This is a genomic window from Ralstonia sp. 1B3 (assembly GCF_036631435.1).
In genome coordinates this window covers 1-57671 of the sequence record NZ_JAPNUG010000003.1, presented here as the reverse complement: position 1 = coordinate 57671, position 57671 = coordinate 1, and the positions used below count along the sequence as shown (strand labels likewise).

Genomic DNA, 57671 nt, shown 5'->3' with positions numbered 1-57671 from the left:
GCAGGTTGAACAGCGTCTGCACGCCCGGAATCGCGCCCGGTGCAGCGGTGAGCGCCACCGGCAGATGCAGGCCGAAGCCGGACAGCAGCGACTGGAAATAGCCGGACCAGCCCACCGAAACAGCGGATGTGGCCAGGCCGTATTCGAGCATCAGGTCCCAGCCGATGATCCAGGCGACCAGCTCGCCCATCGTGGCGTAGGCATACGTATAGATGGAGCCCGACACGGGAATGGTCGAGGCGAATTCGGCGTAGCACAGCGCGGCAAACCCGCAGGCGAGCGCTGCGACGATGGGGACAGCGTAAGCGCCGGCCCGGCCGTCAGCGCGCCGGTGCCGGTCAGCACGAAGATGCCGGTTCCGATGATGGCGCCGACACCCAGGAAGGTCAGGTCGAGGGGTCCGAGGACTTTCTTCAGGCCGGTGTCACTGTGGCCCGTGCGGATCATGTGATCCACGTTCTTGGTACGAAACAAACTCATTACTGCGTCTCCTGTCTGCGTGCGGCCGAATGTGACGGCATGCACTGTCGCGCACGTGTGGTGCGCGGCGGCGGATTATGCAAAAAGCGGGCATTTTACCCGCAGGCGATATTCCGCCCTTCTATCGCCGGGATGCAGACAGGAAAATAGGACAATTCTCAACCGATTGCCGCGCCAAGCGGTGCCGTCACCGGTGGCGACTGGGTCTTCGGCAAACAGCGGCTGCTGCCGCGCATGCGCGTCCGACTCATACAACCGCACGCCCACGCCGAGCAACCGCACGGGAATGCCGCGGCGCTCAAACCCCTGCGCAAGCAACTTGGTGAACACCGCCAAGGACACTTGCGGCGAGATGCACTCCACCGTCGTGCCGCGAAAATCGGCAAAACGCAGCTTGACGTAGGTCTTGTGGATCATGTTGCCGGCGCGAGCACGTTCGACGCGGGCGGCAAGCTGCTCGACGAGAACGATCAGCTCGCGCTGGCAGTCATCGAGCGTGCGCAGATCGGTGGCGTAGGTTTCTTCCACGCTGACCGACTTGCGAATCTGCGAAGGCTGCACCTGCCGGTGGTCAATGCCGCGGCAAAGGTCGTGCAGCCGGAAACCGAACACGCCGAAATGCTGCTGCAAGCGGTCGGTGCCCCAGGCGCGCAGGTCGCCGCACGTTTCCGCCCCGAGGCGACGCAGCTTGGCCGCCGTCACCTTGCCCACGCCGAACAGGCGGTCGACGGGCAGTTCGGCAACAAACGCGTCGACCTGCTCCGGCCGCACGACGAACAGGCCATCGGGCTTGTTCCAGTCGCTGGCGATCTTGGCGATGAACTTGTTGGGCGCAACACCCGCCGACACGGTAATGCCGATCTCTTCGCGCACCCGGCGGCGGATGTCTTCAGCGATGCGGGCGCCGCTGCCCGCGAGCATCGGGCTGTCGGTCACGTCCAGATACGCCTCGTCCAGCGAGAGCGGTTCCACCAGCGACGTGTAGCTGTGATAAATGGCGAAGATCTGACGCGCAACCTGGCGGTACTTCTCCATGGACGGCGGCACGATCAGCAAATCGGGGCAACGCTTGACGGCCTGCGCCATGGGCATCGCCGAATGGATGCCGAACTTGCGCGCTTCGTAATTGCAAGTCGCGACCACGCCGCGCCGCTCCGGCCGGCCACCGACGGCCAGCGGCTTGCCAACGAGGCGCGGATCGTCGCGCATTTCGATGGCAGCGTAGAAACAATCGCAGTCGCAGTGGATGATCTTTCGCACGGCACAAGGCCAGAACCGGCTGCGGGAGGCAGCATCGGCGTCGGGCTTGCTCGTTCAGGAGGAACGCAAGCGTATCAGCTTCCGCGGGCCGCGCACGCAACGCGGCGCAACAATGCATTTCGCCGATATTGCGGCGCAACATCGGCGAATGAAGGGATCGGGAAAGCGGCTTAGCGGCCGATATCGTGCGCCACGGCGCCGAGTTCGTCGTTCAGGGCGCGCTGCTCGTCTCCGGACAAGCCGCCGCGATGCTGGCTGGCCATGTCGTTGGCTTCCTGGCGGATGCGGCGCAGGCGGTCGCGCAGGCCATCCGCGCGGTACGGGTCGATGTAGCCCTGCGATTGGCGAACGTCGATACGGTGGAATTCTTCGGCGAGGCGGCCCTGCACTTGATCGAAAGCGCGCGGGTCCACAGGCGCAGGCGCCGCGACCGGCACCGGCTCACGCACCACCACCGTACGCGTGGGCTGCGGCGGTGCCACGACACAGCCGGCCACGGAGGCCGCCAGTACAGCGCACAGGGTCAGACGCGGAAGAATCGACATGATTGGGCCCGTATTGTCGTTGTAGAAGCGCGCAGTCGCGCGAGAACTGGCGCTTATCTTACGAACCGCTTCACGCAAAGCTGTGACGATTGGTAACAGTAGATTACTTCCCCGACAGCTCCGGCGGCTCGACCGGCGGCGGCTCATCGGGCGAAGGCAGATCGGGCGGAATTCCCGGCGGCGAAGGCTCGTCGGGTGGCGGAACGGTATGTGCGGGCAGCACGCAATTGACGGACATGGTTTCCTCAAGGCAAAACGCATTGACAATCTAGTACGCGATTCCCATGCCAACAAGTCACCCCCCAGCCCATGCACGACCTGCCCACCGCCCGCTTCCAGGACCGCACACTGATCCGTATCGGCGAGCCTCACGCTGATGGCTCCATGCTGCTGCTCGCGCCCGAAGCCGGCGGCCGACTGGTGCGTTGGCGCCATCGTGGCGAAGACATTCTCTTTTGGCCGGAGCCGGCCGATTGGTCCAATCCAGCGAAGGTCCGCGGCGGCAATCCGCTGCTGTTTCCCTTCATCGGCCGGCATTTCGTCGAAGGTGAAGTCGGTCGCTGGCGCGATGCGCGCGGGCAGCTTCACGCCCTGCCGCAACACGGCTTCGCCCGCGACATGCCGTTCGAGGTGGAAGACGCGAGCGAGGCGCACATCGTCCTGCTGCTGCGCGACAGTCCCGAGACGCGTCAAGGCTATCCGTTCGCCTTCGAGTTTCGCGTGACGTACCGGCTGATTGACGACGGGCTGGAGGCGACCTTCTCGGTCAAGCATCTTGACGAAGGCGACGCGCATGCGCCGATGCCGTTCTACGCGGGTCATCATTTCTACCTGGCGCTGCCGCATGCATTGCGCGGCGCGACCGAACTGTTGATGCCGACGGCACGGCTGTCACGCCAACTGCCCGATGGCAGTCTCGACAGACCCGAGCCAGGCCGCAGGACCTATCAGCTCGACGACCCGGCGCTGCAAGACCGCTATCACCTGCTCGATGACGCCGGTGCTGCAACGCTGGTCATTCCGCCGCACCCGGAAGCACCGCTCGGCCGCCGCATTCGTTTCGAAGTCGACGGCGCGCCGGTGCCCTGGCACGCCATCACCACGTGGACGGAAAACGCCACGTCGGACTTCTACTGTGTCGAACCGTGGATGGGTCTGCCGAATGCGATCCACCACGGCGAAGGCCTGCATCTGCTCGCTCCAGGCGGGACCCGACAGGCAACGTGCCGTCTGCGGATCGCACGGTAGGTGGCGCGGTCAGGTCGTCTCGTAGGCCTGCATCGTCCATCACACGGGCCGAGTACACCAAGGCCGCCCCGGCATTGAGCGAGATCGCCACGCTCAGCGCGTCGGCAATCTCCTCGTGCGTTGCGCCATGCTTGATGGCCTCGGCCGTGTGCACGGTGATACAGCCATCGCAGCGCGCGGTCACCGCCACGGCCAGCGCGATCAGTTCGCGGGTCTTCGCGTCCAGGCTGCCTGTCGTGGCCGCCGACAGCGTCTTGTAGCCCTTGACCGTATCCGGCGTGATCCGACCGATCTCGCCAATGCGACCCAGCAATTCCTTCCGATACTCGACCCAGTTCAGCATGATGTGCTCCGGTGGTGTGGCGCTGACCCAATGCCGGCGCCGTTGGAAAGAGTATTGTCTGGATGCGTGATCCGTTGAATACTTGACCAACGCAATTTCTGTCGAAATCGTCTCAATGGACGCGCTCAGTCAATTCATTCAGCTCACACGCCCGCAGGCCAGCCTCGATTTGCGCTGTCTGTTCCAAGGTCCGTTCTCGATCCCGCACGATCCGGAGCCGAATGGCCAGGTACTGTTCCATCTGGTGCTTTCGGGCAGATGCCTCGTCGACACTGGCGGCCGCACGCTCGCGCTGCGCCAAGGCGATTTCATCCTGTTCCCGCGCGGCGAGGCCCACACGATTCACGACCCCGGTGCGGCCGACGTCCCCGTCCGGAAACCGCGCACATCGCACGACGGGATGCTTCCGCTTCGCAAAACCGGTCGGGGCGCGGCTGACGTCGACTTGCTTTGCGGCCGCTTTGTCCACGAGCACGGCTCGACCACGTTGTTGGTCCGTACGCTGCCCGATCCGCTGCACGTGTCATTGAGTGACAGCGCGTCGTATCCCGCGCTGCAGGCGCTCATTGGGCTGATGCGCGACGAAGCCGAAACGCGCGCACCTGGCGCGCTGGCGATCGTCACGTCGCTGAGCCAGGCGTTGCTGACGATGGCACTGCGCGTCTATGGCCAGCGAGAAAACGCGAGCCCCGGCACGTTGACGCTGCTGTCAGACGCGCGCCTCGGCACTTCCGTACAAGCGATGCTCAGCGCGCCTGAACGCGCATGGACCATCGACACACTCGCCGATCTGGCGGCCATGTCACGCGCCACCTACGCGCGACACTTCAAGGCGCGTGCCGACATGACGGTGTGGACTTTCTCACGCGCGTACGCATGACGCTCGCCTGCGACGCGTTGGTTCATACGCGGCTCAGCGCGGGCGAGATTGGCGCGCGTGTCGGCTATCAATCCGAGGCGGCGTTCGGCAAGGCGTTCAAGCAGCACTCTCGATGACGCTGGCACGGTATCGGCGGGCGACGGGTTGATGCTCCGACATCGTCAACGCTTAGCCTTGCGAGGAGCGCGCGTTGTCGCAGCGCTTTCGGCGAAGCTGGGCTCGCGCGCCGGACGCGTTCCTGTCGCGAGCCATTCGCCGTAGAAATCGATCTTGCCGTCGATCAGCGCGAGCGAGCGCGCCCACTCGGCCATCGTTTCCGTCACCTGTGCACGGTGCGCAACCAGCAGCGTGTGCCGAGCCCTCAAGGTGCTGCGACCCTCGCACACCAGGGCCGTGTATTCGCGCATCTGTGCGACGGACATCCCCGTGTTGCGCAGCCGCTCCATCAATTCGAGCCAGTTGACATGCTGCTCGGTGTAGACCCGTCGGCCGGTCGCATCACGCGCAACGCCAGGAATCAAACCCTGCGCCTCGTACCAGCGAATCGTGTGAATGCTGCGGCCCGTACGTTCGGCCAATGCACCGATCAGCAAACGAGCCGGATCGCGCTCAGCCATGGGACTCGACCGAGATGTCGGCCGGATCGCCGAGCGCCCGGTTGACGAGGTCGGTGTCGAAGTACTCGATCAGCTCGCTGCATCTTGCCCTCGTGCATGTGGATGACAAAACAGTATTGATTGTTATAGGACATGCCATCGCGCGTCATATTGCGACCTTGCGCTTCCACCACCACGGTATCGCCCTCGGCTGTGAAGTGGTTGGCAACCGTCGTGATGCGCCCAAGCTTCGCGCGCAGCGGAGCGAACAGCTCATCGAGCACCGTCTGCCTGCCTGCATAGCGCCGCGACCACAGCGTCGTACCGGTGCACACCCAGCAGAAATCGTCCGCCATGAGTTCAACAAAAGGCTTCGCGTTGCTGACAGCCAGTTCGGCAAAAGCGGCCTGCAGGATCTGCTTGTTCTCGAGCGCGTTCATGGGAGTCTCCTAGTGTGAACGCTCCGATTACAGGCGCTAGAGCGCACTCTAGCGCAAGGAATTTCTCTACCGCAGCCGGGGACAACACGCCCACATGGCGCTTGATCGAACCGCGAGCGAACCACTAGTCATCGCCGCCATGCCTCTGTTATACTTTCCTGCTTCGGGGCGTAGCGCAGCCTGGTAGCGTACCTGCATGGGGTGCAGGTGGTCGGAGGTTCAAATCCTCTCGCCCCGACCAAACAAAAGCCAGTGTAATCAAGCGATTACACTGGCTTTTCTATTTCTCCGCGCAGCGCAGTTGGGGGGCGAATATTTGACAGTGTCCAATATTCGGGTCCGTTGATCCGTCGCCCCTACCGCAAATCCGCTAGTCCACACCCGCACCGCGCTCGTCCGGGTCGCGGGTACGCGCCCGTGAATGTCATGGAGAGCGGCCGGCGCGTCGTCAAACCGATGCGCTACCACTGCCGCCCTTCCGGCAAGCCCGCGTTCTACGACGAGAAATATCCCGGCACCGACTGCGCCCGCCGCAACAACCTGTGCAGATTTTGGAAAGGCCAGTACGGCTATACGCATGGCCTAGTCCTGGTCGACGCGTTCTATGAATACGTTGCCCAGCCAGACGGCACCGACGATCCGCCGCTGGAGATTGCCGAGGCCGGGCACGACCGCTGTCCGGTGCCGATCAAGCCGGAGAACATTGATGCGTGGCTGAACCCTGAGCCGCGCAGCCTCGATGCGTCAGACGCGATTCTTGAGGACAAGCTGCGGCCGTATTACACACACCGACAGGCAGCACCTTCTTGCTGTCACCCACCGCTCGCCATTTGATTGTCCGAAGCGTTGTCCGCAGGCCGCTCTTCACCCATCCGCGATGCCAGGTGCGGCCCGCACGAATTTCTTGTCAGTGATCTGCTGAACCAGGAACTCCGCGAGATTACCCTCGAGAGTTTTGATCCGAGCTTGGTTCTTCCATACCAGCCCACGTCGATTCTTCCGTTCGCCGGGCCGTCTTTAAGGAATGGAATCCGCACCAGCGTCCAATCCAGGTCCGAATTGGCGATCAGTTCGCCCGTTGCTCGGATGTCGTCGTAAGCCTTGCGAACCATCACCTTGAAGAAGAGCACTCCCGCAAGCGAACTGAGGGCAAAGCCATCCTGGGGGGCGCGATAGCTTGCCGTGGATACTTGCAGAAGGCGCCGCACGCGCCAATTGCCGCATCGCGGTCATGATGTTGGATAGGCCATGCATGACCGGGCGATCGCCTTGCACCTTGAAACTATTAGGGCCCAAGGCACTGATGACGGCGTCAGCGCCCTGAATGCATTTCGCAATGGCGTCCCGGTCTTGCAGATCACCAACAACGACTTCGACTTTCCCGGCAAGCGCGGCGAGCTTCTTCGCATCGCGCGTATAGACCGACAAGACGTAGCCCTGCTTCAACGCTTCTTCGATGATGTGCAGTCCAGTCGATCCGGTGGCCCCGAACAGGGCAAGTTTCATTTCATTCCTCCCTGACGATCCGAAGGCATGGTCGTGAAGTCGAGGCGAAGCGGGTGGAAAGGCTTTCAGTCCCGCGCGGACTGGATGTGATCAGCAGGATCTTGCTCATGATGGCTCCGGCGTAAGGTATAAAATAGGTACTAGGTAACCACTGAGACCTTGGTTACCTATCCATACAAAGGAGGGTAAGGTTCCAACCTGCCTTCCACAAGAAGGCACACCCATGTCACTGAGGCACACAGATTTGCCCGAAGAACTGCCGGCCCCCACTACGGGGGGCTGTCGAGCCACCCGCGAAATACTGGATCGTGTCGTCGGCGACAAATGGAGCCTCTACATCATTGCCTGGCTGGCCAATGGAACGCTGCGCTTCAACGAGCTGAAGCGCGGCATTGACGGTATCTCAGCGCATGCTGACGCTGACGTTGCGCGGAATGGAGCGCGATGGACTGGTTACCCGGACCGTCTATCCAACCATCCCGCCGCGAGTCGATTACGACCTCACCGAACTGGGCCGGACGCTATTAGGGCCCGTGATGACGCTGTGAATTGGGCAACGACAACCATTCGCATCGCCGAAGCACATCGACGCTTGACGAAGCGCCCGAACCAGGGATGACTCCAGCCAGCCCAAGGCGTCATTCATCGAGCGCGGTGATTGCACCGCTAAGCGCTACGGTACGAATGGGATCTGAATTACAGCTGGCCGGAAATCAAAACAGTCCAGCCGGCTCCGCCGCCCTTGGTGCGATCTGTTTTATTGCTGGACCGTGAAGATCCGCTCCAACACGAAACGGCGCGTCCGGTCCGTCGCGCAGCGACAGAACGCAAGCATCGCAACAAATTTCGGATTTGATTGAGGCGGGTGTGTAGGCTATTGCGCGAGGCTGAAACGATGCAGGTCGCCAAGCGAGGACGTATCCGGCTTTGGTCGTTCCCCCATTGGGCGCCCGTACGCATCCGTGTGGCGGTCGCCAAACTCATCTAGCTCGCTTCAGCACAATCTCTCCCGAGCCGCCGGCGGATGCTGCTGGAGTCGTCCATCGCAACTCATCTCCCGACAGGGCAAACGGCCTGCGCTGCTCGACCCCATTCCAGTTTGGGAATGTGCTCGCCTCTATGCGGAAGGTGATGGTTTTGTCCGCTTCGTTCACGACGTACCTGCCGAAGTGAGCGATTGAGCCTTGGGCCACGGCTCGATACTCTTCCGCACTGCCCTTCATGCGATCGTTGGATTCGTACTTCGGCAGGTCGGCGCGCGAGTTCACCAGTGCGTAGTGACCATGACCATCAAAGACGACAAGCCCTTGGGGATTGGGCCCGTACATAGGTGCACGACTGCCATCGGGGCGAACGGTGTCAACTGACACATACGTCCATGCCCCGGCAAGTTGCTCCTCTAGCGTTCTGTGTTCGAGCACAGCGCAAGATTGAAGCGCGAGCGCTAGAAGCACGGAAATCGAAACCGTGGCGAGGGTATGTGGAGGGTCGTTCAAGCTCACGATGTCTTTGCCCGTCATGCCGCGACAGCGGCTCACTTAAGCTGATTCAAGGCTGCGAAACCAACCTTTGCCTAGCTTCGAGAAGAGTAGAAACAGTGCATAGACTTGGAGTCCTGCTTGAACTACTGAGAGCGCAGCAAGCAGGGGCAGCCTTAAGACTTCACCTTGCACAGTTTCTGGTAGCAACAGCGTGCCGGCCCCGAGCAAGACAAGCAATGCAATGCGAGCCCAATTGCTTCCCGACGAGATTTTGAAGATAAGCATTGCCATTACGGCGAACGTGAAAGCGAGAACGACGATAGTGAAATCGACCGGAGCCACGATGGAAATGTACGAAAAATCCAGTAGGACTTTCACCGCGCAGACCGCAAGGGATGTCCACAGCAGATTCACTGCCGTTCGAACAGCTTGTGGCTTTTGAACTTGAGCTTGCGCGTCCATACTGCCCTCCCTGCGAGCTCTCGTAGTAAGCGCATTCCTCGGCTCTACCACGTGGGCGAGAAGGCACCCTCGGCCCCGATCAAGGACAGGAATGCTGCCGCATAAGCGCAGTACTGTTGTCTAGGCGTCATCCACGCATCTCCCTTGGCTCGCTGTCGGCGGACGGGGTCACGGCGAAACTGCACAGAGCAAGCACTGAAGGGGATCGAACCGACGTCTTGAGGCTAATCCATCTCACTGAACATAGCCCCGGAAAGCCGCCACGCCATTGAGCCGTTTTAACTATCGGGTCGCGGAATTTCGGCGATGCAACTGCTCAACAAACACATCTACCAAGCAGACCGCTACACCGGCATGCTCCTGTCCTGGAGCACGATGACGTCAAAGAGCCCGTCGCCGTCTCCGCCGGCAGCTATCGGCACAAGCGCGCCCGCGCGCTGACTGACTTTGCGCGGGCGTCGGTGCAGATTTCGGATTTGGTTGAGGCGGGGGTGTAGGGCGTAGTGGCTCAGGTCGCCGTTCACTCGACGGAGAAACAATGGAACGGCGCCAGTACGAACCCAGCATGCCGCCGAACAACCCGACGGCAACCGCGCCGATGGCGCGCCCTGCAGCGCCGCCGGCAAGCTCGCCGGCCAACCCGTCTTAACCAAACAAAAGCCCGCGTAACGGATCACGTTACGCGGGCTTTTTCGTTTCTTTTGCTCGCCGTCTGCGCGCTTGTTGCCTGCAATTACGGCTTGTCGGTACGCAGGACTTCCAACACAGCGGACAGCGCGCGCCGCAAGCCCTGCACATCCACCGAACCGGTCACGGCAGCTGCCATCGGGGCCGCAACTTCCATCTCCGGCTGCTCATCAGCTTCGACTTGCGACGCAGCACTTGCGCCATGCCGCAACTCATCCAACCGATTCCGCGCGCCATTGATCGTGAAACCCTGCTCGTACAGCAGCTCGCGAATACGCCGGATCAGCAGCACTTCATGATGCTGGTAGTAGCGCCGATTGCCGCGTCGCTTGACCGGCTTGAGCTGCGTGAACTCCTGCTCCCAATAGCGCAGCACGTGCGGCTTGACGGCGCACAGATCGCTCACCTCACCAATGGTGAAGTAGCGTTTGGCTGGAATCGGCGGCAGGTTGACCCGCTCCGTGTGTTTATCGGCGGCCATACAGGGCTGAACTACAGGGCTGGCGAAAGAGACGGATTGAACGGACGGCTGAATGAAATCACGCAGCAGAATTAAGCGACGTCGACCGGCAGCGGCTCGACGCGTTCTTCCACGAGCGCCTTGAGTTTCTGGCTCGCGTGGAACGTAACGACGCGACGCGCGGTGATGGGGATGATCTCGCCCGTCTTCGGATTTCGGCCGGGGCGCTGCGGCTTGTCGCGCAACTGAAAGTTGCCAAAGCCGGACAGCTTGACGCTGTCACCCTGCTCGAGCGCCTCGCGAATCACGTCGAAGAACGCTTCGACCATGTCCTTCGACTCACGCTTGTTCAGGCCCACCTGCTCGAACAGCATCTCGGCAAGCTCGGCCTTGGTGAGCGTCGGCACGTCCTGAGCGCGCACGTCACGTGCGTCGCCCAGAGCTGCTGCAGAAGAACCGAGCGAGTCGCCCAAGGATGCCGCCAACGCTGGCGCGTGTTGATCGTTCATAGGATTCGCTTAGCGTATTCGATCCGAATGCGGAGGTTCGTTCGAGCTGTCTCTAGCGCAGTGCGGACGTCTGAAACGTCAGGCGCGCAGGCGCGCGCCGAATGCATCGCCGGCCGCTCGAATCAGTTGCTGTGTGGCGGCCTCGACAATGTCGTCCTGAAGGGTGCTGTCAGTATCTTGCAACGTAATTCTGAAGGCAAGGCTTTTCTCCTGCGCCCCAATGGCAGCCGTGGCGGCCTTCGGACGGAACTCATCGAACAGCACAACGCCTTGCAGATAGCGCTGCCAAGGCGTGCCAACAGCCGTCTTTTCGAAGGTATCGACAAGGTCCTGCACCGCCACGTCTTGGCGCACGACCAGCGCAATGTCGCGCGTCACTGCAGGCACGCGAGGGACTTCGCGGTACTTCGGCAAACCGACGGCCGTGATTGCGTCAAGCTCCACCTCCCACACCACCGGCGCAGTCGGCAAATCGTACTTCTGCAGCCAACGCGGATGCAGCTCACCAATCCAGCCGACGGCACGGCCATTCAGCACCACGCGCGCGGACCGGCCCGGATGCAGCGCAGGATGCTCAGCGCGTTCGAAACGCGCCTGCAGCGGCCACAGCAGCGATTCGACATCGCCCTTCACATCGAAGAAATCGACCGGACGAGTCTGCACGCCCCACTGCTCTTCCTTCGACGGACCATAGGCAATGCCGCCAGCCATCATCGGCTGGGCGTAGCCGGCGATCGACAGACCGCCGTCGGCGACGCTCGCATCGCGGTGGAACACACGCCCCACTTCGAACATGCGCACGCGCGAAGCCTTGCGGTTCACGTTGTAGCGCACCTTATCGAGCAAACCGCCGATGAGCGTGCTGCGCATCACCGAGTACTGGCTGGCAATCGGATTCAGCAGCGGAATCGGGTTGGTGTTGCCGGCAAAATCGGCTTCCCATTCGGTCTCGACAAAGGCGAAGTTGACGACCTCGTGGTAGTCGCGTGCGGCCACGGCATGACGCACATCGTGCATCGTGCGGCGCGCCTCGTCAGTCGGGCGCATCGCGCTCTCGGCCACGGGTGGCTTGGCCGGAATCTGCTCGAAACCGTAGATGCGGGCGACCTCTTCGATCAGGTCTTCCTCGATTTCCAGGTCGAAGCGGTACGACGGCGGCTCGACGATGAACACATCGCCGTCCACGCTGAACGTCAGGCCGAGCCGCTTGAACACGTCCGCCACGACATCGTGCGACAGCGGAATACCAAGCACACGCGCCGCACGTGCAACACGCATGCGCACCGGCTCGCGCTTGGGCAAGTTGACGATCTGATCGTCGATCGGGCCGGCCTGGCCGCCGCAGACTTCGAGGATCAGCGCACTGATGCGCTCGATGTGTTCAACGGTCGTCGCATAGTCAACGCCGCGTTCGAAGCGATGGCCGGCATCGGTCGAGAAGTTGTAGCGGCGTGCGCGGCCCTGGATGGCTTCCGGCCACCAGAATGCGGCTTCGACGTAGATGTTCTGCGTATCAAGCGTGACGGCCGTCTTGTCACCACCCATGATGCCGGCGAGGCTTTCAATGGCCTGCTCGTCCGAGATCACGCCGACCTTTTCGTCGACAGTGATGGTGTCGCCGTTGAGCAGCTTCAGTTGTTCGCCAGCCTTGCCCCAGCGCACCGTCAGGCCGCCGTGGATCTTGTCCAGGTCGAACACGTGCGACGGACGGCCCAGCTCCAGCATCACGTAGTTGGAGATATCGACCAGCGCCGACACGCTGCGCATGCCCGCGCGCTCGATGCGCGACACCATCCAGGCCGGCGTCTTCGCGTGCGCATTCACGCCGCGGATGATGCGGCCCGAAAACGACCGCACAGGTCCGGCGCCTGCACCTTGACCGGCAGCTTGTCAGCCAGCGTCACCGCCACGGGCGCCATCGACGGCACCGTGATGGGCGCGCCCGTCAGCGCGGACACTTCACGCGCCACGCCATGGATCGACAGGCAGTCGGCCTTGTTAGGCGTGAGCTTGATGACGAAGATCTGGTCGTCCAGATCGAGCACCTTGCGGATGTCCTCGCCCACCGGCGTGTCTTCCGGCAGGATCAGCAGACCGCCGTGGTCTTCCGACAGCTTCAGCTCGCGCGCCGAACACAGCATGCCGTAGCTCTCCACGCCACGCAGTTTGCCGATCTTGATCTTGAACGGCTTGCCGTCCTCGCCCGGCGGCAGCTCCGCGCCGACCAGCGCGCACGGCACCTTGATGCCTACCGACACGTTCGGCGCGCCGCAGACGATCTGCAGCAATTCGCCCGTGCCCGCATCGACCTTGCACACGTTGAGACGATCGGCGTCCGGGTGTTTGTTCACCTCGACCACATGCCCGACGACGATCTGCGAGAACGGCGGCGCGACGGGGTCGACCTCTTCCACCTCGAGGCCAGCCATCGTCAGGCGATGGGAGAGCTCATCCGTGGTGATCGACGGATTGACGAAACTGCGAAGCCAGGATTCCGGAAATTGCATGGCGCGACAGGAAAGAGAATTCGATTAACGGGGGCGATGAAGTACCAGTGCGAGCGCTCGGCCGCTTACGCGAACTGGCGCAGGAAACGCACATCGCCCTCGAAGAACAGGCGCAGGTCGTTGATGCCGTAGCGCAGCATCGTCAAGCGCTCCAGGCCGGAGCCGAACGCGAAGCCGATGTAGCGCTCGGGGTCCAGGCCCATGTTGCGCACCACGGTCGGGTGCACCTGGCCGGAGCCGGAAATCTCCAGCCATTTACCGTTGCCGAATGCCATGTCGATCTCGGCCGACGGCTCGGTGAACGGGAAATACGACGGGCGGAAGCGCACCTGGATGTCGTCGCGCTCGAAGAAGTTGCGCAGGAAATCGGTATAGACGCCCTTCAGGTCGGCAAAGCTGATGTTGTCCGCAATCCAGAGGCCTTCGACCTGATGGAACATCGGCGAGTGCGTTGCATCGCTGTCGACGCGGTACGTGCGACCCGGGGCGATGACCTTGATCGGCGGAATGCGGTCGAGATGCTTGTACTTCTCAACGTGCATGCGGGCATAGCGCACCTGCATCGGGCTCGTATGCGTGCGCAGCAGCAGGAGCTTGTCTTCGCTGTCGCGACCGTCGATGTAGAACGTGTCCTGCATCGAGCGCGCCGGGTGGTTGTCCGGGTTGTTCAGCGCCGTGAAGTTCATCCAGTCGGATTCGATTTCAGGACCGTCGGCCACATCGAAACCGATCGAACCGAAGATCTTGGCGACGCGCTCCCAGGTGTTCATCACTGGGTGCAGGCTGCCTTCGGCCACATCGCGGCCGGGCAGCGTTACGTCGATCGCCTCGGCTGCAAGGCGTGCGTTCATCAGCGCATCGGCCAGCGCCTGGCGGCGGGCGTTCAGCGCCTCCTCAACACGGCTCTTGGCTTGGTTGATGCGCGCGCCTTCGGACTTGCGTGTCTCAGGATCGAGTTTTACCCAAGCCTTTGAGCAAGTCGGTCAGCACGCCGGACTTACCGAGAAAGCGCGCCTTCTCGTTTTCAGCGAGGCGTTGTCCTCCACGGAGGCAAACGCGTTTTGGGCATCGACGACGACTTGATCCAGATCCAGTGACATGGGAAGGCGAGCGAAAAATTCGGGTGATTCGGGTCCGCGAAATGCGCGGAATAAAAAACGGGGCTCGGTGAGAGCCCCGTCAGGGTGATCAGCCGGCAAAGTCACTGGGCAATTCCAGCAGCCTGCCCGGCCAATCCAATTCAGGCGACGTTGGCTTTCACCGGTTCACGATGGCAGCAAAAGCCACCTTGTCGTGAATGGCCATGTCCGACAGCACCTTGCGGTCCAGCTCGATGGACGCCTTCTTCAGGCCGTTCATGAACTTGCTGTAGGTCAGACCATGCTCGCGTGCGCCAGCGTTGATACGTGCAATCCAGAGCGCGCGGAACACACGCTTCTTGTTGCGACGATCGCGGTAGGCGTACTGACCAGCACGCATGACCGCCTGCTTGGCGATGCGATAGACGTTATTGCGGCGGCCGCGGTAACCCTTGGCTGCGCTGATAACCTTCTTATGACGGGCCCGCGCTGTGACCCCACGTTTTACTCGAGGCATGAAATGCTCCTTTCGTAGTTAGTTAGGGTTAGGCGTACGGCATCATTGCGCGAACGGACTTCAGGTTCGTCTCATGGACGCCCTCGGTACCGCGCAGGTGACGCTTGTTCTTGGTGGTCTTCTTGGTCAGGATGTGACGCTTGAAGGCTTGGCCACGTTTGATCGTGCCACCAGGACGGGCAGTAAAACGCTTGGAAGCGCTTTTCTTCGTCTTCATCTTCGGCATGGAACAACTCCGTTTTTGACATGAAGCCAGGTGGACGGCTGGCGCCGACACTTGCAAGACCCGGGCTCACTTGTTGTATCGCGGCAGGCTTTGACACCTGCCGCGTCTTCCGACGTTTCCGTCTGGAACCTGCTCAGCGCAGCCGGAATCGCCCGGCCGCCGCTGCATTACTTTTTCTTCTTGGGCGCCAACATCATCACTGCCTGGCGGCCTTCCATCTTCGGCATCTGCTCAACCTGACCGAATTCCTCCAGGTCAGTCTTGATACGCTCCAGCACGCGCATGCCGATTTCCTGGTGAGCCATTTCGCGGCCGCGGAAACGCAAGGTAACCTTTACCCGGTCGCCATCCTCGAGGAAGCGCGTCGCGTTGCGCAGCTTGACGCCATAGTCGTTGTCGTCGGTGCCAGGGCGGAACTTGACTTCCTTCACCTGGATGACCTTCTGCTTGAGCTTGGCCTCGTGGGCCTTCTTCTGCTCCTGATACTTGAACTTGCCATAGTCCATCAGGCGGCAGACGGGCGGCTGCGCAGTCGGCGCGATCTCGACCAAGTCGACGTCTTTTCTTCTGCCAGACGCAGTGCGTCAAACAGCTTGACGATGCCGAGCGCTTCTCCTCAACCCCGGTCAGCCGGATTTCCGGTGCGCTGATCTCGCGGTTGATGCGGTGAGATTTCTCAGTAGCGATGTTGATGTCCTCAAAGAATCAAAAAACAGGCCGTGCCCAGCTCATGACTTGTTGGCGAGATCGTTCTGCAGTCGCTCAACGAACGCCGACAACGGCATGGAGCCTAGATCGACGTTGCCACGGGCACGCACGGCCACCTGATTTTCATCCCGTTCCTTGTCGCCAACCACAACCTGGTATGGGACCTTCTGCACGGAATGCTCGCGGATTTTATACCCAATCTTCTCATTCCGCAAATCGACGACCGCCCTAAATCCTTGTTTTTGCAGGGATTGCACAACGGATTGTGCGTATTCGGCATGCGAATCGGTGATGCTGAGCACCGCAACCTGCACCGGGGAAAGCCACGTCGGCAGCGCTCCGGCATATTGTTCGATCAAGATACCGATAAAGCGCTCGAGACTGCCAACGATGGCTCGGTGCAGCATGATCGGGCGATGGCGCGCGCCGTCTTCACCGACAAACTCTGCGTCAAGGCGCTCCGGCAGGTTCGGGTCGACCTGCATCGTGCCACACTGCCATTGTCTTCCAAGTGCGTCTTTAAGCACATATTCGATCTTGGGACCGTAGAAGGCACCCTCGCCCGGCAGGTACTCGAACTCGCAACCCGATGCACGCAAGCCCTCGGCCAACGCAGCCTCGGCGCGGTCCCAACTTTCTTCCGTGCCGATGCGCTTGTCCGGACGCGTCGACAGCTTGTAGAGAATCTCGGTAAAGCCGAAATCCTTGTAGACCTTCTGCAGCAACGTCGTGAACGCCGTCACCTCGGCCTGGATCATGTCTTCCGTACAGAAGATGTGGCCGTCGTCCTGCGTGAAGCCGCGCACGCGCATGATGCCGTGCAGGCCGCCCGACGGCTCGTTACGGTGGCACGCACCGAACTCACCGAAGCGAAGCGGCAGATCGCGGTAGCTCTTGATGCCTTGCTTGTAGATGAGGATGTGGCCGGGGCAGTTCATCGGCTTGAGCGCGTATTCGCGCTTTTCCGATTCCGTGATGAACATGTTCTCGCGGTACTTGTCCCAGTGGCCGGTCTTCTCCCACAGCGTCTTGTCGAGAATCTGCGGCCCCTTCACTTCCTGGTAGCCATTCTCGCGATAGACGCGGCGCATGTATTGCTCGACTTCCTGCCACAGCGTCCAGCCCTTGGGGTGCCAGAACACCGTGCCGGGCGAGTACTCGTCGATGTGGAACAGGTCGAGTTCGCGACCGAGCTTGCGGTGGTCACGCTTTTCGGCCTCTTCCAGCATGTGCAGATAGGCTTCCTGGTCTTCCTTCTTGGCCCAGGCCGTGCCGTAGATGCGCTGGAGCATCTCGTTGTTGTGGTCGCCGCGCCAATACGCGCCCGCCACCTTCATCAGCTTGAAGACTTTCAGTTTGCCCGTGGATGGCACGTGCGGACCGCGGCATAGGTCAACGAAGTTGCCTTCGCGGTACAGGCCGATCTCCTGATCCTGCGGGATGGAGGCAATGATCTCCGCCTTGTATTTCTCGCCCATGCCTTCGAACAGCTTGACGGCCTCATCGCGATTCCAGACTTCACGCGTGACCTTCTCGTCCTTCTTGGCCAGCTCGGTCATCTTCTTTTCGATGGCAACGAGGTCTTCGGGCGTGAAGGGGCGCTTGTAGGCGAAGTCGTAGTAGAAACCGTTCTCGATGACCGGACCGATGGTGACCTGCGCGTCCGGATACAGCTCCTTGACGGCGTAGGCCAGCAAGTGGGCCGTAGAGTGACGGATCACGTCGACGCCGTCGGCATCCTTGTCGGTGATGATGGCGAGCTTCGCATCGCGATCGATCGTGTAGCTCGTGTCGACCATCTGGCCGTCCACGCGGCCAGCCAGGGCTGCCTTGGCAAGGCCCGCACCGATGCTTTGCGCCACTTCTGCGACCGTCACCGGGCCGGGAAACTCGCCGGGAACCATCCGGCAACGTGATTGCGATCATGCTTGCTCCTGTGGAGTCACCGTTGCGCATCTCAGGTTTCAGCGATGCACAGCGGTCGTTATTCTGTCGTGCGCCGCGCCAAGTTCAGCGCAGCAGGTTGTCGAATCGAATGCTTCGAAGCGCTTTCAGCTTGATCGCCACGCGTGACACGAAACTGCGGACGAAAAAACGCGGCCAAGGCCGCGTTTTCATTTGCGCTATCCACCGCTTGGGCAGACCGCAAAGGGCGAAAAACGCACCTTGACTACCGTCGCTCCGAAGCGGTTGTAGTTCGCGGTGCCTGAATCATATTTCGCCCTGTGTTCAGTTGTACGGGACAAACCCGGGAATTACGAGGATGACGGCTTGGACACCCTACCCGACGCGTCCTGCTAAATGCGTTGGTAGCCTGATTGGACTCGAACCAACGACCCCCACCATGTCAAGGTGGTGCTCTAACCAGCTGAGCTACGAGCCTGCCGAAGAACAAGACTATACCGTCACTTCCTTCGGGCTGTCAATACCCCTTGCACTTCTTCGATCAAAGTCAGCGCGCGCTGCAGTTGCGTCGCTTCTGACACCTCCGCAGTGAACTGCATTTTCGCGACGCCTTTGCTCGACAGCGTGCGCACGCCGGTCACGTTGATCTTCTCGCGCGAGAGGATTTCCGAGATGTCGCGCAACAAGCCCTGCCGGTCCAGCGCTTCGACCTGGATGTCGATCGGATAGACCGAATCGCTGCGTTGGCCCCATTCCGTCTGGATCACACGGCCCGGCGCGCGGGCGGCCAATTGCTGGAACGTTGCGCAACTCTGACGGTGGATCGAGACACCGCGGCCACGCGTGACAAAGCCGACGATGGGGTCCGGCGGCGCAGGCTTGCAGCAACGTGACATCTGCGTGAGGAGCGAATCGACGCCCACCACCAACACGCCGCTCTTGGCGCCACGGGCCACGCTGGTGGCGCGGCTTTTCTTGGTGATGGCGGCTTCGTCGTCGACGGGTGCCGGCGGCGGCGCCCCATCCGAGCGCAAGACCGCCTCGATACGGCGCAGGCTCAGCTCGTCCTTGGCGACGACAGCGTAGAGATCGTCCGGCGTCTTGTAGCCGAGCTTGGCGGCCAGCTCTTCCAGGTTGACGGCGGTCTTGCCTTCGCGCTGCAGCGTCTTGTCGATGAGCGCGCGCCCCTGGGCGAGCGTCTCTTCCAGCTCCATCGCGTTGAACCAGGCGCGCACCTTCGTACGGGCGCGCGGGCTGACAAGATAGTGCAGCTCGGTGTTCAGCCAATCGCGCGACGGGCCGCCCTGCTTGACGGTGACGATCTCGACCGTCTGGCCGTTCTTGAGCGGCGTGTTCAGCGGCACCATCGTGCCGTCGACGCGCGCCGCGGCAGCGGTGGCCCAGATCGCTGTGCAGGTAATAAGCGAAGTCGACGGGCGTCGCGCCTTGCGGCAACGCGATCACGCGCGCCTGCGGCGTCAGCACGTAGATGTGGTCATCCAGCTCCGTGTGCTTGAGTTGCTCCCACGGGGAATCCTCGTGCGCGACGGTGTGCTCGGCGTCATCTTTCCAGGCGAGCAATTGGCGCAGCCAGGCGATCTTCTCGTCGTAGCGTTCGCTGGCGGAGAACTGCCCGGCGTAGCCTTTGCTGCCGGCCTCTTTGTAGCGCCAGTGCGCCGCCACGCCGTACTCGGCAAAATGGTGCATCTCACGCGTGCGGATCTGCACTTCGAGCGCGCGGCCGTCGTCGCCGATCACCACCGTGTGCAGCGACATGTAGCCATTGGCCTTCGGACGCGAGATGTAGTCGTCGAATTCCTTTGGGATCGGCTGCCACATGTGGTGCACGAAACCGAGCACCGTGTAGCAATCCTTGATGTCATCGACGATGACACGGAAGGCGCGCACGTCGTACAGATCGGCAAAGTCGAGTTCCTTGCCGCGCATCTTCTTCCAGATGCTGTAGATGTGCTTGGGCCGCCCGCTGACCTCAGCCTGAATGCCGGCATCGTGCAACGTCTTTTGGAGTTGCTCGATGGCCTGGCCGATAAACTTCTCGCGCTCGATGCGCTTTTCGTCCAGCAGGCGGGCGATGCGCTTGTAGGTATCGGGGTCCTCAAAGCGGAAGCCGAGGTCTTCAAGCTCCCACTTCAGCTGCCAGATGCCCAGGCGGTTTGCGAGCGGCGCGTAGATATCCAGCGTCTCGCGCGCCATGCCCTCCGGCGCCGAGCGCTTCGTCTGCGCCAGCCAGCGCAGCGACTGCAACCGCGACGCCAACCGGATCAGCACCACGCGAATGTCCTGCGCGAACGCGAGCAACATCTTGCGCAACGCCTCGACTTGCGCGCGGCGTGCTTCGGCTTCGTTCTTGCGCGTGATGCCGGCGTCGGTCGGACTGACGAGGCCAGCAATGGCGCCAATGCGCAGCAGTTGCCGCACATCGTGCACGAGCTTGACGACCTCGGCCCCGAACGCGGGCTCGAGCGCCTTTTCGTTGTCCATTGCCAGGGTCGGCAACAGAAACAGCGCGGCGGCCTGCAACGACGGCGTATCGACACGCAGCCCTTCAAGGATGGCGATCGTGCCGCGCGCGCGACTCCAGCGGCTCGCCGGTCAGCGTGACGCTGTCGGCGGCATTCGCCGCGAGGTATTCGATCGCCCGAGCGACCTGCTCTGCCGTCGATCCGGCCCTTCGGCCGGCCGTTCGGTCTTGTTCTCCATGATGCGTCCTGCTTACGTCTCGCCTGTTGGGCGACGGGCTCAGCTTTTCTGTGCGGCCGTCACGACGATTTCGATGCGGTACTTCGGATTGGCCAGCGCGGCCTCAACGGTGGCGCGCGGCGGCGAGTTCTTGGAATCGGCGGCGACCCACTGGTCCCACACCTTGTTCATCTCGCCAATCTCGCTGATGTCTTTGAGGAAGATCTGGCACATCAGGATGCGCGTCTTGTCGCTATCGTTGGCTGCCAGCACGCGATCAATGATGGCGAGCACTTCCGCCGTCTGCTCGGCAATGCCGGCGTCCAGCGTGGTCTCGGGCACCTGGCCGGCCACGTAGACGACGCCGTTGTAGACGGCCGCATCGGAATAGCGATGTTCGACGTTGTAACGCTTCAGTTCAGTGCTCATCTTGCAAATCGAATGGGTCGGACAAACGGTCATTGACCGAGGAAGAACTTGCGGGCAATCGCCACCTGATCCGGCTGGATGAAGGTCGGCGCGTGGCCCACGTCGGGAATTTCCACCGTGTTCACATGCTGGCCGCGCTGCATCATGGCTTCGACAGTCTCGCGCGTCAGCAAATCGGAATGCGCGCCGCGCACCACCAGCACTTCGCCGGGAATCGCCTCGAACAGCTTCCAGAGCCTGCCTCGCCGGCAGCGATCATTTCGGGCGTGGTGTTCTTGAAGGGCTCGGCCAGGCGCGGATCGTAATGGAGGATCCACTCGCCGCCCTGCGGCTTCAGGATCGCGGTATTCAACTCACGCCATTGCTCCGGCGTGTGCGGGCCGAACGAAGCGCTGATCGTCTTGAGGTACGCCAGTCCTTCATCGAACGTCTTGAAGCGGACGTTCAACCCGAGGTAGGCGCCGATGCGCGTCAACGACGATTCCGTCACGCGCGGGCCCACATCGTTGAGCAGCAGCTTGCGGATCGGCGATTTCGGCAAGCCTGCCAGGCCAATGCCGATCAGGCCACCCATCGAGGTACCGAACCAGTCGACGGACTCGGCGTTCAGGCGCGCGAGCAACGTCACCATGTCGGACGCGTACTGCGGCAGCACATAGCCCTTCGGGTCGGCCAGCCAATCGGAGCGCCCGCGGCCCACCACATCGGGGCAGATGACGCGATAGTCGTTGCACAGCGCCTGCGCCAGCACGTCGAAATCACGCCCGGTGCGCGAGAGGCCATGCACGCAAACGAGCACGCGCGGATTCTGCGAGTCGCCCCACTCGTGATACGCCATCCGGTGCAAGCCGGACGGACTCAGGCACTGCACGAAGGCAAGGCGCGGCGAAACTGGCATGAACAACTCCTACACGTGAATGACGGAGACAGCGAAGCCTGATTGTACGCGGCCCCGCAGGCATGCGGCGGCGCAGCAGACATCCGCGGCGGTCCAAAAAAAAGCCTCGCCGGAGCGAGGCTTTTCCGAAAGGCAACTCAGCTTACTGCGCGACCCAGCCGCCATCCATGTTCCAGGCCACGCCACGCACCTGCTCAGCCGCATCGCTGCACAGGAACACCGCCAGCGCCCCCAACTGGTCGGGCGTGACGAACTCGCCCGAGGGCTGCTTTTCCATCAGCAGATCCTTCTTGGCGTCGAGCGCGGACAGGCCGTCCTTCTCGGCACGCGCATCGATCTGTTTCTGCACCAGCGGCGTCAGCACCCAGCCCGGGCAGATCGCGTTGGACGTGATGCCCGTCTGCGCCGTCTCCAGCGCCACCGATTTGGTGAAGCCGACGATACCGTGCTTGGCTGCCACGTACGCCGATTTCTGCGCCGACGCCACCAGCCCATGCGCGGAAGCGATGTTGATGATGCGACCCCAGTTCTTGCGCTTCATGCCCGGCACGGCAAGCCGCGTCGTGTGGAAAGCCGAGGTCAGGTTGATGGCGATGATGGCGTCCCAGCGCTCGGGCGGGAAATCCTCCACGTTGGCCACGTGCTGGATGCCGGCGTTGTTGACGAGGATGTCCACGCCGCCGAATTCTGCGTCGGCATAGGCGAACATCGCTTCGATCTCGGCCGGCTTGCTCATGTCGGCGCCGTGGTATCCGATGCGGATGGCATTCTTGCCTGCGGCCGCGATCTGCGCCTTGGGCGCTTCCACGTCGCCAAAGCCGTTCATGATGATGTTGGCGCCCTGCGCGGCCAGCGAGCAGGCAATACCCAGACCGATCCCGCTGGTCGAGCCCGTGACGAGGGCGGTTTTTCCTTGCAGCATGCGTGTCTCCGGATGTCGACGATTACAGCAGGTTGACGCCAGTCTTGGCCTGGACCTCTTCGCGGGAAACGCCCGGCGCCGTTTCAATCAGCTTCAGGCCCTGCTCGGTCACGTCGATCACGCCAAGGTCCGTAATGATGCGATCCACCACACCCACGCCCGTCAGCGGCAATGTGCACTTGGGCAGGATCTTCAGGTCTTCGGTGCCGTCCTTCTTCTTGGCGGTGTGCTCCATCAGCACGATCACGCGCTTGACGCCGGCCACGAGGTCCATCGCGCCGCCCATGCCCTTGACCATCTTGCCGGGGATCATCCAGTTGGCGAGGTCGCCCGTCTCGCTCACCTGCATCGCGCCGAGAATCGAGAGGTTGATCTTGCCGCCGCGAATCATCGCAAAGCTCTGGTCGCTGCCGAAGATGGCGCTGCCGGGCAGCGTGGTCACGGTCTGCTTGCCTGCGTTGATCAGGTCAGCGTCGACTTCGTCTTCCGTGGGGAACGGGCCGATGCCGAGCATGCCGTTTTCGCTTTGCAGCCAGACTTCCTTGTCGCCGGTATGGTTGGCAACCAGCGTCGGGATGCCGATGCCAAGGTTGACGTAGAAACCGTCTTGCAACTCCTGGGCAGCGCGCGCCGCCATTTGGTCTTGTGTCCAGGCCATGTCGGTCTCCTTAGTTGGCTGCTCGGATGGTGCGCTTTTCGATGCGCTTCTCGGGCGTGGCATTCAGCACGATGCGGTGCACATAGATGCCGGGCAGATGGATGTCGTCCGGCGCAAGCTCGCCCACTTCAACGATCTCTTCGACCTCGACAATGCAGATCTTGCCGGCGGTGGCCGCAGCCGGGTTGAAGTTGCGCGCGGTCAGGTTGAAACGCAGGTTGCCGGACTTGTCGGCCACCTGCGCCTTCACCAGCGCCACATCGGGCACCAGCGAGCGCTCCATGACATACGTCTCGCCGTCAAACTCGCGCAGTTCCTTGCCTTCGGCGACGAGCGTGCCGACGCCCGTCTTGGTGAAGAACGCCGGGATGCCGGCGCCGCCAGCGCGCAGCTTTTCGGCCAGCGTGCCTTGCGGCGTGAATTCCAACTCGAGTTCACCGGCCAGATACTGGCGCTCGAACTCCTTGTTTTCGCCCACGTAGGACGAAATCATCTTTTTGATTTGGCGCGTTTCCAGCAGCAGGCCCAGGCCGAAACCGTCGACGCCGGCGTTGTTGGAAATGCAGGTGAGATTCTTGACGCCCGAATCGCGCAGCGCGGCAATCAGCGCTTCCGGAATGCCGCACAGGCCGAAGCCGCCTACGGCGATGGTCTGGCCGTCCTTGACGACGCCCGCAAGCGCCCGCTGGCGCTGGCGAAGATTTTGTTCATGCGTGCTCCTTCCTTGGTGGTCCAACAAATCCGGCAGGGTTTTGACCGATCACACAGTTGGGGTTTGTGCGATGCAGCGCCGGAAAATAGTAACGATACAATCTGCCGAGAATACGCAAGCGTCGCGCGACGCAGCAATACGTACGAATACATATGCCCGCCCTCGACTATCAGACTGCATTCCAGCTTGCCCCTGTCGGCATGGTGATGTCCCGCGAGCGGGTGATGCTCGACGTCAACGACGAAGCCGCTCGCATCTTCGGCCACGCGCGCACCACCATGATCGGGCAATCGTTTGAACTGCTCTATCCGACGCACGATGAATACGAGCGCACCGGCGCACGCATCATTCCCGTCATGAACGCACGCGGCAGTTACTCCGACGAACGCATCATGAAGCGCGCCAATGGCGAACTGTTCTGGTGCCACGTCACGGGCCGGGCACTGGATCGCGCGAAACCGCTCGGCGAAGGTATCTGGACGTTCGAAGACCTGTCAGCGCATCGCCCCGTCACGGCAGCGCTCACACCGCGCGAACGCGACATCGCCGCCCAGCTGGTCGAGGGCAAGACGAGCAAACAGATCGGCAAGCAGCTGGAGATCAGCCCGCGCACGGTCGAAATCTACCGCGCGCGGCTGATGAAGAAGTACGCCGCCAACACCTCGCTCGAACTTGTTCAGCGGCTGATGGGGCATTAAGGCTGCTGAAGCGTTACACCATGCCGTCGTCGGCGTTGATGACCGCGCCATTGATGAAATCGGACTGATCCGACGCCAGCAGCAGAATCAGCCCATCAAGGTCTTCCGGCTTGCCGACACGCTTGCGCGGCAGCATCTGCACAAGCTTCTGACCGGGTTCGGTTTCCCAGTGATGATGATTGATTTCGGTATCGATATAGCCCGGGCAGATCGCGTTCGTATTGATGCCGTAACGGCCCCACTCCAGCGCCATGGCCTTGGTCATGTGCACCACGGCCGCCTTGCTCATGCAATACACGCCAATCTGCGACAGCACCTTCAGTCCCGCCACCGACGCGATGTTGATGATGCGCGATTGCGGCAGCGGCGAGCCGTTCTTCTCCGCGCCCTTGGCCCGCGCAATCATGCGCTTGGCGGTTTCCTGCGCAACGAAGAAGGCGCCACGCGTGTTGGTATCGAACACGAAATCGAAATCATCGGGCGTCACGTCCACCATGCGCTGCGTGGTCGAGACTCCCGAATTGTTGACCAGAATGTCGATGGTGCCCGCTTCGGTTTCAGCGTGGGCGATGGCCGACCGGATGCTGTCCGGGTCGGTCACATCCAGCCGGACGACGTGGGCGCTGCCGCCCTTCGATTCGATGTCGGCGCGCAGTTCCTTCAGACGCTCGACACGGCGCGAGGCCAGCACGACCTTCGCGCCGGCGGCCGCCAGCGTGTGGGCGAAACGGGCGCCCAGGCCGCTCGACGCGCCCGTGATCAGCGCGACCTTGCCTTCCAGATTGATCGACAAACCCATGATGCGTGATCCCCGTGTGTTGGTTTGGCATGTACCGCGCTGCTCGGGAGCAACATCGGCATGTGATTTCGGCGCAGCTTAGCAAAAAATCGAACGATCGTTCAGAAATTTCCCTTGCCGCATCCGGGCGCGTCCCGGACAATGCGGAAAATTCTAATGCAGCAATCCGTCATACCAATAAGCAAACGCCCCTAACTGTCCCCAAAGCAGCGAAGAGACACTTATGAACCAGCAGCAGCTCCTCGAACAATACGGCCCGCGAGTCCATGGAGTATGACGTCGTGATCGTCGGCGGCGGCCCCGCCGGCCTGGCGACAGCGATTCGTATCAAGCAACTGGCTGCCGAGACGGGCAAGGACGTGTCCGTCGTCGTGCTGGAAAAGGGTTCCGAGCCCGGTGCCCACATTCTGTCGGGCGCGGTGATGGACCCACGCGCCATCAACGAACTCCTTCCCAACTGGAAAGCCGACGGCGCCCCGCTCAACCAGGCGGTCACGGGCGACGACGTGCTTTTCCTGAGCGAGACCGGCAAGCGTACGCCCGACTGGCTCGTGCCGCGCAACTTCCACAATGACGGCTGCTACGTGGTCTCGCTGTCGAACGTGGTGAAGTGGATGGCCACGCAGGCCGAGGCGCTGGGCGTGGAAATTTTCCCGGGCTTTGCCGCAGCCGAAGTGCTGTATGACGACAAGGGCGCCGTGCGCGGCGTTGCCACCGGCAACATGGGCATCGGCAAGGACGGCGAGCCCACCGAGAACTTCCAACTCGGCATGGAGCTCCTCGGCAAGTACACCATCTTCGCGGAAGGCGCGCGCGGCCATCTGGGCCGCCAATGCTGGAGAAATTCAAGCTCAACGCCGGCAAAGACCCGCAGACCTTCGCCATCGGCATCAAGGAACTCTGGGAAATCGACCCGGCCAAGGCCAAGCCAGGCCTCGTGGTGCACACCGCTGGCTGGCCGATGGAAGACGACACCTTCGGCGGCGGCTTCCTGTATCACCTGGAAGACAACAAGGTCACGCTCGGCTTCGTGATCGGGCTGGACTACAAGAACCCGTGGATGAGCCCTTCGAAGAGATGCAGCGCTGGAAGGCTCACCCGGCCATCCGCGCGCACATCGAAGGCGGCAAGCGCATCGGCTACGGCGCGCGCGCCATCAACAACGGCACGCCGCAAGCGCTGCCGAAAACGGTGTTCCCGGGTGGTGCACTGGTCGGTTGCGATGCTGGCTACCTGAACGCGGCGCGCATCAAGGGCAGCCACGCGGCCATCAAGAGCGGCATGATGTGCGGTGAAGCCGTGTTCGAAGCCGTGACGGCCGGCCGTTCCTCTGACGAGCTGTCCGCCTACCCCGCCGCCTTCGAACAGAGCTGGCTGAAGGAAGAGCTGGACCAGTCGCGCAATTTCAAGCTGTGGTTCAAGAAGAGCCCGACGCTGGGCAAGATCATGACCGGCATCGAACAGTGGCTGCTGCCCAAGATTGGCGTGAGCAACCCGCCCTGGACGCTGCACGGCACGAAGTCGGACAACCAGTCGCTCAAGCCGGCATCGGAATGCCCGAAGATCGAGTATCCGAAGCCGGACGGCAAGATCACGTTCGACCGCCTGTCGTCGGTGTTCATTTCGAACACGAACCACGAAGAGAATCAGCCGGCGCACCTGACGCTGAAGGATCCGACCGTTCCGACGCGCATCAACCTGGCCCAGTTTGCCGGCCCCGAGCAGCGCTACTGCCCCGCAGGCGTGTACGAATTCGTCAAGAACGACGAAGGCACCGAGCGCCTGCAGATCAACGCGCAGAACTGCGTGCACTGCAAGACCTGCGACATCAAGGACCCGACGCAGAACATCGTGTGGGTCACGCCGGAAGGCGGTGGCGGACCGAACTACGTCGGCATGTAAGCAGCGGGCGACCGCCCAACAAAAAAGACGGCTTCAAGCCGTCTTTTTTGTTGCCTGAGCGAATCGATTCAGGGAGCTTTTGCCGAAATCGCCGGCGTCTCGACCGACACGTCGCCGCATTGCGCACGATGGCGCAGCGCATGGTCAATCAGCACGAGTGCCAGCAGCGCCTCGGCGATCGGCGTAGCACGAATGCCGACGCACGGGTCATGGCGTCCGAACGTTTCTACCACCGCCGGATCACCCGCCTTGTCGATCGAACGGCGCGGCGTACGGATGCTCGACGTCGGCTTGATCGCCAGCGACACCGAGATGTCCTGGCCCGTCGAAATCCCGCCCAGGATGCCGCCCGCGTTGTTGCCGACGAAGCCCTCCGGCGTCAGTTCGTCGCCATGCTCGGAGCCGCGCTGGCTGACCGCGTGGAAGCCTGCGCCGATCTCAACGCCCTTCACCGCATTCAGGCCCATCATGGCGTGGGCGATGTCGGCGTCCAGGCGGTCGAACAGCGGCTCCCCCAACCGACGGGCACGCCCGTGGCCACCACTTCAATGCGCGCGCCGACGGAATCGCCGTCCTTGCGCAGTGCATCCATGTAGGTTTCCAGCTCGGGAACGATCTCGGCATTCGGCGCGAAGAACGGGTTGTTCGGCACTTCGTTCCAGTCCATGAACGGGATGTGGATATCGCCGAGTTGCGACATGAAGCCGTGGATTTCAACGCCGAACTTCTCGCGCAGCCACTTCTTGGCGACGGCGCCTGCAGCCACCGTCGGCGCCGTCAAGCGTGCGGAAGAACGGCCGCCGCCGCGCGGATCGCGGATGCCGTATTTGTGCCAGTAGGTGTAATCGGCGTGGCCGGGACGGAAGGTCTCGGCGATGTTGCTGTAATCCTTGCTGCGCTGGTCGGTATTGCGGATCAGCAGGCAGATCGGGGTGCCCGTCGTCTTGCCTTCGTACACGCCGGAGAGGATCTCGACGAGGTCCTCCTCCTTGCGCTGCGTAACGTGGCGCGAGGTGCCGGGCTTGCGGCGGTCCAGATCGGGCTGAATGTCTTCTGCCGACAGCGTCATGCCGGGCGGGCAGCCGTCGATGACAGCGCCAATGGCCGGGCCATGCGACTCGCCGAAGGTGGTGACGGAAAACAGCAGGCCCAGGGTATTGCCAGACATGATCGTGCTCAGGAAGGCGCCGCGACGGCCGCGGCGCGAAACATCAGGAAAACGCTATTGTAAGGCCGATCTATCGGTCCTTTGGTCAGCCGCCGATACCCAGCAGCTCGACCTCGAAGTTCAGCGTCGAATTGGGCGGAATGGTGCCCGGAACGCCGCGCTCGCCGTAAGCGGTGGCCGCCGGGCAGGTCAGCTTGGCCTTGCCGCCCACCTGCATCTTTTGTACGCCTTCGGTCCAGCACGGAATCACGCGATTGAGCGGAAACGAAATCGGCTGGCCGCGCTTGTAGGAGCTGTCGAATTCCTTGCCGTCAGTCAGTGTGCCGCGGTAGTGCACCTTGACCGTGTCGCTGGCCTTGGGCGACGGGCCGGTGCCCTTGGTCAGCGTCTGGACGATCACACCGGAGGGCAGCGTCTCGAAGCCGGCGATGCGGCTTGCGCGCTAACGGCAGCCAGGGCAAGCAACGAAGCACACAGCAGCGGGGAAACGTGTTTCATGGCAGGTAACGGGAGAGTTGGAGGTCAGAAAATGCATGAAGGCCGATTGCGGGCCGACCGGCAGTGTATCGAAGTCCGGAGGCCCGCCACGCGCTAGAGCCGCTCGCCGCGCAGCGCCAGCACGGCGGCCTGCATCGTTTCCGGCGACACGGCATGCGCCGGCACAGGCGTGCCAATGCACAGCTCCAGCTTGTTGAGGAAGCCGCGACGGAACGGGCGCGACATCGCCGCCCCGCCCTTGCGCGAGAAAAAGCTGCCCCAGAGGCCACGCAGCGCCATCGGCACCACCGGTACGGGCGTGCGTTCGATGATGCGACGCATGCCGTCCTTGAACGGGTTCATCTCGCCCGTGGCAGTGATCTTGCCTTCGGGGAAGATGCAGACGACCTCGCCTTCCGTCAGCGCCGCGGCAATCGTGTCGTAGGCGCGCTTGAGCATCTCCGGATCTTCATGCATCGGCGCAATCGGAATCGCCTTGACCGTGCGGAAGAACCACGAGAGCAGCGGCACCTTGAAGATGCGGTGATCCATCACAAAACGCACGGGGCGGCGCACGAACGCACCGACCACCACGGCATCGACAAAGCTGACGTGGTTGCAGACCAGCAGGCATGGGCCTTCATCGGGAATCTGCTCCGAGCCCTCCACTTTCACGCGGTAAACGGTATGGATCAGCAGCCACATCACGAACCGGATCAGGAATTCCGGCACCAGCGTGTAGATGTAGATCGCCACCACGGCGTTGAGGATGCCGGTGACCAGAAACAGCTGCGGGATCGTGAACCCGGCACGCGTGAGCACCATCGCCAGCACGGCAGAAGCAATCATGAACAGCGCGTTCAGGATGTTGTTGGCGGCAATGATCCGCGCGCGGTGCGTCGGCTCGCAGCGGCTCTGGATCAACGCATACAACGGCACGCTGTAGAAGCCGCCGAACATCGCCAGCAGGAACAGATCGGCCAGCACGCGCCAATGGCGGTGGTTTTGCAGAAAGCCCGAGATACCGGTCAGCACGTCGTGCGCGACCAATGCCTCGACATGCGAAGCAAAGTACAGGTCGACCGCAAACACCGTCATGCCGATCGAGCCAAACGGCACCAGGCCGATCTCCACCGTGCGGCCCGAGAGCTTTTCGCAGAGCACCGAGCCCAAGCCGATGCCGACCGAAAACACGGCCAGCAGCAGCGTCACGACATTCTGATCGCCGCCAAGCACGTTGCGCGCGAAGGCAAAGAACGACGTCAGGAACGTCGCCCCCACAAACCACAGCCACGAGATACCCAGCAGGCTCAGGAAGACCGCGCGCTGATTGCTCGCCAGCTTCAAGTTCCGCCAGGTCTCGGAAATGGGGTTCCAGTTGATGCGCAGGTCCGGCTGCGACGCCGGCGAGACGGGCACACCGCGCGCGGTCAGCCACCCGGCCACGGCAATGACAATGCACGCAATACCGGTGAACAGCGGGCCGATCAGCTCGCCGTTGCGGGTGTAATTGGCCAGTTCGCCGCCGCCAATGGTGCCGATCAGGATGGCGACGAAGGTGCCCATTTCCACCAGCCCGTTACCACCGACCAGCTCCGCCGACTGCAGGTGCTGCGGCAGATAGGCGTACTTCACGGGCCCGAACAGCGTCGAGTGCACGCCCATCAAGAACGTGCACAGGTACAGCAGTTCAACATGGCGCAGCGCGAAACCCGCACAGCCGATCGCCATGATGGCGATTTCCAACGTCTTCACCAGACGGATCAGCCGCGCCTTGTCCATGCGGTCGGCAATCTGCCCGCTGGTGGCCGACAGCAGCACAAACGGCGCGATGAAGATCGCAGAAATCAGGAATGCCGCTGAAGCCGGGTCCGCATTGCCGAACAACGCAGCGTGGTAGGTGACCAACGACGAAAACGCCACCTTAAAGACGTTGTCGTTCATCGCGCCCAGAAACTGGGTCCAGAAGAACGGTGCAAAGCGACGCTGCTTCAGCAGGGAAAACTGGCTCGATTGGCTCATCGGCAGGCGGTTTCGGGGTTCAACAAAAAACCCGCTCGCAACGGCGGGCGGGTTTCAGGAGTGCGGTAAGGAGATCGCGCAGATCAGTCTTCGTTGGCCTTTTCTTCGGGCCAGTCGCGAATGTACGCCTTGAGCATCTTGTTTTCGAAACTTTGGTCTTCCAGCACGGCCTTGGCCACGTCGTAGAAGGAAATCACGCCCATCAGCGTGCGGCTGTCCAGCACCGGCAGGTAGCGCACATGGTGCTCCAGCATGATGCGCCGCACTTCGTTGACTTCGGTTTCGGGCGTGCAGGTGACGGGATGATCGTCCATCACCTTTCGGATGGTGGTGCCGTCGCCCACCGAACCGTGGTTCTTGGCGACGACCTTGATGATTTCCCGGAAGGTCAGCATGCCGACCAGCTCACCGTACTCCATGACCACGAGCGAGCCGATGTCTTTTTCCGCCATCGTCTGCACGGCCACCTGGAGCTTCGTTTCAGGCGCCACGGTGTAGAGCGTGTTGCCCTTCACGTGGAGGATGTCGCTGACTTTCATATTGCGTCTCCCAGAGTTCGGGGTGCCGGTCTGCCGGGGGAGCGACCGCGCGCGGGTTGTGGTTATGGTTGTGCTTCGATCCTAGCCCAAACCGGATCGCTTCGACAAGCATGCAGCGCAGAAAACCTGTCAGAAACCGCGCCGGCTCGGCGTTTGCCCGGAATGCGCTGCAACAGGCAGCAGTGCTAGCATGCCCGGTCCAAACCTGTTCCCGCGCCCTTTCCGGGTGCCTGAATCCATGTCCAAAGCCCGCTTCGACACGCTGGCCCTGCATGCCGGCGCCGCGCCCGACCCGGCCACCGGCGCGCGCGCCACGCCCATTCACCTGAGCACGTCGTTTGTGTTCCGCGACAGCGAACATGCGGCGTCATTGTTCAATATGGAACGCGCGGGCCACGTCTACTCGCGCATCTCCAACCCGACCGTTGCCGTGTTCGAGGAGCGCATGGCGGCGCTGGAAAACGGCGTAGGCGCCATCGCCACCGCTTCGGGGCAGGCGGCGCTGCATCTGGCCATCGTCACGCTGATGGGTGCAGGCTCACATATCGTTGCGTCTTCGGCGCTGTATGGCGGCTCGCACAACTTGCTGCACTACACGCTGCGCCGCTTCGGTATCGAGACGACCTTCGTCAAGCCCGGCGACATCGATGGCTGGCGCGCTGCCATCCGCCCGAACACCCGGCTGCTGTTTGGCGAGACGCTCGGCAACCCGGGGCTAGATGTGCTGGACATTCCGACCATTGCATCGATTGCGCATGACGCAGGCGTGCCGCTGCTGGTCGATTCGACCTTCACCACGCCTTGGCTGCTGCAGCCTCGCGCACGGCGCAGATCTCGTCTATCACTCGGCCACCAAGTTCCTGGGCGGGCACGGCACAACCATCGGCGGCGTGCTGGTCGACGGCGGCACGTTCGACTACTTCGCCGCCGGCAAGCACCCCGAGCTGACCGAGCCGTACGCCGGTTTCCACGACATGGTGTTTGCCGAGGAAAGCACCGTCGCGCCTTCCTGCTGCGCGCGCGCCGCGAAGGCCTGCGCGACTTTGGGGCCTGCATGAACCCGATGGCTGCGTGGCAACTGCTGCAAGGCATCGAGACCCTGCCGCTGCGCATGGCGCGGCACGTGGACAACGCCCGCCGCGTCGTCGCCTTCCTGGCAAGCCACCCGATGGTGGCGTCGGTCGCCTATCCGGAGCTGGAATCGCACCCCGATCACGCCTTGGCCAAGCGCCTGCTGCCGCGCGGCTGCGGTGCGGTGTTCAGCTTTGATCTGCGCGGCGACCGGCGTGCCGGCCAACAGTTCATCGAATCGCTCGGCCTGTTCTCCCACCTTGCCAACGTGGGGGATGCACGCTCGCTGGTCATCCACCCCGCATCGACGACGCACTTCCGTATGGACGCCGACGCGCTGGCTGCAGCCGGCATCAGCGAAGGCACGATCCGCCTTTCCATCGGCCTGGAAGACGCCGACGACCTGATCGACGATCTCAAACGCGGCCTGAAAGCCGCCGAGCGCGCGATGTCCGCCGCGCCCGGCAAAGCCGCTAACGCAACGGGAGCCCGCTGATGGAATGGACCGTACAAGGCGAGCGCGCCTACGCCTACACCGGCGGCAAGCCGTTCAACGCCGAATTGCCCTGCGTCGTATTTGTGCATGGCGCGCAGAATGACCACTCCGTCTGGGGCCTGCAGACGCGCTGGTTTGCGCACCACGGTTTCAGCGTGCTGGCGGTCGATTTGCCCGGGCACGGCCGCAGCGCCGGCGCCCCGCTGCAGACGGTGGAGGCCATGGCCGACTGGGTGATGGCGCTGGTGCACACAGCGGGCGTCACGCAGCCGGTGATTGTGGTCGGGCACAGCATGGGTTCGCTGATTGCGCTGGAGTGCGCGTCGAGGTACGCGAATCGCGTTCGCCGCATCGCGCTGGTCGCGACGGCCTGGCCGATGAAGGTGTCGGATGCGCTGCTCGATGCCGCGCTCAACAACACACCGGCCGCCATCGACATGGTGAATGCCTGGTCGCATTCCAGTCTGGCGAACAAGCCGTCATCGCCGGGCCCGGGCTTCTGGATGCACGGTGGCAGCCAGCGGTTGATGGAGCGTGTCGCGCGCGGTACCGACGCACCCGTCTTCCACACAGACTTTGCCGCCTGCAACGCCTATGCGCGCGGCGCCGAAGCCATGGCCGCCGTGAAGTGCCCGTCACTCGTGATCGTCGGTGAGAAAGACCAGATGACCCCAGCGAAAGCCGGCCGTCAGGTCGCGGCAGGACTGGCCGGCAGCCGGGTCGTGGGCCTGCCGGGCGGGCACGCGATCATGGGAGAATGCCCCGACGGCACACTCGACGCGCTGATTGCGTTTGCGCGCGAACGAGACCCGGTCGCCGCATAAGTCGCCTCCCGGAGACGCATCATGGCCACCACCGACACCCGCCACTTCAGCAGCTTCGCCGAGTTCTATCCGTACTACCTGAGCGAGCACCAGGACCGCACCTGCCGACGCCTGCATTTTGCCGGCTCGACGGTGGCGCTGGCATGCCTGTTCCTGCTGGTCTTCACGGGCAACCTGTGGTGGTTGCTGGGGGCGGCCGTGAGCGGTTACGCGTTCGCGTGGGTCGGGCACTTCGGGTTCGAGAAGAACCGGCCCGCCACCTTCCGCCACCCCTTCTACAGCCTGATGGGCGACTGGGTGATGTACCGCGACATCTGGACGGGCAAGATCCCGTTCTGAAACATCAGGCGCTGGCGTTGGCAGCGGCGGGCATTGCAGAAGCCGGCGCCAGTGCCGCAGCCGCCTGCGCGGCTGCAGCTACGCCGCGTTCGCCCGTGGTGAAAATGCTCTCGAGCGTGGCCTCGAGCGCGGGATTCTGCAACTGGCTGACCAGCGCGTGCGTGTCACCCAGATGGCGAGCCAGCGCGGTGCGCGGCAAGCGCGGCAGATTCAGCACCAGCTTTTCATAGAGCGGCCGCAGCGTGGTCGTGTGCGCATCGCACAGCAACGCCCAGTGAGCCTCACCGCGATCCTGCTGCAGCTTGCCGATCAGGTGCAGCGCCTTCAGCTTGGTCAGCAGGTCGACGAGGTAATCGGCTTCCAATTGCAGGCGCCGGCCGATATCGCGTTCGGCCACCGTACGCGGCGCCTGTTCGCGTGCGCGATACAGCAGCAACAGGACACCGAGCGCATCAAAGAACTCGCTGCCCGGAAATGTGCGTCGCTGCCAATAGCCTTGGCGGATGATCGGCAGCGTCGAAGCGATGGTCGCGCCAAGCAGGGTCACCAGCCAGCTCACGTAGATCCACGTCAGGAAGATCGGCAGCGTGGCGAACGCGCCGTAGACGGCCGTGTAGGTAGGGATATGCGCGACGTAAGCGCCAAAGACGCGCTTGGCGATTTCAAATGCGCCCGCAGCAATCAGGCCGGCAATGAACGCATCGCGCCGCTCCACGTTGGTATTCGGCACGAACACGTAAAGCATCGCAAACGCAATCGCCGAGAGCAGAATCGGGATCAAGCTCACGATCACGCCGAGGCCGAACGGCAGCTTGTGCACATAGCCCGCCGAGATCGACACGAGGTACGAACTGACCGACAGGCTCGCGCCAATCAGCACCGGCGCAAACGTCATCAGCGCCCAGAACACCAGAACGCGCTGTGCCAGCGGCCGACGATGACGCACGCGCCAGATCGCGTTCAATGCGTTTTCGACGGTGAGCATTGTCATCACCGACGTCACGACGAGGCCGATCAGGCCTGCGGCCGTCAGCCCCTTGGCGTTACTGGAAAACTGGTTCAGATACGTCAGGATCGGCCGGCTGATGCTGCCCGGCACGAGGTTGCTGAACATGTAGCCTTCGATGTCCGCCCGGAAGCTCTTGAACATCGGGAAGGCCGTGAACAGCGCAAACGCCACCGTCAGGATCGGGACTAGCGACAGCACCGTCGTGAAGGTCAGGCTGCCGGCCACTTGTGGCAGGCGGTCTTCACCGGCGCGGCGCAAGGCGTAACGCGCCAGCGCACGCAGCTTGGCGGCATTCCATTTGCGAAGCGCACGGGTGTCAAAAAGCATGAAAAATGAGGCGGGACGCGGGGTTGGGGGGCGCAACTATAATACCGCGACGCTCTCCACGCTTTGTTATGAAAGATATCCTGGTCTTGTACTACAGCCGTCACGGCAGCACACGCGCATTGGCCGAAGCCATTGCGCAAGGCATTGAAAGTGTCGACGGCGCCCAGGCGCGGGTGCGCACCGTGCCGGCCGTCTCCACCGTCTGCGAAGCCACGCAGCCCGACGTGCCCGACGGTGGACCGCCCTACGTGGAGGTGCGCGACCTTGAAGAATGCGTGGGCCTGGCGCTGGGCTCGCCGACGCGCTTTGGCAACATGGCCGCACCGCTCAAGTACTTCCTGGATGGCACCACGCCGCAATGGCTAGCGGGCGCGCTGGTCGGCAAGCCGGCATGTGTGTTCACCTCCACGGGCAGCATGCACGGCGGGCAGGAAACCACCCTGCTTTCGATGATGCTGCCGTTGCTGCACCACGGCATGGTCGTCCTTGGCCTGCCGTATCAGCACAGCGAACTGCTTTCGACCGACGCCGGCGGCACGCCATACGGGCCGTCGCACGTGGCGCACCGCGGCGATACCGCACCGCTGACTGCACACGAACGCACGCTCGCCACAGCCATGGGCCGGCGGCTGGCGCAGACTGCTCTCAAGCTCGCCGCATGACTTCCGCCAACAACGCCGTCACCGGATCGCGGGCGCTGGCGCTGCTCAGTGCAGCCAGCCTCGTCGCATTGATCATTCTGTGTGCCGCGTGGGAGCTGTGGCTCGCGCCCGTGCGCCCGGGAGGCTCGTGGCTGGCGCTCAAGGCGCTGCTGCTGGCGTGGCCGCTGCCCGGCGTGCTCCGCAGGAATCGCTACACGATGCAATGGGCGTCGATGTTCATCCTGCTGTTCTTTACCGAAGGCATCGTGCGAGCAACATCGGACGTTGGGCTCTCGCGCTCGCTCGCATGGGGCGAGGTGGTGCTCAGCGTGGTGTTTTTCTCGGCGACCATCTTCTACCTGCGTCCATTCAAGCGTGCGGCCAAAGCCCGCGCCAGCCAGAGCACCTGACCCGCCATGACTCACGATGCCTTCTTGCAAGCCTGCGTTGATGCCATCGGTGCAACGCACGTCCTGACCGCACCGGAAGACCAGGCGCCTTACCTCACCGATTGGCGCAAGCGTTTCTCGGGCCGTGCACGCGCAGTATTGCGCCCCGCCAGCGCTGACGAGGTGGCTGCGCTCGTGCGCCTGTGCGGCGAACATGGCGTGCCGATGGTTCCGCAAGGCGGCAACACCGGCTTGTGCGGCGGCGCCACGCCCGACATGGAAGGCAGCGCGGTGGTGATCTCGTTGCAGCGCATGCAGCGCGTGCGCGCCGTCGATCCGATCAACAACACCATCACCGTGGATGCCGGCTGCATCCTTGCCAACGTGCAGCAGGCCGCCGCCGATGCCGACCGCCTCTTCCCGCTGAGCCTCGCTGCGGAGGGCAGTTGCACGATCGGCGGCAACCTTGCCACCAACGCCGGCGGCACCGCCGTCCTGCGCTACGGCAATGCGCGCGAGCTTTGCCTGGGCATCGAAGCGGTCCTGCCCAACGGCGAACTGTGGAACGGCCTGCGCGGCCTGCGCAAGGACAACACCGGCTACGACCTGCGTGACCTGCTGATCGGCGCGGAAGGCACGCTCGGCATCATCACCGGCGCGATGCTGAAGCTGTTTCCGCAACCGCGCGCCAAGGTGACGGCACTGGCGGCGCTGCAATCGCCGCGTCAGGCGCTTGAGTTTCTATCGCTGGCGCAAGGCCACGCAGGACGCTGCTGACGGGCTTCGAGCTGATGTCGGCGTTTTGCCTGGAACTGGTGCGCAAGCATTACCCGCAGTTGCGCGTGCCGTTCACGCAGGCATATCCCCAATACGTGCTGCTGGAATTGTCCGATCTGGAAAGCGAAGAACACGCGCGCAGGCTGTTCGAAACGCTCATGGAGGAAGCGCTCGCGCGGGGCGTGATCGACGATGCGGCGGTAGCGGAATCGGTGGCCCAGTCGCGCGACTTCTGGAGCCTGCGCGAACATATTCCGTTGGCCCAGGCCGATGAAGGCAAGAACATCAAGCACGATATCGCCGTGCCCATCTCGCGCATTGCCGACTTCATTGACGTCACCGACCGCGCGCTGGCCGCCGCCTACCCCGACATCCGCATGGTGACGTTCGGCCACCTTGGCGATGGCAACCTGCACTACAACGTGTCGCCGCCGGAAGGCCATGCGCACGACGCGTTCCTCGCCAACCAGGACGGCGTCAACCGCATCGTGCACGACAGCGTGCATGCGCACGGCGGCTCGATCTCAGCCGAACACGGCATCGGCCAGCTCAAGCGCGAAGACAACGCGCGCTACAAGAGCCCGGTTGAACTGGCGGCGATGCGCGCGATCAAGCAGGCGCTGGACCCGCGCGGCCTGATGAATCCGGGGAAGGTGCTGTAAAGCGGCGAGCCGGCCTTGCGTCAGCCGAACAGCTTCAGCGTGTAATTCGCCACCGCGAAGAGGACCGTCGCGGCCAGCAGCCACAGCAGCATGCGCGGCACGCCGCTGGGCGGCAGGCGATGATCGCCGGCGTTGGAACGATCGCCGATGCGCCCGCTCTGGGCGCTACGGATGTAAGAGGTGCGTGACGACCCTGCCGGGCGTCGTGCGTGACGTGTGCTCATTCTGATTTCCTCCCTGCCCCATGGCTAGCGCATCGCCCGGCCCCCTGCAGCCATGGCAAAACGCAGCAGCCCCATGGATCGCTCCATGGCTGCCCAAACAAGACTCCCTCCCGTCTGGTCGGAACCGAAAAGGCTTCGTCACGCCCGTTTGGCATGCGTAGGCACGGTGTTCCGCGTCATTGCGCGGAATTTCGAATGGAACGTTATTGTTGTGTGGCACTACCCGACGCCACGAAATGTACCAAAAATCCCCCCAATTGGGGGGTACGCATTTTGGGTATATGACCTTTCGGATGATGCGCAGGAACGACGCTTGCGGGCTCGATTAGGGCAAACCCCGAATTCGACCCATGTATGGAGGCAGCCCATGCCCGCTTCGCCCGATCTGACCAAGCGCGCCCACATCACGCCACCGCAGCCGCCCGAACAGCCCCCGCACCCGCCGCCGGAAATGCCGCCGCCCGATGAACCGGCCCACGACCCGGTGCACGACCCCGAACCACAAACGCCTCCAATCGAACTGCCACCCGGGGAGCTACCGCCGGAAATCCCGCCCCAGCATTAGCGCGGCGCAACATCCCATCTGTTAGAATCGCGGCCTCCCAGGCACCGGAGGCCGCACGTTTTTGGTATGCCTGGGCGGCCCTGCACATCTGCATATCTGCCCATAGCTCAGTTGGATAGAGCATCGGCCTTCTAAGCCGACGGTCGGGGGTTCGAATCCCTCTGGGCAGGCCAATTAAAACAAAGGGTTGCGGCTTTTTTGGCTGCATGCCTTTTTCTATCAGCTCACCGTGTAGGCATCATGTAGGCATTTTGAGCGGATATGGATCCATGTCGATCCATCTGATCGCGGACACGCCAAACCTCGTTTCCCCTCCGCGTTGTCACATTGAACAACGCATCCAAAGAGCACGAAGAAGGCGCCCGCCCATCACACTCGAGGCAACTGCAGCCCCGACACGGCCGACCGAGAGAAATAAGCTTGCCAGAGACAATAAAAAGGCCGCCGCCCTGCGCAAGCCACGGATGTTGCCGCAACAAGGCGCCTTGAGATCGGTACGCACAAGCTGCCCCCTCCCCCTCGTTCAACTGCCTTACCTACTGCCCCAGTCGCACCAAGATTCGACGCGACCGAGAGTTGCAGGCACCATGCCCTTCCGACAGAAGAACCGCGCGTACTGGTACGGAGTGCTCGCAGCCCTCGTAAAATCTTCGACATCCCATCCATAGATTTGAAACAACTCATGGTGGATTCCGAACTTGCTCGGCACTCCAACGCTGGTACTGCGCAACTCCAATTGGCTTTCATTTCACTGCAACCTATCGAAGATGAGCCCACAGTCGACCATGAAGGTCTTGAAGCTTGCCAGCGGTGAGTGGCGCTACGACGAAACCAAACCCCTCGGCGACCCCGGTGGGTTTGCTGCGGTCTATGCCGGCTTGTCGGCTGATGACACCCCTGTCGCCATCAAGATTTTCCACCGCGGCATGAACCAGAATGCAAGCCGCGAACTGGAATTCGCGCTATCTCGTCGTGGCAAAGCAGCATCGCACATCGTCACCATCCACGATGGCGGCGTCGACGCGACCGCAGGCAAACCAGCGATCGTTATGGCCAAGGGCGAGTACAGCCTATCGCACTACAGCAAGAAACAAGGACCGATCAGCGAAGCAAAGGCTTGCGCCATCGGCCGCGATATCGTGGATGGATTGCTTGAGGTTTCAGCATGGGTACACCGGGATCTCAAACCTGCCAACGTGATTTGGTGCGCTGGCCGCTGGCAACTGGTTGACTTTGGCATCGCGCGCATCGCCGATGCCGCCACTGCGGTTGGCACCATGAAGGGGTATCTCAGCGCCCAGTACGCCGCTCCGGAACAGTGGAACAACGAGCGTGCGACGCACGCGACCGACGTATCGCCTTGGGTTGCATTATCCACGAACTCCTAACCGGTAAGCCGTTATTCAACGGCACCTCGACAACGGATCTTGCGCGCCAACATCGCATGGAGACGCCGCGCATTTCGGCAGTGTCACCAGCACTTCAATCCCTGCTGTTCGGCATGCTCGCCAAGCCGCAAGTTACTAGGCCTACGCTCGAGGAACTGCGCCGGCGACTGCATGCGTTCGCTGAAATTGAAGGGCCCACTCAACGTCCGAAGTCCGGCCTTTCAGCAGTTTCCGCGGTAGTCTCCGCCGAGCAAGCCGAGCGGGAAGTAGCCGCCGCCAAGATGCGCGCCGACCAGCATACGCGGCTCCAATTGCGGGACCACGGGTTGGCGGTGCTCAAGGACCTCCAGAAGGAATTGTTTGAGCGTATCCGTGACGAGGCGCCTGCAGCAGCGATACGCAACACCGGTCACGTCAGCGCCCCCGTAATGGAAGTCACGCTGGGCCACGGAACGCTCACTATGTCGACCGGCCACAAGCGTGATGTGCCTCGGGAGGTCTTTTCGGGAAGTAAATGGAACGTGATCTGCTGGGATCACATCCAATGCAGCAATCCCGGCTATCAGCGTAGCGCTTCACTCTGGTACGTTGACGATGGCTCGGGACGCTGGCGATGGCTAGAAGCGGCATATTACTGCTGGGCACGAGCCACCGGAATGCATGAACCTTGCAGCCTCCCACCTGGCCGAGATGCCGACCTGGCGGCATCGAGCACAATGAGTTCATGGAGCTTCGCTCACCCTCCGTACGCCATCGAAGAAGGTGGCGGGGAAGCATTCTTCTCACGCTGGATCAACCATCTAGTCCAAGCAGCACAGGGACAACTCAGGCGCCCCTCCAGCCTTCCCGAAGCCTAGAAGCTGGCATGGCCGGGAGCCCCGAAGCACTCTGCTTGCGGTGGACGAACTCTTCAACGCGAACGCACTGATCGCAGGCTTCCCAGCCGACAGGGAGGCCACCGCCCATCGAATTGCTCGCTGATTGGGCTTTGCTCACGGTCCATCTCGGCATCAACCGACCGCCCCCACGCCACTCATCTGTGCGCGAGCTGAACGCGTTCGCTCAAAGTGGGAAGCCGTTCCTGCGTACCTAACACAGCCATGCACCGTCGCACTTCGCGATAGTTACCATAAGGGTTCTTGGTGAAACCGTTCGTGTGACTGACGTGTAGCGGGATCGAGAGCCGATGCCATGCCACCGAGTCTCGAGGCATGGATGGGTACGGGAAGTGTGGAAAGGCGTCAGCAGAGACGCCTGTATTCAGAAAGCTCGCGACAAAGGCTTTGCCAGGGTATCGAGCAAATCGTGCCCTTCCCACGTCAGGTGGTAGGCAAACACCGAGTTCGTTTGAACACTCACATGTCCATTGATGAATTTCGCGCCGATCAGGTACTGGTAGTGCAGGAATACCGAGCCAGCGTCAAAGCCATCGAACATGGTCACATCACGCGATGATTCGACGTGCTGATGGGTGTACGAATTCTCGGCTACGTGCCGCAGAATCTTGATCACCAGCGCCATCTTGCGCGTGCCATCGATCTTCCCATCGAGCTGGGACTCGACCTCAGGTTCCAGAGCCATACTACCCCTTTTTTCTGTTGTTGAGGGAAGCATTATGCCCCGCCGTTATTGCGCGAGCAGCTTGCTTATGGTGCCACCGACACTATCGCAGTGCGGGTGGCTCACCAGGCTGACGGAATTGGCGACCACGTCCAGCGTGGCCTGCACGGTGCCATCGATCAGGATGGCCGGCCGCCACCAGATCAACCTCTGCCGTCATGCCACCGGCGGCAAAGCCGAAGAATTAACGCTCCCGCTTCGGGGATACGTTGAGGCTACCGCTTCTCCGATGGGCCAGAGTCTCTCTTTTCATAGCGGACGGGCGGGCCTGGCGGCGGTGGCGGCGGTGCATCGGGTTGTTGAGCGTGTGCGTCCATGTTGGTCCTCCCGTCAGCTACTTACTTCGGTTTGCCGGGCTTCGCAGGCGGCTGTTGACGAATCTTCTCACTATGGTCGTAGGCAAAGCGCACCGGCGGTCCCGGCGGGGGGCGGGAGGGGGTGACTTCTGCTGCTTCGATCCTGATGAACTCATGCTTTCACTCCTTGGTCGCTAACGGCTGGCTCACGTGCTCTGGCCTGCAGCAATGTTCCCCACATGACGATGCAGCAACCGCCGGACCGCTTCCGTTTGGATACATCAGTGAGGGTATCGTAAATATGCCATAGGTAATGAGCGCCAATAGGGCGGATACGATCAGCGCGCCGTTTGCCCTGAAAAGGCGGGCCGTACGTAAATGGTTGACGTCAGCAGCACAGGTCCCGCAGTCAACGTATCTTTCCAACAGGTAAGCTCGAAAGGCATCGGCAACGTTCTTATCCGGGTTCTCGTACGGCGCGTAATGGGTCTTGAGTTGTTCGTGGTACGCACGGAGTTGGGCGGCGGTAGGCATTAGTTTGTATTCGTTGCCGTACCAGAACCGGCCCAGGTAGTACAAACTTGCGATAAGCGAAATGCAGGTCAAACAAAACAATACCCAGAAGGCATGCCCGTAGTAATTCCAGTAGGGGCCGTTAGGTAGCGCATTGGCGACCCTCGCATATTCCCTCAGCATGAGACCCAGGGCACCGAAGATCGCGACCGTAAGGGCGGTCGGCGTCGCTAGCCTCCCGAGCATTTTCTCGCGCAGATCGGATTCCGCCTTATACATGGCCTCATAGAACTCAAAGCCCCATGGATCCTTCGTCTCCACGGTTACCGGTTTTCGCTCCCTTCTGTTCCGCCAAATCATCATGTTCCTGAATAGTCCGCCGCTTCTAGCTGCCGCCAGCATTCCGGCGCGCCGAAATTTTCTCATCCAAGATCCGCGCCAGCGGCGTGCCGCTTTGAACCAACGTATCTACGATGGTCGTCAGTTCAGCACCATCCAGAATTTCCTGGGGCACCGGATCGCTTAAGATGGCCACCTCAACCCATGCGCATACCCGGCGTCCAATACCGTAGTCGTTCCAGAACGCAGTGTTTGCACCCTGTGCCCGCCACCAGGCGCTGACCACTTCGGCAAGGAACGTCAGTCGGTGCGCTTGCGGCTGGACCTCGAGGAGGCCAAGTATCGCGAGGGCCACGAAGGTGGACGGCGCGGCCTCCACCGCCAGTCGCGTAAGCATAGGTAACAGTGCGTCGGCGCGTGCGGCGCCAAGCGGCTGAAGATAGCAGCGAGGCCCCTTCCCGATCTCGTACTCGCCCATGAACAGCGCAGCGAGTGCGCCCGTGAGATGGATTTCCGCGCCGGTCGAGCACTCAGATGTGAGTCGCTTCCATACCCAGAATTCCCTGATGCGGGACGCCAGGGTCTGCCGTACCAATAACACTAAGGGACTCGACACGAGCTCGTCATTCAGCCAGAGTCTGTCCAACTCATGCAGCACCGCAGTCGTGGCGTCAAGGAAGCGATCCTCCGGCAACCGAGCGACGCGCTGGAGGACCAGCTCGCTCATGCCTGCATCATCAAGCGTGGCGGCTGCGGCGGTCGCTGCGGAGAAGTACGCATCGTTCCATTCATGAGCGCGTTCGCCAGGCTCCTCCTCCTTTTCGCATTCAACGCCGTTCGCGCTTGCTGTCCATTCCCAGCAGTGACGCACTAGGCCGCGCAACCGCTCGGGCGCGTCCCGATACCAAAGGTCTTTCGCGAGCGACACCCAATGCGCCGCCGCGCTCGACTCCAGCGCGTACTCACGTCGTGCGGATGGCTTCGCTCGCGCTCGCCGCGGTACGCCCAACGAGATTCCGGCACGCGCAGTCGGGGATCTCGGGCCCGAAATCCGGCCAGCCAGGCTCGTCCCCCTCGCCCGACAGCCATCGCAATTCCACCGCGACCGCAGCCTGCAGCGTGTCACGTTCTGCGTCCCGTCGGACAGTTTCCTCCGCCTCAAGACAGGCGCGATAGTCCTCGACGCTTTCCCAATCCACGGCGTTATGGTTTGGCAAGGCGTAGATGGTCGAGATCAGGCCCAGGCGCATCAGCGCCCGGAGCAATGCCGGTTGCATGGATCGCTGCGCAGCCGCCTCGATCCGTAGCACTGCGGCCATGCCCGTATCGTGCTGGACCGCCATGTGCAGCAGGTGTTCCAGTGTTGCCGGCTGAGGATCGGCACGGTAGGCCGCCAACAGCCCGACAGCCGCTATCGCTCGCGGGTTGTACTGCAGCTGCGGGATCATGCCCCGCACATCCGCCTTTGCTTGCGCCACCTCCGCCAGCAACGCTTGTGCCCACTCGCCGTACTGGGTTCTCAATGCCGACGTGCCGTCGCGCACACCAGGGTGGCGACGATGAGGCGCGTCTGGCCGATCCATTTCTGGTCGTCGTTGTCCGCAACGACCGTATCAACTTCTTGGCGCATGGCCCAGGCTACGCCCTGTTCGAGGAGCTCAGAGGAACAGGGTGGCTCAGTAAGCGCGCGCATCACTCTTCCTCGGATCACCAAGTCGGCGCTTCCACGGTCGGCCTTCTCCTGCAAATCGGCACGTATCAGTGCTTCCTGTGCGGGGGTGATAGACGATTGTCGTACCGTTTTTATCCTCGTCTTGGGAATAGTTGGCGGGGTCCAGGCGATTCGATGCGCTCATGGCAGCAAATGCAGGATCTGTCGGGCCGCTCCCACTCTCCGGCGGACCAAGCCGTTCCGCTTCCTCACGAAGGAGCCGGCGCATACTTTCTCGTGTCTCTTCAGGGCCGTAGAAGCCAAAATGCGACAGCACGTCGTCGAGCGCCATTTGGCGCGAGCGGCGGGCGCGCAGATCCCGCAATTTCACCGGGCCAGCCGGTTCCGGCCTCACCCAGGTGTTAAGCTCCAGATCGCCCATCAGATCGTGAGCGTACCGGTCCCGGTCAAGCGCCAGCAACTCGGCTGATGAGGCGAACAGCGCCAGGCAGTCACGCGTCTTGGGCCAGTGCGACAACATCACATCGACCGCGACGAGCAGATACGCTGCCGACGAGCCCTCCGGTCCGAGTACGTCCACCAGAACAGCTTGTGGATCGTCTCCGGCATCGATGCGCCGATGCGCCCAAGCCTCCAGCGCCATCAAAGCCGACGCCACAACCTGACTGTCGTGCGCGCGAGACCACGCGTAGGATAGTCGCCATGGGAACGAACGTGGGCCGGTGGCCAGCATAACGTCAATGCGATCGTCGGCGGGCGGACGGCCGCGACTCCGGTGCTGAATGGCGTGCGCGACGACGGCACGGATTAGACGGAGTCCTTCCTCCGGGTTAGCCTCCAGCAGAGCAAAAAACGGCGCCCGCGCCGGCGAGGCGGGGAAATAGTCCATGCTCCAGCGAGAAAACGGTTCGTCGCAAAGCCCGCGGTCGCAATCGTCGTCCCCTTCGGGCAACGCTGCCATAAACAGGTCTGCAACGGCACGCGGCGCTGCCATGGGCGCACTGCCCAGGAACGAAAGCAGTTGACGGAACATGACGTGGCGATGGGGGTGCGCCTGCCATCCCCGCAGGTAGGCCGCCACGTCGTCCGGGCACAGCTTGCACCACAGCAGAAACGCCATCCGCAGGTCATCCTCCTGCGCGGCGGTCATGGACAGGCGGGGCACATCCATCGTGGCCATGCTCGCCCTGAAATTCGTTACGGCCGGATGATTCCTCGCCTCGACGTCGGTGAGCCACGCATACAGTCGCCCAATCAAGTGCGGCGATAGCGAGTCCTGGCCCAGGGTCGCACTACACCAGCGATTGTAAAGATCGACCAACGGTGACACTGCGCCATGCGGAATGCCTTCTCCAAGCTTGAGCGACCACAGCAGCAAATTGAGCCAGGACGCTCCGCGTGGCAAGACGAGATCGGCCGGCAGCTTGGTCACGTCCACGCCCGTTGCGGCCCACAATGGCGCGGCCGGCCGCGAGTCCTCCGTGATCACCGCACGAACTAGATCCCCGAACAATCCCGCGTTGTCGGCTGAAAGCGCTGGTAGACAAACCTGCAGCGCGTCGTATGCGCGCTCCGAGCGCGCAAGTGCCAGCAGGACAGCTCGCTTCCACGAGCCGTGGGCTTGAGGTCCGCTAACCCGATCAAGCAGGGTTTTCCACCCTCCCATGCCGTTCGCGCCTTCCGCGTGCAGCCGTGCCGCAAGTTCTACGCCGCGCACCAGCCGCATCGGCGCCGCCCTCGCAATATCGAGCGCATTGACATGCTCCGGCTCCTCGAACAGCAGGCAACCGATCGCCCAGTCGCGCAAGACGTCGTGTGCAGGTTCGATGAGGACTGTGTTGACCGCCCGGAGGGAATCGGTTTCGATCAATTCCGTCACAGCTTGGGCCGGTGCCCCGCTGGCGTCCATCGGGTCGGACGAAGCGATGGAGTGGATCGCCAACGCACGAAGCAGGCGTCGGCGTTCGAGGCGTTCTGCGCCGCGACCCGCCGAATCGCCCGTCTCCCACCATTGCCAGGCCATCTGCGCCTCGCTGAAAGGCGCCGCTGCATCAGCTTGCACGCTGCGCGCGAGACGGTTGAGGCGGTACAAGTTCCTGACGATGGCCTTGGCGGGATGCCCGGGTGCCAGCAGAGCAGCAAGAGCTGGCCCCGCCTGCTGCAAGTCCGCCACCTCGGCGTCGGTCAATTCCGGAATTAGGTAAGGCGGAGCCACACCTAGTTGCTGCAGGGCCGCAGGCGGCAGCCAAGCAGCGGCGTCCGCGTCAAAGTCGGGGCGCGCCGTAGCGACCACCCGAAATCCGCGAACCTGTGCCGCTGCGCTGATCAGATCCACGACGGTCTGCTGTTCGTCAGGCCTGTCGAACCGATCGAGACCGTCGATAAACAGCGTCCCACCACCGTCGCCGGCGAGGTCAGTGAGCAGTTCCCGAGTATTGGCTTCGCAACCAAGCTGAGCCCTTAACGCGGCCCACCCGCCGCCGGGAATTCGATTTGGAGCCACCACGACAACGCGCGATTCGGTTTGGACACGCTCGACCATCTGCATCAGTACACCGGACTTGCCAACCCCGCCCGCGCCTTGGATGATAAGGTAGCGCCCATGGTCAAGCGCGGACAGCGCGGCATCCACATGTCCTGTGCGGTCGATCGTCACCGCGCCTATGCGCGTGCCGATCGTCGCGAGCGCATTGCGCGCATTTTCGGCAAGCTGCTCGCGCGCGCCGTGCAAACGGCGATCCCCCGCGAACCGGTAGTTCCGCTCGTTGGTCAAGCGATCGACCAGCGTCGCGCGGTCCATATCGCCGCCCCTGGCGTCCGTTTCCAACGCAATCAGTTGCAGCGTGTCCCATAGCTCTGTCGCCCGGCCGGCCTCCTGCGCGGCCAGCAGCATGGCACAACGCTCGCGGGCGAGCTGCCCACAGGCCGAGCCTGGCTGTTCGCAGTCGAATGCCAGCACCTGAAATCGAGACAAGAGTAGCCACACGTCAGCGTCCTCGTACGGGGCGCCGGCCTTCGCCATGTAGCCACGCAATGCCGCGACGAAATCGCGCATCGATTGGTGCGCGACTCCCACTTGATTCAGCCGAGCAAAGAAGGTCACCGGGTCCTGATACTCCCTGGCCCAACGCAGCGTTTCCTGGACATGCTGCTCGATGGTCGTCGATGTGCGTGCAATCGCCACGGCCAGTTCATAGCGCGTCGTCTGGAACTCCGGCTTGCGCATGGCCCGGCAGGCCATTGCAACGACATCAGCGAAAACTGCGTCGCTTGCCGTGAAGGCGATCGTGCGTTTGGCCTGCACTTCCAGCGTCGCCGGCTCACCGCGCCGGTCGTGGCCGGTGACGATCACGTCGTCCATCGGGTGGCCTAGACTCGCACGCTGGAATGCTACTCGCGTGACCACGACGCCCGGCAGGCCGCGTGCCTCGCCGCATGAAAGCAGCGGCAACAGGTACTGGGCGCCGACATGCCCCTCGAGCAAAGCGCCGGCCGGGCCGGCGGCGGCGAGAGTGGCCTTCTTCGGCGCGCCATCGATGTGTCTCCGCGACGGCGCTTGGATGGGATCTGATGGGATCTCCGACATTTGGCGATGCAAGGATGTACCTATCGCTATCTTAACGGGTGTTAAACGGTGCCGGCATCCTTCAGCCGCAACTGCGAAAGGCCTGTCGGTAGGCGTCCGCCCACACGCGCACGGTCTTGAGTTCTCCTTCCACAAAACTCACCCGTCCAACCGACGCATCGTGCTCGGCCCGGTAGGCCTGCCGCGCATTCTCGGTCTCGAGCGCGCTCCCGGAGACTCCCCCAACAAGATGTCAGCCGCATGCGACCGGCGTTTCTTGACGCGATGGCACTCAGTCAGAAAGGCCTATAAATCGCGACGTGCGGTTCAGAGTTGAATGATTCGCGACAGCTCTCAACACTGCCATTGGCGATTGCACTCGCATCTCTGAGTCACCACAGAGGTGCAGCCCATGCCATATCTGCAAAGCTCCAGCCATTTCCGGATACCCCGCGCGCGAACGGGATAACGCCGTTGCCATGCATTCATAAGCTGCAATCGAGGCGGGAGGCACTCCCCCACCAGGATCGAGGACCAGCATCATGGACTATGCGTTCCAACAACTCGCGGGGCACGACGGCACGGTTGTAATCGGCGCCACCTACTGGCACCCCCATGAGGGAGGCGCACTGGCTCTGGGAGCACACCTCATCACGCCGCGCCTCGGGTATTGGCACCATGGCATCTACGTTGGCGACGGCAAGGTCGTGCACTACGCCGGCCTGTCCCGAACATTCCACCGCGGCCCGGTGGAAGAGGTCACGGTAGACCGATTTACCGCCGGCCGCCCACTCTTGGTTAGGCAAGATTGCCAACACAAGTTTTCCTGCCAGGACGCGGTGCAAAGGGCTCGCTCGCGAGTCGGGGAATCCCAGTACCGGATTCTCACCAACAATTGCGAGCACTTCTGCAACTGGTGCCTGAACAACGAGCACCGCAGCGACCAAGCTGACAGGCTGCTCGCATGGCGTGGCGCACTGTCACGCATGCTGCTCCGCGCAGTTGACGCACTGCTCGGCCCTACTGGCCACTTCGGTCACCCCGGTTCATACCCAGCCGCTATCACGTCATCAGCCTATTCCGGGGCGGACGCGGCTGCATTGCGCGCGTGACATCCGTTACCTCAGATCAGTCGATCTCCGAATACCCGCAACGGACGGATAGCCGCAGCACGAACCGGATATATGCACACCGGACTCACAGTCCATCATGCAATCAAACGCGTTCCCAGCAACTGGCGCAAAACGATTCTCAAATACAAGGAGGCACCCATGAAAGATCTGAAAGGCAAGGTCGCCATCGTGACAGGCGGCGCCACCATCATCGGAGCCGCAGTCGTTCAGGCGCTTCGCAGCCATGACGTCAAGGTTGCCCTCCTCGACATCGATGCGGCTGGCGGCGACCGCGTTGCCACCACCGACCCGGAAGGCATCCGCTTCTGGCAAGTCGATATCGCAGATGACCGGCAACTGGAACGCGCCGTCGCCGACGTAGCTGCCCAGTTCGGGCGCGTGGACTTTCTCGTGAACCTGGCAGCGACGTATCTAGACGACGGTGAGAAATCTGGGCGTGCCGACTGGCTCAAGGCACTGGATGTCAACGTAGTGAGTGCCGTCATGGCCGCGCGCGCCGTTCGTCCGCACATGGTTGCCGCGGGCGGCGGCGCGATCGTCAACTTCACCAGCATCTCGTCCAGCGTCGCGCAAACGGGCCGTTGGCTCTACCCCGTCTCCAAGGCGGCGCTGGTGCAGGTCACCCGCAGCATGGCGATGGATTTTGCGGCGGATGGTATCCGCGTGAACTCCGTCTCCCCCGGCTGGACGTGGTCGCGCGTGATGGACGAGATCACCCACGGCGACCGCGCCAAGACTGATCGCGTAGCGGCCGACTATCACCTGCTGCGGCGCGTGGGCAACCCCGAGGAGGTGGCCGATGTGGTCGCCTTCCTTCTCTCTGGGAACGCCTCGTTTGTCACCGGTGCGGATTACGCCGTCGATGGTGGCTATTCGGCCATGGGGCCCGAGCAAGCAAAACCGGCGATTCCTCGCCTGGCCGAATAACGCAGCCGATCACCCAACTTCAGACGGCTACGTCCGAACTTTCATCAAGGAGAACTCTCATGCGTCGAATCGCGATTGTGGGTGGTGGCCAGGCTGGCATGCCGCTGGCTTTCGGGCTGCTGGACAAGGGCTACGAAGTCACCGTTGTTTCCAACCGCACGCCGGATGACATCCGCAACGGCAAGGTCATGTCCAGCCAATGCATGTTCGACCCGGCGTTGCAGATTGAACGTGACCTCGGCATCAACGATTGGGAGCAAGCCTGCCCGCCCGTTGAAGGCATCGGCTTTGCCGTGCCGCACCCGGAGCAGCCCGGCGCAAAAGTCATTGAGTGGAGCGCGCAGTTGGATCGCCCCGCGCAGTCTGTGGACCAGCGCGTGAAGATGGCGTCATGGCTCGAACAACTCGAATCGCGTGGCGGCCGGCTGGTGATCCAGGATGCAGGCATCGCCGAGCTCGAAGCACTGGCAGAAAGCCATGACCTCGTCATCCTCGCCGGTGGCAAGGGCGAGGTGGTCAAGCTGCTTGAACGCGATGCCGCGCGCTCCCCTTTCGACAAGCCGCAGCGTGCGCTGGCGTTGACCTACGTGCACGGTCTGAAGCCGACGCAAGACTATTCCCGCGTGTCGTTCAACCTGATTCCGGGTGTCGGCGAGTACTTCGTCTTCCCTGCCCTCACGCTCAGCGGCCCGTGCGACATCATGGTGTTCGAGGGCGTGCCGGGCGGCCCGCTGGATTGCTGGCGTGACGTCCGCACGCCGCAAGACCACCTCGCCACCAGCCTGCGCTTTCTGCAAACCTACCTGCCGTGGGAAGCCGACCGCGCGCGCAACGTGCAACTGACCGACGACAAGGGCATTCTGGCAGGCGCATTCGCACCGACCGTGCGCAAGCCGGTCATGACACTGCCGTCCGGCCGACTGGTGTTCGGCCTGGGCGATGCCGTGGCCACCAACGACCCGATCACCGGGCAGGGTTCGAACAACGCCACCAAGGCTGGCAAGGTGTACCTCGACGCCATCCTGGCGCGCGCCGACCAGCCCTACACCCGCGAGTGGATGGAGGCGACATTCGAGCAGTTCTGGGACTACGCCCAATGGGTCGTGCAGTGGACGAACTCGCTGCTGACCCCGCCGCCGCCGCATCCTCGGCTTGCTGGGCGCCGCACAGCAATCGCCAGCGCTTGCCAAGACGATTGCGAACGGCTTCAACCATCCGCCGAGCTACTTCCCGTGGTGGGCCGATGCGCAAGCCTGCGAGCAATTCATCGCTGAACACCAAGCCATCCCGGCCACGGCCTGAGGAGAACGCCATGTTGTCATGCCTCGCCCCCGAGCCCGCCGCCATGCGCGCCAACCACCACAACACCTGGGGCAACGTCGACCTCGAACCCAAGGCGCTGCGCAACCTGTTCGGCAGCTACCCAACCGGCGTTGCTATTGTCACCACGCGCACGCCTGACGGGCGTTCGATAGGCCTGACCATCAACTCCTTCGCCACGCTTTCGCTGGACCCGCCGCTCGTTCTGTGGAGCCTGGTTGACCGCTCGCCCAATCTGGCCGCGTTCCGGGAGTGCACGCACTTTGCGATCAACATCCTGGCGAACGGTCACGAAGACCTGGCCAAACGCTTTGCCACTGCCGCCGTGCCCGACAAGTTCGATGGCGTAGCGGTACAGGAAACACCGGAAGGCATCCCGGCGATCGACGGTGCGGTCACCACGCTCGTGTGCGCACATGACGACTGCCGGCACGTTGGAGACCACCTGCTGCTGATCGGCCGGGTGGTGCGCACTGCCAACCAGCCGGGCACGCCGCTGGTCTTCCACGCGGGCAGGTTACATCGCTGCACGCGGTTTCGTAACGCGCCGTTATCTCGTACCGCTGGAGAGAACCATGACGTCCACCCCATCCACGACCCTGTCCGCATTGACCGAAGGCCTGGCGCGCGGCAACGTCCGCGTCGTCGATCTCACGCAGACGCTCTCGCCTTCGTTTCCTGCGCTGCAATTGCCGCCGCAGTTCGGGCAAGTCCAGGCGTTCAAGGTCGAGCGTATCTCGCACTATGACGAGGCCGGCCCTGCCTGGTACTGGAACAACTTCTCGTGTGGCGAGCACACCGGCACCCACTTCGATGCGCCGGTGCACTGGATCACGGGGCGCGACTACCCGGGCAACAGCGTGGATACCATCGCCCCGGAAAATTTCGTGGCGCCAGCCGTGGTGGTGGATGCCAGCGCGCAAGTCCGCGAGAACGAAGACTGGTTGCTGACGGTGGAATTCCTGCAGGCCTGGGAACAGCGTCATGGGCGCATCCCTGAAGGTGCATGGGTTCTGTTCCGCACGGACTGGTCGCTCCGCGTGAACGACGCTGCCGCGTTCCTGAACTTGCGCGAAGACGGCGCCCACACGCCGGGTCCGACCCAGGAAGCGGTCGAGTGGCTGATCCACGAACGGAACGTCCACGGCTTCGGCGTGGAAACGATCAACACCGACGCGGGACAGTCCTACGCATGGCCGGTGGCCTATCCGTGCCACACGCTGATGCACGGCGCAAACCGTTACGGCCTGCAGTGCCTGAAGAACCTCGATCAACTACCGCCGCAGGGTGCGGTGATCGTGTCGGCGCCGCTCAAGATCGAAGGCGGCTCGGGCAGCCCGCTGCGCGTGCTGGCGCTGGTGGAGTAAGCCATGGCCGCATCGTCGAATCCGCAAGTCATCTTCGTCGGCAGCGGCATCAATTCGCTGGTCAGCGCAGCATTGCTAGCCACACGCGGCAAGCGTGTGCTGGTGCTGGAGCGTAACGACAGGCTGGGTGGCTGCATCCGCACCGAGGAGCTCTTTCCCGGCTACCACCATGAGGTGATGTCGTCGTGGTATCCGCTCTTCGTCGGCAGTCCGGGCTACGCGGAACTCAAGCCCGCGCTGGAAAAGGCCGGGCTGACGTTCCTGTCCCCGGAATACACCACAGGCTTGGTTCGGCCCGACGGCAGCGGCCTGGCGCTCAAGCAGGATCTGGCCGATGCGGTACGGCGCCTTGATGCCTTTGCCCCCGGAGACGGCACGGCCCTGGGCGCCATGGCTGCCCGCTTGTTCGGCCAAGATGCGGAACTGACGTTCGGCCTGCTCAGCCAGAACCCCTATGGCTGGGCGATGCTCAAACTGCTCTTCAACCAATGGCGCAAGCGTGGAACCGACGGCCTCGCAGCCTTCGCGGCCGACTCGCTGGAAACGTTCCGGCGCTGGTCGGAGCGCACGCTCAGCTGGACCTCACCCGAGCGCTGATCGCACCGTGGGTGCTGCACTCGGGGCTTGGCCCCGATGATGCCGGCTCTGCGTTGATCGGCAAGCTGACCTTTGCCTCGGTGGTCAGTGGCGGCATGCCCGTGGTCAAGGGTGGCGGTAGCCGTCTTGTAGAAGCGCTCGCGCAGGTCATCGAGCAACACGGCGGCCGCTTGGTAACGGGTGCATCGGTCGAGTCTGTCTTGACCGACGGTCATGGTCGCCACCGTCGCGCCATCGGCGTGAAGACAGCAGACGGACAGACGCTGCATGCCCAGGAGGCTGTCGTGTGCAACGTTACGCCCCAGCAGTTGTACGGGCGTCTGCTGACCGACATGCCGCAACCGGTACGCGAACGCGCCGAAGGCTATCGGTACGGTCGCGGCGACATGCAGATCCACTTCGCGCTCAACGCACCACCCGCCTGGCGCGACCCTGAGCTCGCCAAGGTCCCGCTCGTCCATCTGACCGAGAGCATGGAGCAGGTCTGCACCTCCGTCACGGAAGCCAACAATGGTCTGCTGCCGCGCCGTCCTACGTTGGGCATTGGGCAACCGACCGTGGCGGATCCATCGCGTGCACCTGGTGGCGGCTGGATCCTGTGGATTCAGATGCAGGAACTGCCGACACGGCTTAAGGGCGACGCGGCGGACGAGATTGCCGTGCCCGCCGACGGTCGCTGGACCGAAGCCGTGCGCGAAGCCTTTGCAGACCGCGTGCAGGCGCGACTGGAGCAGGTCATGCCCGGACTCGCGCAGCGCATCGTCGGCCGACGCGCCTACTCGCCGGCGGACCTGGAGGCGTTGAACTGCAACCTGGTCGGTGGTGATCCGTACTCCGGCGTGTGTTCACCTGACCAGTTCTTCTGGCTGCGCCCCTTCGCGGGCGGCCACGGTGCGCGTGCGCATCGCACACCACTGGCCAACGTGTTCCACATCGGCGCCAGCACGCACCCCGGGCCGGGTCTGGGCGCGGGTTCCGGGTTCATGGTGGCCCAGCACCTCAGTCCGCGCTAGCACCCCGCACCCCAATCCACTGCATCGACCCACCCTGCCAACCACGCAGGGCGCGGACGGTGTCGTCCCACGTTTTCTCAACCATGGTCAAGGAAAACGCCATGCGCAAGTCTGCAGTCAAGAAACTCCTGCCAGGTGTGCTGGCATGTGCCGCCAGCATCAACGCGGCGCACGCCACCGAAGGCGGCGGCCTCTCCATCTATCCGGATGGCCTCGAAAACTATCTGGTGGGTGCGCTGCCACCGCCGGGCGTCCATGCGCTGGTGTACGCCGGCGCAGCGCGCTATGACACGCTGCGTGGCAACAACGGGCAGTCTCTTCTGCAAGACTTCAAGGTGGACGTCAACGTGCTGGCGCCGCGCCTGATCTGGGTGACACCGGCGCAGTTGTTTGGCGGGCAACTGGCATTCCATGCCATCGCACCGCTGCTGGATGTCGACTTTCGCGCCAACGGTGCGCGCTTCAAGTTCGGGACTCGGCGACATCACGTTCGGCCCGGCGCTGGGCTATCACGTGTCTCCGGCACTGCATTACGTGCTTGGCCTCGACATGTATGCGCCCACCGGCCGTTACGATCCGACCGACCCCTCCAGCCTGGGCAAGAACTATTGGACTGCACAGCCGGTTGCGGCCATCACCTACATGCAACCCACCGGCTTCAACGGTGATCTGAAGGTGATGTACGACTTCAATTTCCGCAACAACGCGACGGATACCCGATCGGGCCAAGCAATCCATGCCGACTACAGCGCCGGATGGGGCATCGGCAACGGCTGGGTCTTCGGAGTGGGGGCTATGTCTATCAGCAGACCACGAATGACCAGGGTCCCGCTGCCGCACAAGGAAGGCACGGGCGCTCGCCGTAGGGCCGTCTATCCGCTACGCCAACGAGCGCGGCTGGCTGCTGACGGTCAAATGGCAGAAGGAATTCGAAGTGCGGAATCGCCCGTCGGGCAGCCAGTTCTATATCAAGGCGTCCATTCCGTTCTGATAGCAAAAGGCGGCATCCGAAGATGCCGCCTTGCTGATGCATACCGTCAAGCGCTTGCCGTGGCAGGCAGAGAGCCTTATCGGCGCCGCAACGTCTGGCTGGGGCTCTCTCCGTAACGCTGCTTGTAGTCGTTGCTGAATCGGCCCATGTGCGCGAACCCCAGCGCAACGCCACGCCTGCCACATTGCTCGCTTCACCGCTCATGAGTTCGGTGCGCGCGCGCTCCATGCGCAGATCTCGCAGATAGTGCATCGGGCTGACGCCGAGGAAGTCCTTGAAGCCGGTGTAGAGACTTCTCACGCTCACGCCGACCACTTGCGCCAGCTTGTCTGCACACACCGGCTCATGGGCATGCGCTTCCAGGTAATCCTGCGCACGCCGGACGTGGCGCGGAAGAATGGTGCCGCGGCGTGCGGGTGCAGCCTCGCTATGGTTGTGCCTATGGGAAACCAGCAGGACAGACGCTGCCAGTTGCTCGATCTGCGCAAGCACCAGCTTGTGCTGCGCAAGGTCGAGGCCCTGTGTCGAACAATCGATCAAGTAGCTCAGCAGACAACGCCATTGCGCGCATTCGCGCCAGCGGAAGCCGAGCTCGAACTGGAGCGGCTGTTCAAGCGGATGGCCGAAGTGGCCGACCAATGTGCGCTCCACCAGGGAGCGTGACAGACGCAACATCAGTTGTTCGTTGCCGGCGAGCCATCGCATTTTTGTCTCGTCGTCCGGGCTGAGCACGGAGGCGATCTCGGGGCCGGAGTCGACATGCTGCCCGCCGCTGTCAACGATGGCGTTCCCTATAAGGGGCATCTGCACCAAAAAGAAGCTTTCAGCGGGCCCGGCTCAATCTCGACGGTGCCGCCGTACCGCAGCCGGCTGAGCGAGATGTCGCCCAGCGGGGTGTAGTGCATCCGCGCGTCCAGGCGATCCCCCGCGCCGGTCAACACCAGGCGGTGGGGCTTCATAACTCGCCCGACCATGGATCGAACTTCGTCAATATCGGTCGAGGCAAAGAGCAGCCGTTCCGGCGTGTACGGAAACGGGTCAAAAGTGGCCGACAGTGCAGCTTGACGCGGCGCTTGGGCCAGTGGGGGCGCGGAAGTCAACATGGCTTTTTGCCTCTATTTTGGGCGGAGCGGGTATAGCCTCGATCACTTCGTGCCCACTCACGGAAAGTGAACACCACGTGCAAGACCCATACCAACTTGCATGATTTTTCATGCATCTACGCCCTGTCTCCATCGTCATGGTATGCTCAGTACCCAGGCCGCAATGTGCACCGCAGCATCCGCGGCCTGTTCACTCTCCTAGAACGGCATCCACGCGTAGAAATTTCTGTGATGAAGCAAGGAGTACCGCAATCGTACTCGCGCATCCGGTTTGCGCCACCTCAGGAAAACCCCGTCCTCCGGCTCGCTTCTTATCCCCTTTTGCGACCGCTATCCGCGCTCTGCTTAAAGTGAAATTACATGATTATTCATGTATTGACCTTCCCTCACTGCGCAACGAGTGAAAGCCACGGGCACACATGCCGGATGAACCGAGAAGAGGAGCACCATGGCCGAGCGGTCGTTTGTGGAAGAAGTGAAGAAGCTGCGCCTGGGCGCGGGCGAGGTTTTCAGCGGTGAAGGGATTCTGGCAGTTACGAAAGCCCTGCTCGAACTGGCGTTGCCTATGTGGCCGGCTATCAGGGCGCGCCGATCTCGCACCTGATGGACGTGTTGGCCGATGCGCAAGACATCCTGGGCGAGCACGGTATCCGCTTCGAGAACAGCGCAAGCGAGGCTACTGCTGCTGCCACGCTGGCAGCATCGGTCAACTATCCGCTGCGCGGCGCGGTGACCTTCAA

The 57671-nt window shown here is 62.7% G+C and carries 36 protein-coding genes, 3 tRNA genes and 24 pseudogenes (1 of these 63 running past the window's edge); 24 read left to right on the top strand and 39 right to left on the bottom strand.

The features are described 5' to 3' along the window. The 3 genes and pseudogenes from OWR21_RS00925 to OWR21_RS00915 all read right to left on the bottom strand — a co-directional run. A pseudogene (locus tag OWR21_RS00925) lies at positions 1–480 on the bottom strand (amino acid permease); its annotated part reaches 440 nt to the left of the window's first position; the annotation flags it as partial. A gap of 201 nt (positions 481–681) precedes the next feature. Next, positions 682–1740 (bottom strand): annotated as a pseudogene (dinB, locus tag OWR21_RS00920) (DNA polymerase IV); the annotation flags it as partial. A 170-nt stretch (positions 1741–1910) separates the two neighbouring features. Then, on the bottom strand, positions 1911–2285 hold the full coding sequence (locus OWR21_RS00915) for a hypothetical protein (RefSeq protein WP_332394395.1): 375 nt from the start codon (positions 2283–2285) through the stop codon (positions 1911–1913). Positions 2286–2594: 309 nt separating this feature from the next. On the opposite strand from OWR21_RS00915, the gene OWR21_RS00910 reads away from it, so the two are divergent. Beyond that, positions 2595–3533, top strand: a complete 939-nt coding sequence (locus tag OWR21_RS00910; protein WP_147214536.1) for an aldose epimerase family protein — start codon at positions 2595–2597, stop codon at positions 3531–3533. A 25-nt stretch (positions 3534–3558) separates the two neighbouring features. On the opposite strand, the pseudogene OWR21_RS00905 reads toward OWR21_RS00910, so the two are convergent. Next, a pseudogene (locus OWR21_RS00905) lies at positions 3559–3876 on the bottom strand (carboxymuconolactone decarboxylase family protein); the annotation flags it as partial. A 115-nt stretch (positions 3877–3991) separates the two neighbouring features. Here OWR21_RS00905 and OWR21_RS00900 point away from each other — a divergent pair. After that, positions 3992–4904 (top strand): annotated as a pseudogene (locus OWR21_RS00900) (cupin domain-containing protein). Between the two features lie 13 nt (positions 4905–4917). Here OWR21_RS00900 and OWR21_RS00895 read toward each other — a convergent pair. Then, on the bottom strand, positions 4918–5373 hold the full coding sequence (locus OWR21_RS00895; protein WP_332394393.1) for a MerR family transcriptional regulator: 456 nt from the start codon (positions 5371–5373) through the stop codon (positions 4918–4920). Continuing rightward, a complete protein-coding gene (locus OWR21_RS00890; protein ID WP_332394391.1) occupies positions 5343–5792 on the bottom strand; it encodes a nuclear transport factor 2 family protein in 450 nt (149 codons plus the stop codon). The genes OWR21_RS00895 and OWR21_RS00890 overlap by 31 nt, the downstream gene beginning before the upstream one ends. 164 nt (positions 5793–5956) lie before the next feature. Between OWR21_RS00890 and OWR21_RS00885 the strand changes: the two genes are divergently transcribed. Together OWR21_RS00885 and OWR21_RS00880 are read left to right on the top strand one after the other, a co-directional pair. Continuing rightward, a tRNA-Pro gene (locus tag OWR21_RS00885) sits at positions 5957–6033 on the top strand. 134 nt (positions 6034–6167) lie between these two features. Then, positions 6168–6626 (top strand): annotated as a pseudogene (locus tag OWR21_RS00880) (SOS response-associated peptidase family protein); the annotation flags it as partial. On the opposite strand, the gene OWR21_RS00875 reads toward OWR21_RS00880, so the two are convergent. Next, complete coding sequence (locus tag OWR21_RS00875) at positions 6605–7000, bottom strand: NAD(P)H-binding protein (RefSeq protein WP_332394389.1); 396 nt, start codon at positions 6998–7000, stop codon at positions 6605–6607. The pseudogene OWR21_RS00880 and the gene OWR21_RS00875 sit on opposite strands and share 22 nt — an antisense overlap. Positions 7001–7019: 19 nt before the next feature. Then, a pseudogene (locus OWR21_RS00870) lies at positions 7020–7298 on the bottom strand (NAD(P)H-binding protein); the annotation flags it as partial. A 223-nt stretch (positions 7299–7521) separates the two neighbouring features. Here OWR21_RS00870 and OWR21_RS00865 point away from each other — a divergent pair. Then, positions 7522–7846 (top strand): annotated as a pseudogene (locus OWR21_RS00865) (winged helix-turn-helix transcriptional regulator). Positions 7847–8278: 432 nt separating this feature from the next. Here OWR21_RS00865 and OWR21_RS00860 read toward each other — a convergent pair. The 17 genes and pseudogenes from OWR21_RS00860 to OWR21_RS00780 form a co-directional block, all read right to left on the bottom strand. Continuing rightward, positions 8279–8818 (bottom strand): lipocalin-like domain-containing protein, encoded by a 540-nt coding sequence (locus OWR21_RS00860; protein WP_332394388.1) that lies wholly within the window; start codon positions 8816–8818, stop codon positions 8279–8281. A gap of 18 nt (positions 8819–8836) precedes the next feature. Further along, complete coding sequence (locus OWR21_RS00855) at positions 8837–9241, bottom strand: hypothetical protein (RefSeq protein ID WP_332394387.1); 405 nt, start codon at positions 9239–9241, stop codon at positions 8837–8839. Between the two features lie 733 nt (positions 9242–9974). Beyond that, positions 9975–10409, bottom strand: a complete 435-nt coding sequence (locus OWR21_RS00850; RefSeq protein WP_332394386.1) for a MerR family transcriptional regulator — start codon at positions 10407–10409, stop codon at positions 9975–9977. Between the two features lie 71 nt (positions 10410–10480). Next, a complete protein-coding gene (locus tag OWR21_RS00845) occupies positions 10481–10897 on the bottom strand; it encodes an integration host factor subunit alpha (protein ID WP_147214526.1) in 417 nt (138 codons plus the stop codon). Between the two features lie 78 nt (positions 10898–10975). Continuing rightward, positions 10976–13404 (bottom strand): annotated as a pseudogene (gene pheT, locus OWR21_RS00840) (phenylalanine--tRNA ligase subunit beta). Positions 13405–13469: 65 nt separating this feature from the next. Then, a pseudogene (gene pheS, locus OWR21_RS00835) lies at positions 13470–14498 on the bottom strand (phenylalanine--tRNA ligase subunit alpha). A 163-nt stretch (positions 14499–14661) separates the two neighbouring features. After that, a complete protein-coding gene (rplT, locus tag OWR21_RS00830) occupies positions 14662–15000 on the bottom strand; it encodes a 50S ribosomal protein L20 (protein ID WP_332394384.1) in 339 nt (112 codons plus the stop codon). Positions 15001–15028: 28 nt separating this feature from the next. Further along, complete coding sequence (gene rpmI / locus OWR21_RS00825; protein ID WP_004636003.1) at positions 15029–15226, bottom strand: 50S ribosomal protein L35; 198 nt, start codon at positions 15224–15226, stop codon at positions 15029–15031. A 167-nt stretch (positions 15227–15393) separates the two neighbouring features. Further along, a pseudogene (gene infC / locus OWR21_RS00820) lies at positions 15394–15913 on the bottom strand (translation initiation factor IF-3). 41 nt (positions 15914–15954) lie between these two features. After that, a pseudogene (gene thrS, locus OWR21_RS00815) lies at positions 15955–17860 on the bottom strand (threonine--tRNA ligase). Positions 17861–18241: 381 nt separating this feature from the next. Next, positions 18242–18317: transfer RNA gene (locus OWR21_RS00810), tRNA-Val, on the bottom strand. 22 nt (positions 18318–18339) lie between these two features. Beyond that, positions 18340–20537: pseudogene (locus OWR21_RS00805) on the bottom strand (RelA/SpoT family protein); the annotation flags it as partial. 62 nt (positions 20538–20599) lie between these two features. Beyond that, complete coding sequence (locus tag OWR21_RS00800) at positions 20600–20968, bottom strand: RidA family protein (RefSeq protein WP_004636012.1); 369 nt, start codon at positions 20966–20968, stop codon at positions 20600–20602. A gap of 29 nt (positions 20969–20997) precedes the next feature. Continuing rightward, positions 20998–21866 (bottom strand): annotated as a pseudogene (locus OWR21_RS00795) (alpha/beta fold hydrolase). A gap of 142 nt (positions 21867–22008) precedes the next feature. Then, complete coding sequence (locus OWR21_RS00790) at positions 22009–22788, bottom strand: 3-hydroxybutyrate dehydrogenase (RefSeq protein WP_332394381.1); 780 nt, start codon at positions 22786–22788, stop codon at positions 22009–22011. A gap of 22 nt (positions 22789–22810) precedes the next feature. Then, positions 22811–23446 (bottom strand): CoA transferase subunit B, encoded by a 636-nt coding sequence (locus OWR21_RS00785; RefSeq protein WP_147214519.1) that lies wholly within the window; start codon positions 23444–23446, stop codon positions 22811–22813. Positions 23447–23456: 10 nt separating this feature from the next. Next, a pseudogene (locus OWR21_RS00780) lies at positions 23457–24157 on the bottom strand (CoA transferase subunit A). 153 nt (positions 24158–24310) lie between these two features. Between OWR21_RS00780 and OWR21_RS00775 the strand changes: the two are divergent. Then, complete coding sequence (locus OWR21_RS00775) at positions 24311–24856, top strand: LuxR C-terminal-related transcriptional regulator (RefSeq protein WP_004636022.1); 546 nt, start codon at positions 24311–24313, stop codon at positions 24854–24856. Positions 24857–24869: 13 nt separating this feature from the next. Here the strand turns inward: OWR21_RS00775 and OWR21_RS00770 are convergent, their stop codons facing one another. After that, entirely contained in the window at positions 24870–25655 is a 786-nt protein-coding gene (locus tag OWR21_RS00770) for an SDR family oxidoreductase (protein WP_124382221.1), read from the bottom strand. Between the two features lie 223 nt (positions 25656–25878). On the opposite strand from OWR21_RS00770, the pseudogene OWR21_RS00765 reads away from it, so the two are divergent. Beyond that, positions 25879–27557: pseudogene (locus OWR21_RS00765) on the top strand (electron transfer flavoprotein-ubiquinone oxidoreductase). Positions 27558–27625: 68 nt separating this feature from the next. Here the strand turns inward: OWR21_RS00765 and aroC are convergent. The 4 genes and pseudogenes from aroC to OWR21_RS00745 all read right to left on the bottom strand — a co-directional run bounded on the left by aroC (position 27626) and on the right by OWR21_RS00745 (position 31763). Further along, positions 27626–28725, bottom strand: a pseudogene (gene aroC, locus OWR21_RS00760) (chorismate synthase). An 85-nt stretch (positions 28726–28810) separates the two neighbouring features. After that, positions 28811–29223: pseudogene (locus tag OWR21_RS00755) on the bottom strand (FKBP-type peptidyl-prolyl cis-trans isomerase). 93 nt (positions 29224–29316) lie between these two features. Beyond that, positions 29317–31224: an MFS transporter gene (locus OWR21_RS00750; protein WP_332394379.1), complete on the bottom strand. Its 1908-nt coding sequence runs from the start codon at positions 31222–31224 to the stop codon at positions 29317–29319. An 83-nt stretch (positions 31225–31307) separates the two neighbouring features. Beyond that, complete coding sequence (locus OWR21_RS00745; RefSeq protein WP_009240853.1) at positions 31308–31763, bottom strand: CBS domain-containing protein; 456 nt, start codon at positions 31761–31763, stop codon at positions 31308–31310. A 238-nt stretch (positions 31764–32001) separates the two neighbouring features. On the opposite strand from OWR21_RS00745, the pseudogene OWR21_RS00740 reads away from it, so the two are divergent. The 3 genes and pseudogenes from OWR21_RS00740 (at position 32002) to OWR21_RS00730 (ending at position 34493) form a co-directional block, all read left to right on the top strand. Then, positions 32002–33330 (top strand): annotated as a pseudogene (locus OWR21_RS00740) (O-acetylhomoserine aminocarboxypropyltransferase). Next, entirely contained in the window at positions 33330–34154 is an 825-nt protein-coding gene (locus OWR21_RS00735; protein WP_316899261.1) for an alpha/beta fold hydrolase, read from the top strand. The pseudogene OWR21_RS00740 and the gene OWR21_RS00735 overlap by 1 nt, the downstream one beginning before the upstream one ends. Before the next feature lie 21 nt (positions 34155–34175). Then, positions 34176–34493: an Mpo1-like protein gene (locus OWR21_RS00730; RefSeq protein ID WP_332394378.1), complete on the top strand. Its 318-nt coding sequence runs from the start codon at positions 34176–34178 to the stop codon at positions 34491–34493. Between the two features lie 4 nt (positions 34494–34497). Here the strand turns inward: OWR21_RS00730 and OWR21_RS00725 are convergent, their stop codons facing one another. Next, the gene (locus OWR21_RS00725; protein ID WP_332394376.1) at positions 34498–35829 is read right to left on the bottom strand and encodes a YihY family inner membrane protein; all 1332 of its coding nucleotides are present in this window, start codon (positions 35827–35829) and stop codon (positions 34498–34500) included. Positions 35830–35897: 68 nt separating this feature from the next. Between OWR21_RS00725 and wrbA the strand changes: the two genes are divergently transcribed. The 3 genes and pseudogenes from wrbA to OWR21_RS00710 all read left to right on the top strand — a co-directional run bounded on the left by wrbA (position 35898) and on the right by OWR21_RS00710 (position 38298). Beyond that, complete coding sequence (gene wrbA, locus OWR21_RS00720; protein ID WP_332394375.1) at positions 35898–36491, top strand: NAD(P)H:quinone oxidoreductase; 594 nt, start codon at positions 35898–35900, stop codon at positions 36489–36491. After that, a complete protein-coding gene (locus OWR21_RS00715; RefSeq protein WP_332394373.1) occupies positions 36488–36880 on the top strand; it encodes a DUF2069 domain-containing protein in 393 nt (130 codons plus the stop codon). Before wrbA ends, OWR21_RS00715 begins: the two co-directional genes overlap by 4 nt. A 6-nt stretch (positions 36881–36886) precedes the next feature. Continuing rightward, positions 36887–38298, top strand: a pseudogene (locus OWR21_RS00710) (FAD-binding oxidoreductase). Between the two features lie 20 nt (positions 38299–38318). On the opposite strand, the gene OWR21_RS00705 reads toward OWR21_RS00710, so the two are convergent. Beyond that, a complete protein-coding gene (locus tag OWR21_RS00705) occupies positions 38319–38522 on the bottom strand; it encodes a hypothetical protein (protein WP_147214508.1) in 204 nt (67 codons plus the stop codon). A 661-nt stretch (positions 38523–39183) separates the two neighbouring features. On the opposite strand from OWR21_RS00705, the gene OWR21_RS00700 reads away from it, so the two are divergent. The 3 genes from OWR21_RS00700 (at position 39184) to OWR21_RS00690 (ending at position 41332) form a co-directional block, all read left to right on the top strand. Then, positions 39184–39260: transfer RNA gene (locus tag OWR21_RS00700), tRNA-Arg, on the top strand. 612 nt (positions 39261–39872) lie between these two features. After that, positions 39873–40475: a protein kinase domain-containing protein gene (locus OWR21_RS00695; RefSeq protein WP_332394368.1), complete on the top strand. Its 603-nt coding sequence runs from the start codon at positions 39873–39875 to the stop codon at positions 40473–40475. Positions 40476–40531: 56 nt separating this feature from the next. Continuing rightward, entirely contained in the window at positions 40532–41332 is an 801-nt protein-coding gene (locus OWR21_RS00690; protein WP_332394366.1) for a hypothetical protein, read from the top strand. Positions 41333–41735: 403 nt separating this feature from the next. On the opposite strand, the gene OWR21_RS00685 is transcribed toward OWR21_RS00690, so the two are convergent. The 6 genes from OWR21_RS00685 to OWR21_RS00660 form a co-directional block, all read right to left on the bottom strand. Then, entirely contained in the window at positions 41736–42056 is a 321-nt protein-coding gene (locus OWR21_RS00685; RefSeq protein WP_332394365.1) for a DUF2513 domain-containing protein, read from the bottom strand. A 45-nt stretch (positions 42057–42101) separates the two neighbouring features. Beyond that, positions 42102–42242 carry a hypothetical protein gene (locus OWR21_RS00680; RefSeq protein WP_332394364.1) on the bottom strand — a complete coding sequence of 47 codons (141 nt, stop codon included), beginning with the start codon at positions 42240–42242 and terminating at the stop codon, positions 42102–42104. A gap of 329 nt (positions 42243–42571) precedes the next feature. Beyond that, the gene (locus OWR21_RS00675) at positions 42572–43225 is read right to left on the bottom strand and encodes a hypothetical protein (protein ID WP_332394362.1); all 654 of its coding nucleotides are present in this window, start codon (positions 43223–43225) and stop codon (positions 42572–42574) included. Positions 43226–43289: 64 nt separating this feature from the next. Then, a complete protein-coding gene (locus OWR21_RS00670) occupies positions 43290–44171 on the bottom strand; it encodes a hypothetical protein (RefSeq protein ID WP_332394360.1) in 882 nt (293 codons plus the stop codon). A gap of 34 nt (positions 44172–44205) precedes the next feature. Continuing rightward, positions 44206–44787 (bottom strand): hypothetical protein, encoded by a 582-nt coding sequence (locus OWR21_RS00665; RefSeq protein WP_332394359.1) that lies wholly within the window; start codon positions 44785–44787, stop codon positions 44206–44208. A 132-nt stretch (positions 44788–44919) separates the two neighbouring features. Next, positions 44920–48513, bottom strand: coding sequence for a hypothetical protein (locus OWR21_RS00660; RefSeq protein ID WP_332394357.1), 3594 nt, complete (start codon positions 48511–48513; stop codon positions 44920–44922). A gap of 509 nt (positions 48514–49022) precedes the next feature. Between OWR21_RS00660 and OWR21_RS00655 the strand changes: the two genes are divergently transcribed. From OWR21_RS00655 to OWR21_RS00625, 7 genes and pseudogenes are all read left to right on the top strand, one after another. After that, on the top strand, positions 49023–49592 hold the full coding sequence (locus tag OWR21_RS00655) for a lecithin retinol acyltransferase family protein (protein WP_332394356.1): 570 nt from the start codon (positions 49023–49025) through the stop codon (positions 49590–49592). 159 nt (positions 49593–49751) lie between these two features. Beyond that, positions 49752–50540, top strand: coding sequence for an SDR family oxidoreductase (locus OWR21_RS00650; protein WP_332394355.1), 789 nt, complete (start codon positions 49752–49754; stop codon positions 50538–50540). A gap of 59 nt (positions 50541–50599) precedes the next feature. Further along, positions 50600–51842 (top strand): annotated as a pseudogene (locus OWR21_RS00645) (styrene monooxygenase/indole monooxygenase family protein). 10 nt (positions 51843–51852) lie between these two features. Next, positions 51853–52608: a flavin reductase family protein gene (locus OWR21_RS00640; RefSeq protein ID WP_442968586.1), complete on the top strand. Its 756-nt coding sequence runs from the start codon at positions 51853–51855 to the stop codon at positions 52606–52608. Then, entirely contained in the window at positions 52550–53227 is a 678-nt protein-coding gene (locus tag OWR21_RS00635) for a cyclase family protein (RefSeq protein ID WP_442968585.1), read from the top strand. The genes OWR21_RS00640 and OWR21_RS00635 overlap by 59 nt, the downstream gene beginning before the upstream one ends. A gap of 3 nt (positions 53228–53230) precedes the next feature. Further along, positions 53231–54837, top strand: a pseudogene (locus tag OWR21_RS00630) (phytoene desaturase family protein). Positions 54838–54938: 101 nt separating this feature from the next. Further along, a pseudogene (locus OWR21_RS00625) lies at positions 54939–55828 on the top strand (SphA family protein). Positions 55829–55904: 76 nt separating this feature from the next. Here OWR21_RS00625 and OWR21_RS00620 read toward each other — a convergent pair. Continuing rightward, positions 55905–56931, bottom strand: a pseudogene (locus OWR21_RS00620) (AraC family transcriptional regulator). 448 nt (positions 56932–57379) lie between these two features. Between OWR21_RS00620 and OWR21_RS00615 the strand changes: the two are divergent. Further along, positions 57380–57671 (top strand): annotated as a pseudogene (locus OWR21_RS00615) (indolepyruvate ferredoxin oxidoreductase); the annotation flags it as partial.

Excerpts from the sequence above, each read along its gene's own strand:
- OWR21_RS00685 (WP_332394365.1), bottom strand. The coding sequence starts at position 42,056 with ATGGCTCTGGAACCTGAGGTCGAGTCCCAGCTCGATGGGAAGATCGAT.
- rplT (WP_332394384.1), bottom strand. The coding sequence starts at position 15,000 with ATGCCTCGAGTAAAACGTGGGGTCACAGCGCGGGCCCGTCATAAGAAG.
- OWR21_RS00715 (WP_332394373.1), top strand. The coding sequence starts at position 36,488 with ATGACTTCCGCCAACAACGCCGTCACCGGATCGCGGGCGCTGGCGCTG.
- OWR21_RS00785 (WP_147214519.1), bottom strand. The coding sequence starts at position 23,446 with ATGGCCTGGACACAAGACCAAATGGCGGCGCGCGCTGCCCAGGAGTTG.
- OWR21_RS00725 (WP_332394376.1), bottom strand. The coding sequence starts at position 35,829 with ATGCTTTTTGACACCCGTGCGCTTCGCAAATGGAATGCCGCCAAGCTG.
- OWR21_RS00915 (WP_332394395.1), bottom strand. The coding sequence starts at position 2,285 with ATGTCGATTCTTCCGCGTCTGACCCTGTGCGCTGTACTGGCGGCCTCC.
- OWR21_RS00655 (WP_332394356.1), top strand. The coding sequence starts at position 49,023 with ATGGACTATGCGTTCCAACAACTCGCGGGGCACGACGGCACGGTTGTA.
- OWR21_RS00695 (WP_332394368.1), top strand. The coding sequence starts at position 39,873 with ATGAAGGTCTTGAAGCTTGCCAGCGGTGAGTGGCGCTACGACGAAACC.
- OWR21_RS00650 (WP_332394355.1), top strand. The coding sequence starts at position 49,752 with ATGAAAGATCTGAAAGGCAAGGTCGCCATCGTGACAGGCGGCGCCACC.
- wrbA (WP_332394375.1), top strand. The coding sequence starts at position 35,898 with ATGAAAGATATCCTGGTCTTGTACTACAGCCGTCACGGCAGCACACGC.
- OWR21_RS00690 (WP_332394366.1), top strand. The coding sequence starts at position 40,532 with ATGGAGACGCCGCGCATTTCGGCAGTGTCACCAGCACTTCAATCCCTG.
- OWR21_RS00895 (WP_332394393.1), bottom strand. The coding sequence starts at position 5,373 with ATGGCTGAGCGCGATCCGGCTCGTTTGCTGATCGGTGCATTGGCCGAA.
- OWR21_RS00730 (WP_332394378.1), top strand. The coding sequence starts at position 34,176 with ATGGCCACCACCGACACCCGCCACTTCAGCAGCTTCGCCGAGTTCTAT.
- rpmI (WP_004636003.1), bottom strand. The coding sequence starts at position 15,226 with ATGCCGAAGATGAAGACGAAGAAAAGCGCTTCCAAGCGTTTTACTGCC.
- OWR21_RS00750 (WP_332394379.1), bottom strand. The coding sequence starts at position 31,224 with ATGAGCCAATCGAGCCAGTTTTCCCTGCTGAAGCAGCGTCGCTTTGCA.
- OWR21_RS00745 (WP_009240853.1), bottom strand. The coding sequence starts at position 31,763 with ATGAAAGTCAGCGACATCCTCCACGTGAAGGGCAACACGCTCTACACC.
- OWR21_RS00845 (WP_147214526.1), bottom strand. The coding sequence starts at position 10,897 with ATGAACGATCAACACGCGCCAGCGTTGGCGGCATCCTTGGGCGACTCG.
- OWR21_RS00800 (WP_004636012.1), bottom strand. The coding sequence starts at position 20,968 with ATGAGCACTGAACTGAAGCGTTACAACGTCGAACATCGCTATTCCGAT.
- OWR21_RS00855 (WP_332394387.1), bottom strand. The coding sequence starts at position 9,241 with ATGGACGCGCAAGCTCAAGTTCAAAAGCCACAAGCTGTTCGAACGGCA.
- OWR21_RS00850 (WP_332394386.1), bottom strand. The coding sequence starts at position 10,409 with ATGGCCGCCGATAAACACACGGAGCGGGTCAACCTGCCGCCGATTCCA.
- OWR21_RS00640 (WP_442968586.1), top strand. The coding sequence starts at position 51,853 with ATGTTGTCATGCCTCGCCCCCGAGCCCGCCGCCATGCGCGCCAACCAC.
- OWR21_RS00735 (WP_316899261.1), top strand. The coding sequence starts at position 33,330 with ATGGAATGGACCGTACAAGGCGAGCGCGCCTACGCCTACACCGGCGGC.
- OWR21_RS00790 (WP_332394381.1), bottom strand. The coding sequence starts at position 22,788 with ATGCTGCAAGGAAAAACCGCCCTCGTCACGGGCTCGACCAGCGGGATC.
- OWR21_RS00775 (WP_004636022.1), top strand. The coding sequence starts at position 24,311 with ATGCCCGCCCTCGACTATCAGACTGCATTCCAGCTTGCCCCTGTCGGC.
- OWR21_RS00910 (WP_147214536.1), top strand. The coding sequence starts at position 2,595 with ATGCACGACCTGCCCACCGCCCGCTTCCAGGACCGCACACTGATCCGT.
- OWR21_RS00860 (WP_332394388.1), bottom strand. The coding sequence starts at position 8,818 with ATGACGGGCAAAGACATCGTGAGCTTGAACGACCCTCCACATACCCTC.
- OWR21_RS00770 (WP_124382221.1), bottom strand. The coding sequence starts at position 25,655 with ATGGGTTTGTCGATCAATCTGGAAGGCAAGGTCGCGCTGATCACGGGC.
- OWR21_RS00705 (WP_147214508.1), bottom strand. The coding sequence starts at position 38,522 with ATGAGCACACGTCACGCACGACGCCCGGCAGGGTCGTCACGCACCTCT.
- OWR21_RS00890 (WP_332394391.1), bottom strand. The coding sequence starts at position 5,792 with ATGAACGCGCTCGAGAACAAGCAGATCCTGCAGGCCGCTTTTGCCGAA.